The 57,671-nt window shown below is 57.1% G+C and carries 53 protein-coding genes (1 of these 53 running past the window's edge); 36 read left to right on the top strand and 17 right to left on the bottom strand.

The features are described 5' to 3' along the window. The 4 genes from glyS to PMI22_RS0129720 all read left to right on the top strand — a co-directional run. Positions 1-1,320: the 3' portion of a glycine--tRNA ligase subunit beta gene (gene glyS, locus PMI22_RS05725; protein ID WP_007948112.1), read on the top strand. 735 nt of this gene lie to the left of the window's left edge; 1,320 of the gene's 2,055 nt are visible here — the last part of the coding sequence; its start codon lies off the left edge, out of view; its stop codon occupies positions 1,318-1,320. A 4-nt stretch (positions 1,321-1,324) separates the two neighbouring features. After that, positions 1,325-1,864: a D-glycero-beta-D-manno-heptose 1,7-bisphosphate 7-phosphatase gene (gmhB, locus tag PMI22_RS05730; protein ID WP_007948111.1), complete on the top strand. Its 540-nt coding sequence runs from the start codon at positions 1,325-1,327 to the stop codon at positions 1,862-1,864. A 78-nt stretch (positions 1,865-1,942) separates the two neighbouring features. After that, entirely contained in the window at positions 1,943-2,722 is a 780-nt protein-coding gene (locus PMI22_RS05735; protein ID WP_007948110.1) for a lysophospholipid acyltransferase family protein, read from the top strand. A gap of 319 nt (positions 2,723-3,041) precedes the next feature. Continuing rightward, positions 3,042-3,755: a CatB-related O-acetyltransferase gene (locus PMI22_RS0129720; RefSeq protein ID WP_007948109.1), complete on the top strand. Its 714-nt coding sequence runs from the start codon at positions 3,042-3,044 to the stop codon at positions 3,753-3,755. A gap of 90 nt (positions 3,756-3,845) precedes the next feature. Here the strand turns inward: PMI22_RS0129720 and gyrB are convergent, their stop codons facing one another. The 4 genes from gyrB to dnaA are packed head-to-tail and all read right to left on the bottom strand — an operon-like array spanning position 3,846 to position 10,059. Continuing rightward, entirely contained in the window at positions 3,846-6,263 is a 2,418-nt protein-coding gene (gene gyrB, locus PMI22_RS05740; protein ID WP_007948108.1) for a DNA topoisomerase (ATP-hydrolyzing) subunit B, read from the bottom strand. Between the two features lie 5 nt (positions 6,264-6,268). Then, the gene (recF, locus tag PMI22_RS05745) at positions 6,269-7,372 is read right to left on the bottom strand and encodes a DNA replication/repair protein RecF (RefSeq protein WP_007948107.1); all 1,104 of its coding nucleotides are present in this window, start codon (positions 7,370-7,372) and stop codon (positions 6,269-6,271) included. Between the two features lie 20 nt (positions 7,373-7,392). Further along, the gene (gene dnaN / locus PMI22_RS05750; RefSeq protein WP_007948106.1) at positions 7,393-8,496 is read right to left on the bottom strand and encodes a DNA polymerase III subunit beta; all 1,104 of its coding nucleotides are present in this window, start codon (positions 8,494-8,496) and stop codon (positions 7,393-7,395) included. A 39-nt stretch (positions 8,497-8,535) separates the two neighbouring features. Next, on the bottom strand, positions 8,536-10,059 hold the full coding sequence (gene dnaA, locus PMI22_RS05755; protein ID WP_007948104.1) for a chromosomal replication initiator protein DnaA: 1,524 nt from the start codon (positions 10,057-10,059) through the stop codon (positions 8,536-8,538). 566 nt (positions 10,060-10,625) lie between these two features. Between dnaA and rpmH the strand changes: the two genes are divergently transcribed. The 22 genes from rpmH to PMI22_RS05855 all read left to right on the top strand — a co-directional run bounded on the left by rpmH (position 10,626) and on the right by PMI22_RS05855 (position 31,842). Continuing rightward, positions 10,626-10,760, top strand: coding sequence for a 50S ribosomal protein L34 (gene rpmH, locus PMI22_RS30855; protein WP_003213577.1), 135 nt, complete (start codon positions 10,626-10,628; stop codon positions 10,758-10,760). 16 nt (positions 10,761-10,776) lie between these two features. Beyond that, positions 10,777-11,178, top strand: coding sequence for a ribonuclease P protein component (gene rnpA, locus PMI22_RS05760; RefSeq protein WP_027926203.1), 402 nt, complete (start codon positions 10,777-10,779; stop codon positions 11,176-11,178). Beyond that, a complete protein-coding gene (gene yidD, locus PMI22_RS30850; RefSeq protein ID WP_052966011.1) occupies positions 11,171-11,416 on the top strand; it encodes a membrane protein insertion efficiency factor YidD in 246 nt (81 codons plus the stop codon). Before rnpA ends, yidD begins: the two co-directional genes overlap by 8 nt. A 2-nt stretch (positions 11,417-11,418) precedes the next feature. Beyond that, positions 11,419-13,104: a membrane protein insertase YidC gene (gene yidC, locus PMI22_RS05765; RefSeq protein WP_007948101.1), complete on the top strand. Its 1,686-nt coding sequence runs from the start codon at positions 11,419-11,421 to the stop codon at positions 13,102-13,104. Between the two features lie 79 nt (positions 13,105-13,183). Beyond that, entirely contained in the window at positions 13,184-14,554 is a 1,371-nt protein-coding gene (gene mnmE / locus PMI22_RS05770) for a tRNA uridine-5-carboxymethylaminomethyl(34) synthesis GTPase MnmE (protein ID WP_007948100.1), read from the top strand. Positions 14,555-15,105: 551 nt separating this feature from the next. After that, on the top strand, positions 15,106-16,998 hold the full coding sequence (gene mnmG, locus PMI22_RS05775; RefSeq protein ID WP_007948099.1) for a tRNA uridine-5-carboxymethylaminomethyl(34) synthesis enzyme MnmG: 1,893 nt from the start codon (positions 15,106-15,108) through the stop codon (positions 16,996-16,998). After that, positions 16,995-17,639 (top strand): 16S rRNA (guanine(527)-N(7))-methyltransferase RsmG, encoded by a 645-nt coding sequence (gene rsmG / locus PMI22_RS05780; RefSeq protein ID WP_007948096.1) that lies wholly within the window; start codon positions 16,995-16,997, stop codon positions 17,637-17,639. Before mnmG ends, rsmG begins: the two co-directional genes overlap by 4 nt. 18 nt (positions 17,640-17,657) lie before the next feature. Further along, positions 17,658-18,455, top strand: coding sequence for a ParA family protein (locus PMI22_RS05785; RefSeq protein ID WP_007948095.1), 798 nt, complete (start codon positions 17,658-17,660; stop codon positions 18,453-18,455). A gap of 9 nt (positions 18,456-18,464) precedes the next feature. Next, positions 18,465-19,337: a ParB/RepB/Spo0J family partition protein gene (locus tag PMI22_RS05790; RefSeq protein WP_007948093.1), complete on the top strand. Its 873-nt coding sequence runs from the start codon at positions 18,465-18,467 to the stop codon at positions 19,335-19,337. A gap of 148 nt (positions 19,338-19,485) precedes the next feature. After that, complete coding sequence (locus tag PMI22_RS05795) at positions 19,486-19,893, top strand: F0F1 ATP synthase subunit I (RefSeq protein ID WP_007948092.1); 408 nt, start codon at positions 19,486-19,488, stop codon at positions 19,891-19,893. A gap of 16 nt (positions 19,894-19,909) precedes the next feature. Then, positions 19,910-20,779: a F0F1 ATP synthase subunit A gene (gene atpB / locus PMI22_RS05800; RefSeq protein WP_007948091.1), complete on the top strand. Its 870-nt coding sequence runs from the start codon at positions 19,910-19,912 to the stop codon at positions 20,777-20,779. 133 nt (positions 20,780-20,912) lie between these two features. Next, positions 20,913-21,170, top strand: coding sequence for a F0F1 ATP synthase subunit C (gene atpE, locus PMI22_RS05805; protein WP_002555987.1), 258 nt, complete (start codon positions 20,913-20,915; stop codon positions 21,168-21,170). A gap of 56 nt (positions 21,171-21,226) precedes the next feature. Then, a complete protein-coding gene (locus tag PMI22_RS05810) occupies positions 21,227-21,697 on the top strand; it encodes a F0F1 ATP synthase subunit B (RefSeq protein ID WP_007948090.1) in 471 nt (156 codons plus the stop codon). 12 nt (positions 21,698-21,709) lie between these two features. Next, positions 21,710-22,246, top strand: a complete 537-nt coding sequence (locus PMI22_RS05815) for a F0F1 ATP synthase subunit delta (protein ID WP_007948089.1) — start codon at positions 21,710-21,712, stop codon at positions 22,244-22,246. A gap of 21 nt (positions 22,247-22,267) precedes the next feature. Next, positions 22,268-23,812: a F0F1 ATP synthase subunit alpha gene (atpA, locus tag PMI22_RS05820; RefSeq protein ID WP_007948088.1), complete on the top strand. Its 1,545-nt coding sequence runs from the start codon at positions 22,268-22,270 to the stop codon at positions 23,810-23,812. 50 nt (positions 23,813-23,862) lie between these two features. Beyond that, complete coding sequence (atpG, locus tag PMI22_RS05825; protein WP_007948087.1) at positions 23,863-24,723, top strand: F0F1 ATP synthase subunit gamma; 861 nt, start codon at positions 23,863-23,865, stop codon at positions 24,721-24,723. A 27-nt stretch (positions 24,724-24,750) separates the two neighbouring features. Then, positions 24,751-26,130, top strand: coding sequence for a F0F1 ATP synthase subunit beta (gene atpD / locus PMI22_RS05830; protein ID WP_007948086.1), 1,380 nt, complete (start codon positions 24,751-24,753; stop codon positions 26,128-26,130). A gap of 45 nt (positions 26,131-26,175) precedes the next feature. Further along, a complete protein-coding gene (locus PMI22_RS05835) occupies positions 26,176-26,601 on the top strand; it encodes a F0F1 ATP synthase subunit epsilon (protein ID WP_007948085.1) in 426 nt (141 codons plus the stop codon). Between the two features lie 116 nt (positions 26,602-26,717). After that, positions 26,718-28,085, top strand: coding sequence for a bifunctional UDP-N-acetylglucosamine diphosphorylase/glucosamine-1-phosphate N-acetyltransferase GlmU (gene glmU, locus PMI22_RS05840; RefSeq protein WP_007948084.1), 1,368 nt, complete (start codon positions 26,718-26,720; stop codon positions 28,083-28,085). A gap of 180 nt (positions 28,086-28,265) precedes the next feature. After that, entirely contained in the window at positions 28,266-29,042 is a 777-nt protein-coding gene (locus PMI22_RS05845; protein ID WP_007948083.1) for a DeoR/GlpR family DNA-binding transcription regulator, read from the top strand. Position 29,043: 1 nt separating this feature from the next. Then, a complete protein-coding gene (gene glmS, locus PMI22_RS05850) occupies positions 29,044-30,891 on the top strand; it encodes a glutamine--fructose-6-phosphate transaminase (isomerizing) (RefSeq protein WP_007948082.1) in 1,848 nt (615 codons plus the stop codon). Positions 30,892-31,281: 390 nt separating this feature from the next. Next, positions 31,282-31,842, top strand: a complete 561-nt coding sequence (locus PMI22_RS05855; protein WP_007948081.1) for a hypothetical protein — start codon at positions 31,282-31,284, stop codon at positions 31,840-31,842. A 32-nt stretch (positions 31,843-31,874) separates the two neighbouring features. On the opposite strand, the gene PMI22_RS05860 is transcribed toward PMI22_RS05855, so the two are convergent. From PMI22_RS05860 to PMI22_RS05880, 5 genes are read right to left on the bottom strand one after another with little or no spacing between them, the layout of a single operon-like run. Continuing rightward, complete coding sequence (locus tag PMI22_RS05860) at positions 31,875-32,192, bottom strand: cytochrome C oxidase subunit IV family protein (RefSeq protein ID WP_007948079.1); 318 nt, start codon at positions 32,190-32,192, stop codon at positions 31,875-31,877. A 13-nt stretch (positions 32,193-32,205) separates the two neighbouring features. Next, on the bottom strand, positions 32,206-32,910 hold the full coding sequence (locus tag PMI22_RS05865; protein WP_007948078.1) for a heme-copper oxidase subunit III family protein: 705 nt from the start codon (positions 32,908-32,910) through the stop codon (positions 32,206-32,208). Positions 32,911-32,916: 6 nt separating this feature from the next. Next, positions 32,917-33,609, bottom strand: coding sequence for a cytochrome c oxidase subunit 3 (locus tag PMI22_RS05870; RefSeq protein WP_007948077.1), 693 nt, complete (start codon positions 33,607-33,609; stop codon positions 32,917-32,919). Beyond that, the gene (ctaD, locus tag PMI22_RS05875) at positions 33,606-35,378 is read right to left on the bottom strand and encodes a cytochrome c oxidase subunit I (protein WP_007948076.1); all 1,773 of its coding nucleotides are present in this window, start codon (positions 35,376-35,378) and stop codon (positions 33,606-33,608) included. Before ctaD ends, PMI22_RS05870 begins: the two co-directional genes overlap by 4 nt. Before the next feature lie 49 nt (positions 35,379-35,427). Next, entirely contained in the window at positions 35,428-36,900 is a 1,473-nt protein-coding gene (locus tag PMI22_RS05880; protein ID WP_007948075.1) for a cytochrome c oxidase subunit II, read from the bottom strand. A gap of 393 nt (positions 36,901-37,293) precedes the next feature. Between PMI22_RS05880 and PMI22_RS05885 the strand changes: the two genes are divergently transcribed. The 4 genes from PMI22_RS05885 to PMI22_RS05900 all read left to right on the top strand — a co-directional run bounded on the left by PMI22_RS05885 (position 37,294) and on the right by PMI22_RS05900 (position 41,452). Continuing rightward, entirely contained in the window at positions 37,294-37,629 is a 336-nt protein-coding gene (locus tag PMI22_RS05885) for a hypothetical protein (RefSeq protein WP_007948074.1), read from the top strand. A 72-nt stretch (positions 37,630-37,701) separates the two neighbouring features. After that, on the top strand, positions 37,702-38,604 hold the full coding sequence (locus tag PMI22_RS05890; protein ID WP_007948073.1) for a LysR family transcriptional regulator: 903 nt from the start codon (positions 37,702-37,704) through the stop codon (positions 38,602-38,604). Between the two features lie 129 nt (positions 38,605-38,733). After that, positions 38,734-39,360, top strand: a complete 627-nt coding sequence (locus PMI22_RS05895; protein WP_007948072.1) for a glutathione S-transferase family protein — start codon at positions 38,734-38,736, stop codon at positions 39,358-39,360. 61 nt (positions 39,361-39,421) lie between these two features. After that, entirely contained in the window at positions 39,422-41,452 is a 2,031-nt protein-coding gene (locus PMI22_RS05900; protein WP_007948071.1) for a pyridoxamine 5'-phosphate oxidase family protein, read from the top strand. Between the two features lie 34 nt (positions 41,453-41,486). Here the strand turns inward: PMI22_RS05900 and PMI22_RS05905 are convergent, their stop codons facing one another. The 8 genes from PMI22_RS05905 to PMI22_RS05940 are packed head-to-tail and all read right to left on the bottom strand — an operon-like array spanning position 41,487 to position 50,475. Further along, positions 41,487-42,617 (bottom strand): glycosyltransferase family 4 protein, encoded by a 1,131-nt coding sequence (locus PMI22_RS05905; RefSeq protein WP_007948070.1) that lies wholly within the window; start codon positions 42,615-42,617, stop codon positions 41,487-41,489. Further along, positions 42,618-43,748: a glycosyltransferase family 4 protein gene (locus tag PMI22_RS05910; protein ID WP_007948069.1), complete on the bottom strand. Its 1,131-nt coding sequence runs from the start codon at positions 43,746-43,748 to the stop codon at positions 42,618-42,620. It abuts the gene before it with no gap. After that, positions 43,732-45,099: a glycosyltransferase family 4 protein gene (locus tag PMI22_RS05915; protein ID WP_007948068.1), complete on the bottom strand. Its 1,368-nt coding sequence runs from the start codon at positions 45,097-45,099 to the stop codon at positions 43,732-43,734. The genes PMI22_RS05910 and PMI22_RS05915 overlap by 17 nt, the downstream gene beginning before the upstream one ends. Next, on the bottom strand, positions 45,096-46,349 hold the full coding sequence (locus PMI22_RS05920; RefSeq protein WP_007948067.1) for an ABC transporter ATP-binding protein: 1,254 nt from the start codon (positions 46,347-46,349) through the stop codon (positions 45,096-45,098). Before PMI22_RS05920 ends, PMI22_RS05915 begins: the two co-directional genes overlap by 4 nt. Further along, a complete protein-coding gene (locus tag PMI22_RS05925; protein ID WP_007948065.1) occupies positions 46,349-47,146 on the bottom strand; it encodes an ABC transporter permease in 798 nt (265 codons plus the stop codon). The genes PMI22_RS05920 and PMI22_RS05925 overlap by 1 nt, the downstream gene beginning before the upstream one ends. Further along, positions 47,147-48,589, bottom strand: a complete 1,443-nt coding sequence (locus tag PMI22_RS05930) for a mannose-1-phosphate guanylyltransferase/mannose-6-phosphate isomerase (protein WP_007948064.1) — start codon at positions 48,587-48,589, stop codon at positions 47,147-47,149. A gap of 3 nt (positions 48,590-48,592) precedes the next feature. Then, positions 48,593-49,564 (bottom strand): GDP-mannose 4,6-dehydratase, encoded by a 972-nt coding sequence (gene gmd / locus PMI22_RS05935; RefSeq protein WP_007948062.1) that lies wholly within the window; start codon positions 49,562-49,564, stop codon positions 48,593-48,595. Next, positions 49,561-50,475: a GDP-mannose 4,6-dehydratase gene (locus tag PMI22_RS05940; protein WP_007948061.1), complete on the bottom strand. Its 915-nt coding sequence runs from the start codon at positions 50,473-50,475 to the stop codon at positions 49,561-49,563. The genes gmd and PMI22_RS05940 overlap by 4 nt, the downstream gene beginning before the upstream one ends. 429 nt (positions 50,476-50,904) lie before the next feature. On the opposite strand from PMI22_RS05940, the gene PMI22_RS05945 reads away from it, so the two are divergent. The 6 genes from PMI22_RS05945 to PMI22_RS05970 form a co-directional block, all read left to right on the top strand. Next, positions 50,905-52,473: a glycosyltransferase gene (locus PMI22_RS05945; protein WP_033049614.1), complete on the top strand. Its 1,569-nt coding sequence runs from the start codon at positions 50,905-50,907 to the stop codon at positions 52,471-52,473. Beyond that, positions 52,467-53,771 (top strand): glycosyltransferase, encoded by a 1,305-nt coding sequence (locus PMI22_RS05950; protein WP_007948059.1) that lies wholly within the window; start codon positions 52,467-52,469, stop codon positions 53,769-53,771. The genes PMI22_RS05945 and PMI22_RS05950 overlap by 7 nt, the downstream gene beginning before the upstream one ends. After that, a complete protein-coding gene (locus PMI22_RS05955; protein ID WP_007948058.1) occupies positions 53,768-54,664 on the top strand; it encodes a class I SAM-dependent methyltransferase in 897 nt (298 codons plus the stop codon). Before PMI22_RS05950 ends, PMI22_RS05955 begins: the two co-directional genes overlap by 4 nt. Beyond that, positions 54,661-55,815: an acyltransferase family protein gene (locus PMI22_RS05960; protein WP_007948057.1), complete on the top strand. Its 1,155-nt coding sequence runs from the start codon at positions 54,661-54,663 to the stop codon at positions 55,813-55,815. Before PMI22_RS05955 ends, PMI22_RS05960 begins: the two co-directional genes overlap by 4 nt. Then, positions 55,809-56,642 (top strand): class I SAM-dependent methyltransferase, encoded by an 834-nt coding sequence (locus tag PMI22_RS05965; protein ID WP_007948056.1) that lies wholly within the window; start codon positions 55,809-55,811, stop codon positions 56,640-56,642. The genes PMI22_RS05960 and PMI22_RS05965 overlap by 7 nt, the downstream gene beginning before the upstream one ends. Positions 56,643-56,812: 170 nt before the next feature. Beyond that, positions 56,813-57,671, top strand: an 859-nt coding sequence (locus PMI22_RS05970) for a DUF3142 domain-containing protein (protein ID WP_007948054.1), incomplete at its 3' end; no start/stop codon positions are given.

Genomic DNA, 57,671 nt, shown 5'->3' with positions numbered 1-57,671 from the left:
GTGACCGCGCTGGTTGAATGGCCGGTGCCGCTGGTGTGCTCGTTCGAAGAGCGTTTCCTCGACGTGCCGCAAGAAGCGCTGATCACCACCATGCAGGACAACCAGAAGTACTTCTGCCTGCTGGATGCCGACGGCAAGTTGCTGCCACGTTTCATTACCGTGGCCAACATCGAAAGCAAAGACCCGCAGCAGATCATCGCCGGTAACGAGAAAGTGGTACGCCCACGCCTGACCGACGCCGAGTTCTTCTTCAAGCAAGACAAGAAGCAGAAACTCGAAGACTTCAACCTGCGCCTGCAAAACGTGGTGTTCCAGGAAAAACTCGGCAGCGTTTACGACAAGGCCGAGCGCGTTTCCAAACTGGCCGCATTCATCGCGCAACGCATTGGCGGCAACGCTGCATGGGCTTCCCGTGCGGGCCTGCTGTCCAAGTGCGACCTGTCGACCGAGATGGTCGGTGAGTTCCCGGAGATGCAAGGTGTCGCCGGTTACTACTACGCCCTCAATGACGGCGAGCCGGAAGAAGTCGCCCTGGCGTTGAACGAGCAGTACATGCCACGCGGTGCTGGCGCTGAACTGCCGACCACCCTGACCGGTGCGGCCGTGGCGATCGCCGACAAGCTCGACACGCTGGTGGGCATTTTCGGTATCGGCATGCTGCCAACCGGCAGCAAAGACCCGTATGCCCTGCGCCGTGCAGCTCTGGGTGTGTTGCGCATCCTGATCGACAAGAAGCTTGAACTCGACCTGAACGACGCCGTGGCCTTCGCCGTGAATGCATTCGGTGCCAAGGTCAAGGCTGTCGGCCTGAACGACGCGGTGCTGGAGTTCATCTTCGACCGTCTGCGTGCCCGTTACGAAGACGAAGGTGTCGACGTGGCCACCTACCTGTCGGTTCGTGCCCTGAAGCCGGGTTCAGCGCTGGACTTCGATCAGCGCGTACAAGCGGTAGAGGCCTTCCGCAAATTGCCGGAAGCTGCAGCCCTGGCTGCCGTGAACAAGCGTGTATCGAACTTGCTGAGCAAGGTCGAAGGCTCCGTTCCGACAGTGGTTGAAGCCAAATACTTCGACAATGCCAACGAGTTCTCTCTGTACTCGGCGATCCAGCAGGCTGACCAGGCCGTCCAGCCAATGGCTGCCGCGCGTCAGTACAGCGAATCGCTGGCCCGCCTGGCCGCCTTGCGCGAGCCGGTGGATGCGTTCTTCGAAGCGGTGATGGTCAACGCGGAAGATGCGAAGGTGCGCGCCAACCGTTATGCCTTGCTGGCGCGTCTGCGCGGGCTGTTCCTCGGCGTCGCTGATATTTCGTTGCTGAGCTAAGGGGTTGCTGTTGAAACTGCTGATTCTCGATCGCGACGGGGTGATCAATTACGACTCCGACGCTTACATCAAGTCGGTGGAGGAGTGGATTCCACTCCCCGGTTCGATCGAAGCCATCGCGCAGTTGAGCAAGGCCGGCTGGACGGTAGCGGTCGCTACCAACCAGTCGGGCATTGCTCGCGGCTATTACGACATCGCTACCCTGGACGCCATGCACGAGCGCTTGCGCGCACTAGTGGCGGAGCAGGGCGGTGAAGTCGGGCTGATCGTCTATTGCCCACACGGGCCGGACGAAGGCTGCAATTGCCGCAAACCGAAACCCGGGATGTTGAAAATCATCGCCGAGCATTACAACGTGTCGCTGACCCATCTTTGGTTCGTTGGCGACAGCCTTGGTGACCTGGAAGCCGCCAAAGCCGTCGACTCACAGCCAGTTTTGGTAAAGACCGGGAAAGGCGAAAAGACGTTGGGCAAGATCCTACCGGTAGGCACCTTGATTTTTGACGATCTGGCGGCGATTGCCGCAGAACTTATCCACAATTAAAGTGCTTCGATTATTCCGATTAAGGACTGATCGGGAGTGCGCTTATAGACGGGCAGAGCCCGCACGGTAAACGTCACCATGTCGATACTGCAGGCCATCAGAACTTTCTTCTTTTACCTTCTGCTGGGCACCAGCTCATTGCTCTGGTGCAGCCTGAGCTTTTTCATCGCGCCGTTTCTGCCGTTCAAGGCGCGTTATCGCTTCATCAACGTGTACTGGTGCCGCTGCGCCTTGTGGCTGAGCAAAATATTCCTGGGCATCAGCTACGTCGTGAAGGGTGCCGAGAACGTGCCTGATCAGCCCTGCGTGATTCAGTCGAACCACCAGAGCACATGGGAGACGTTCTTTCTATCCGCTTATTTCGAACCGTTGAGCCAGGTGCTCAAGCGTTCATTGCTGTTTGTGCCGTTCTTCGGCTGGGCCATGGCCATGCTGCGACCGATCGCCATCGACCGCGACAATCCAAAAGCCGCGCTCAAGCATGTGGCGAAGAAGGGCGATGAACTGCTGAGGGATGGCGTCTGGGTGCTGATTTTCCCTGAGGGGACTCGCGTGCCTTTTGGCACTATCGGCAAGTTCTCGCGCGGTGGCACCGCATTGGCCGTTAACGCCGCGCTTCCGGTACTGCCGATTGCGCACAATGCCGGCAAGTTTTGGCCAAAAACCGGTTGGGCGAAGAAGCATGGTGTCATCACCGTGATCATAGGCGCACCGATGTACGCCGAGGGTAGCGGGCCGCGCGCCATCGCCGATCTGAACGACCGGGTGCAAGCCTGGAACGAGCAGATGCAACGGGAAATGGGCTCGCTGCCCGCGGCCCCCGCGGCACCAACCGCCAGTGATCAAGTGGCTGTCTAAGATTCTGTGGATAACCTGTGTACCGTTTTCTCGAAATCTAGCGGTTTTGTTATTTAAGATACTGATTTATATACATATTTCTTAAACACATAAAACGCTGAAATTGGTGCATAAGTTTTTTCAGGGCGCAAAAAAACCGGCTGATATAGCCGGTTTTTTTATGCCCTCCATTTGCTGTTTTCCACTCTATGGAATTCGGCGTGGCGGTGCTCGTTTTGACACAGGTCCTAACATTTCATCTCTTGCGCCGATTCATTTAGACTCGTCCATTGGCTCATAGGGCGATGCAACCCTATAACGGATGTCTAAATAAATTCTTATGAAAAAAATCATCGATACCGTCCGAAATCATTTTTGGAAGAAATGGATTCGCAGGCATAAATGCAAAGTGGCAGGCGGTGTGTTGTCGTTGTTCAAGAGATCGACGCTGACTCTGGAAGAGGGGGTATCTCTGGGGTATGTGGTCATAGAATCAAAAAAACTGGGAATCGGTGCCCATACCTATATCCGAAGTGATTGCGTCCTATCTGCAGTCGCTTCTATTGGTCGATTCTGCTCTATTGGCAGTGGCTGTTTTATCGGACAGCAAAAGAGTTCACATCCGTCAGACTGGCTCAGTTCACATCCTTTTCAGTACACCGATACGGACCTGACTTACGATCCCGAGGTTGCTGATGTCACGATTGGGCACGATGTCTGGATTGGGCACAGTGCGATGATCCTGGAAGGGGTCACAGTTGGCACAGGTGCAATTATCGCAACCCGCGCTTTGGTTGCCCATGACGTGCCACCCTACGCTATCGTTGCCGGGATCCCTGCAAAAGTCGTCAAGTATCGGCATGCACCTGAGCTAATTGAAAAACTGATCAGTAGCCAGTGGTGGGATCATGATGTCGAATTGCTCAAGACGTTGCCGTTGAATGATCCACACACCACTTTAGCGCTATTGGCAGACAGACCTGAAGAAGGTCGTGCCCGCTATAAGCAGATTCAAATCACACGCAAAAAGTGCAGTGTCCTGCCCTCGCTGTAAATCGATAGGGACAACGATCCCGTCTTAAACCAGACAATAAAAAAGGCCAACGTTAAACGTTGGCCTTTTTTGTTTGGCAGATTCACTGGATCAGAAGTCCAGGTTGGAAACCGCCAGTGCGTTACTTTCGATGAAGTCACGGCGAGGTTCGACCGCATCACCCATCAGGGTGTTGAAGATCTGGTCTGCGCCAATGGCGTCTTCGATGGTTACTTTGAGCATCCGGCGCTGTGCTGGGTCCATGGTGGTTTCCCACAGCTGATCCGGGTTCATCTCACCCAGACCTTTGTATCGTTGGATGGTGTGACGCTTGGTGCTTTCAGCCATCAGCCATTCAAGGGCTTCCTTGAACTCGGTGACTGGCTTCTTGCGCTCGCCACGCTGGATGTACGCGCCGTCGTCGAGCAGGGTGCTCAATTGAGCGCCCAGGGAAACGACCGTCTTGTAGTCGTTGCTGCCGAAGAAGTCGCGGTTGAAGGTGACGTAGTTCGACAGGCCGTGGGAGATCAGTTCGACCTCTGGCAGCCAGACGTTACGTTCACGGTCTTCACGCAGGCTGGCTTTGTACACCAGGCCGGATTTCTCGACGGTACGCAGGCGTACTTCGTATTGAGCCAGCCAATCTTGCATCGCTGCGTGATCGGACAGTTGATCCATGCTCACCGCTGGCAGGTAGATGAAGTGCTCGGTCAGCTCCTGCGGGTACAGACGCGACAGACGCTTGAGGGTCTTCATTACCAGACGGAAGTCATTCACCAGACGCTCAAGCGCTTCACCGGAGATGCCCGGTGCTTCTTCGTTCAGGTGCAGACTTGCATCTTCCAGGGCCGACTGCGTCATGTACTCTTCCATGGCGTCGTCGTCTTTGATGTATTGCTCTTGCTTGCCTTTCTTGACCTTGTACAACGGTGGCTGCGCAATGTAGATGTAGCCACGCTCGATCAGCTCCGGCAGCTGACGGAAGAAGAAGGTCAGCAGCAGGGTACGGATGTGCGAACCGTCGACGTCAGCATCGGTCATGATGATGATGTTGTGATAGCGCAGCTTGTCGATGTTGTACTCGTCGCGGCCGATGCCACAGCCCAGCGCGGTGATCAAGGTGCCTACTTCTTGCGAAGAGATCATCTTGTCGAAGCGTGCCTTCTCGACGTTCAGGATCTTGCCCTTGAGCGGCAGGATGGCCTGGGTGCGGCGATTGCGACCCTGCTTGGCGGAGCCGCCAGCAGAGTCACCTTCCACGAGGTACAGTTCGGACAGGGCAGGGTCTTTTTCCTGGCAGTCCGCGAGTTTGCCCGGCAGGCCGGCGATATCCAGCGCGCCTTTACGACGGGTCATCTCACGGGCTTTACGCGCTGCTTCACGCGCACGCGCCGCATCGATCATCTTGCCGACGACCAGTTTGGCTTCGTTCGGGTTTTCCAGCAGGAAGTCGGAGAAGTACTTGCCCATTTCCTGTTCAACTGCGGTCTTCACTTCGGAAGACACCAGCTTGTCTTTGGTCTGGGAGCTGAACTTCGGATCCGGTACTTTCACCGAAATGATCGCGGTCAGACCTTCACGGGCGTCGTCACCGGTGGTCGCGACTTTGTGCTTCTTCGCCAGACCTTCAGCTTCGATGTAGGTGTTCAGGTTACGCGTCAGTGCGGAACGGAAACCCACCAGGTGGGTACCGCCATCGCGCTGAGGAATGTTGTTGGTGAAGCACAACAGGTTCTCGTTGAAGCTGTCGTTCCACTGCAGGGCGATTTCCACGCCGATGCCGTCTTCACGCTGGATGTTGAAGTGGAACACCTGGTTGACCGCAGTCTTGTTGGTGTTCAGGTATTCAACGAACGCACGCAGGCCACCTTCGTACTTGAACAGCTCTTCCTTGCCGCTGCGTTCATCCTTGAGGACGATGCCGACACCGGAGTTGAGGAAGGACAGTTCACGAATCCGCTTGGCCAGGATGTCCCAGCTGAAGTGGATGTTCTTGAAGGTTTCAGCCGAAGGCTTGAAGTGAATCTGGGTGCCTGTGGTTTCGCTCTCGCCAACGATCTTCATCGGCTCTTGCGGAACACCGTGGACGTAAGTCTGTTCCCAGATCTTGCCACTGCGGCGGACCGTCAGGATCAGCTCCTTGGACAGTGCGTTCACTACCGACACACCTACACCGTGCAGACCGCCGGACACTTTGTAGGAGTTATCGTCGAACTTACCGCCGGCGTGCAGCACGGTCATGATGACCTCGGCTGCCGACACGCCTTCTTCTTTGTGAACGTCTACCGGGATGCCACGGCCGTTGTCACGAACGGTGATCGACTCATCCGGGTGAATGATGATGCTGATGTCGTCGCAGTGGCCGGCGAGAGCTTCGTCGATCGAGTTATCGACCACTTCAAACACCATGTGGTGCAGACCGCTGCCATCGTCGGTGTCACCAATGTACATACCGGGACGTTTGCGTACGGCATCCAGGCCTTTCAGCACTTTAATGCTCGTTGAGTCGTACGTATTTTCTTCGCTCAATGCCTTCACTCCCGATGGTCGTGGGTCTGGGTGATACGGCCCTGTTCCACGTGGAACAGAGCGACTGGCGTTTCCGTCTGCCAGCCTTCCCTCAATAATTCGTGATCTACACAGGTGATAAAGACCTGGCAGCGTAAGTCTTCCAGCAAGCGGCAAAGCGCACGTCGGTGGTGCTCGTCCAGTTCGGACGGCAGGTCATCCACCAGATAAATACACTGGCCGCGTCGGGCCTGGCTAACCAGGTGCCCTTGGGCAATCCGCAATGCACAGACAACCAACTTCTGCTGACCCCGGGACAAGATGTCCGCGGCATTATGTGCGCCCAGTCTGAGGCGCAAATCAGCGCGTTGTGGTCCAGCCTGGGTGTGACCCATTTGCTGGTCCCGGTGAAGGGACCCAGCGAGTACGGCGCTCAGTTCGCGGTCTTTGTCCCAGCCTCGGTAATAGCTGAGGGTCAAGCCTTCAAGCTCAACCAGTTCGCTCAAGGTCTGTTCAAAGACTGGTTTCAAGGCTTTGATGTAAGCGCGGCGGTATTCATCTATTTCTGCGCTGGCCTGGCACAGTTCCCTGTCCCAAACCGCTTGCGAAACGGCGTCAAGTGTACCATGTCGCAGCCAAGAGTTTCTCTGGCGCAGGGCCTTCTGCAAGCGCTGCCAAGTGGACATGAAACGCGGTTCCACGTGGAACACGCCCCAGTCGAGAAACTGTCGCCGAATCTTCGGCGCGCCTTCCAGTAAGCGGAAGCTGTCAGGGTTGATCAGCTGGAGTGGCAGGATCTCCGCCAACTGCGCCGCGCTGCGGGCATTCTGACCGTCGATGCGAATTTGAAATTCACCCTGACGGTCACGCGAGATACCCAACGCGCTGTGCCCACCCTCAGCCAATTCAACCTGGCCAAACACGGTGCACGCCAATTGCTCGTATTGAATCACCGGCAACAGACGGCTGCTACGAAACGAACGGGCAAGCCCCAGCAGATGGATGGCTTCCAGAACACTGGTTTTGCCGCTGCCGTTGGCGCCGTAAAGAATGTTGATTCGGGGGGAGGGGGAGAAGGTCACCGGGTGCAAATTGCGCACCGCGGTGACCGAGACGCGACTTAGCGACATCTAGCTTCTGCTGAACATGATTACAGGCGCATCGGCATGACAACGTAAGCCGAGTCGTCGTTGTCGGACTCTTGCACCAGCGCACTGCTGTTGGAGTCGGACAGGATCAAGCGAACTTGCTCAGTGGTCATCACACCCAGCACGTCGAGCAGATAGCTGACGTTGAAGCCGATTTCCAGGGAGCCACCGTTGTACTCAACGCCAACTTCTTCTTCCGCTTCTTCCTGTTCCGGGTTGTTTGCCTGGATTTTAAGCTGGCCGTTGGCCAGTTGCAGACGGATACCACGGTACTTCTCGTTCGACAGAATCGCAGTACGGCTGAAGGCTTCACGCAGCGCTTGACGGTCGCCGAGTACCAGCTTGTCGCCGCCTTTAGGCAGAACACGCTCGTAATCCGGGAATTTACCGTCAACCAGTTTCGAGGTGAAGGTGAACTCGCCGGTGGTCGCACGGATGTGGTGCTGACCCAGGACGATGCTGACGATGCCGTCCGGCTCGGTCAGCAGTCGTGCCAGTTCAAGGATGCCCTTGCGTGGAACGATGACCTGATGGCGATCCGGCTGACCGATATCGGCCTGCATCGAGCACATGGCCAGACGGTGACCGTCGGTGGCCACGGCGCGAATGATGCCGGCCGAGACTTCCAGCAGCATACCGTTCAGATAGTAACGAACGTCCTGCTGGGCCATTGCAAAGCTGGTGCGCTCAATCAGGCGACGCAGCTTGCTTTGCTCCAGGCTGCAGGTCAGCGAGCCGGGGCCTTCTTCCACGGTAGGGAAATCGTTGGCCGGCAGGGTCGACAGGGTGAAGCGGCTACGGCCAGCCTTCACTACCAGTTTCTGTTCGTCGACCTTGATGTCGATCAGCGCGTCGTTTGGCAGGCTCTTGCAGATGTCCATCAACTTGCGCGCTGGCACAGTGATGGAACCTGGATCCGCCGGCTCTTCAAGTTGCACACGACCGACCAGCTCGACTTCCAGGTCGGTACCGGTCAGCGACAATTGCTGGCCTTCTACAACCAGCAGCACGTTGGAGAGCACCGGCAAGGTCTGTCGGCGCTCAACGACGCCTGCGACCAGTTGCAGGGGTTTCAACAGGGCTTCGCGTTGAATGGTGAAATGCATGGTCTAGTCCCTTGCCTTAATAAGCTGCGCTGGTGTTCATCAAGTGGTCAGTGTACGCAGCAGGTTCTTGTAGTCCTCGCGGATGTCCGCGTCGGATTCCTTAAGTTCGTTGATCTTGCGGCAGGCGTGCAAAACAGTGGTGTGGTCGCGGCCGCCAAACACATCGCCGATTTCCGGCAGGCTGTGGTTAGTCAACTCTTTGGACAATGCCATTGCAACCTGACGCGGACGTGCGACCGAACGTGAACGACGCTTGGACAGCAAGTCGGAGATCTTGATCTTGTAGTACTCGGCGACCGTGCGCTGAATGTTATCCACAGAGACCAATTTGTCTTGCAGCGCCAACAAGTCCTTCAGGGATTCGCGAATCAGTTCGATGGTGATGTCGCGGCCCATGAAGTGCGAGTGGGCGATCACGCGTTTCAGCGCGCCTTCCAGCTCACGGACGTTGGAGCGAATGCGTTGGGCAATGAAAAACGCGGCGTCATGTGGCAGATCGACTTTGGCCTGGTCAGCCTTTTTCATCAGGATCGCGACGCGCGTTTCCAGCTCCGGCGGCTCGACGGCAACCGTCAGGCCCCAGCCGAAGCGGGATTTGAGACGCTCTTCAAGGCCTTCAATTTCTTTAGGGTAGCGGTCACTGGTGAGAATGACCTGCTGGCCACCTTCAAGCAGGGCGTTAAAGGTGTGGAAAAACTCTTCCTGGGACCGTTCCTTGCGGGCGAAGAATTGAATGTCATCGATCAGCAACGCATCCACCGAACGGTAGAAGCGCTTGAACTCGTTGATCGCATTCAGTTGGAGCGCCTTGACCATGTCAGCCACGAAACGCTCGGAATGCAGGTAAACGACCTTGGCATTCGGGTTCTTCTTTAATAGATGGTTACCCACAGCGTGCATCAAGTGGGTCTTACCCAAGCCAACGCCGCCATAAAGGAAGAGCGGGTTGTAACCGTGCTTGGGATTGTCCGCCACCTGCCAAGCCGCAGCCCGGGCCAGTTGGTTCGACTTACCTTCGACAAAGTTTTCGAAAGTGAAGGTGCGGTTCAGGTAACTGGTGTGCTTGAGCGCGCCTTCGACTTGCACGGTGCGCTGTTCGGAGCGCACCGGTGCTTGTTGCGAGCTCGCGCCAGCCATCGGGTCGAAGCTGTCGCGGGACGGCTCTTCATTGATCTCGGCCACTTTTTGCGTAGCACGTTTGGTCGGTGCGCTGGCAGTCGGCGCTGGTGCCGGAGCACTCACGGGTGCTTGAGCAGCCTGAGCCTGAGACGCAGCGGCAGCCAACGGCGCATTCGGAGCAGCACGCGGTGCCGAACTGCGTTTGCTGCCTATTAATAAGGACAGCACCGGCGCCATGCCGTTGCCGTGCTCATCGAGCAGTTCAAGAACGCGGCCCAGATACTTTTCGTTGACCCAGTCGAGAACAAAGCGGTTCGGTGCGTAGACACGCAACTCGTCGCCTTCGGCTTCGACCTGTAGTGGACGGATCCAAGTGTTGAATTGTTGGGCAGGCAGCTCTTCGCGCAAAAGCTCCACGCACTGCTGCCAAAGTTCCACTGACACGGATATCCCCTAAGTTGAAAGCCGGTGAGGCAAAAACAAGCGGCCATTGTAGCGACCAGACGCTGACTTATCCACACGTAGGTGGATCACTGACCAAGAACAATCAACGCTTTATACGCAAAAAACACGACGAGTGGTCTGTGCATAAGCTCTGTGGATAACCTGGTCTAAGGTCGTTGCACAAGTAGGGGGGAAACTCGGTGGATAACCAGCCTGTGGATAACAAGCCCTTTCACCCACAGGTTATCCGACAGCGCAGCACAGGCTGCCCCCTGTTTTCCACGGTAGTTGTCATTCTCTGTACAGCACGGATTAGAAGGCTCAAAGGCAGTTATCCACAGATGATCGTTTGCCTAGCTTTTATAAGCTTTACAGAAAAGCTTTAAATAATTCCTTTCTTATATTTATTTCTGACGGCGGGTTAATCACGGGCAAAACCTCTGGAGATCTATTTATAAGGAAACGTTGGTTGGAAATTGACCTAGAGGCTTGCTTTCTCTAGAATCCCCGGTCTCTTAAAACGGGGGCCATTCCGGCCCGTTGTGGACGAACCAGGTAACACGACAATGAAACGTACTTTCCAACCAAGCACTATCAAACGCGCTCGTACCCACGGTTTCCGTGCTCGCATGGCTACCAAGAACGGTCGTGCCGTCCTGTCGCGTCGTCGCGCCAAAGGTCGTGCGCGTCTGGCAGTTTGATAATCCGGCACTGGAGGTGAGTCAGGACTTCAGTCGGGAAAAGCGTCTGCTTACTCCCCGGCATTTCAAGGCAGTCTTTGACTCCCCTACCGGCAAGGTTCCGGGGAAAAATCTCCTGCTCCTTGCGCGCAACAACGATCTTGATCACCCCCGTCTCGGGTTGGTTATCGGGAAAAAGAGCGTAAAGCTCTCCGTCGAGCGCAATCGCCTCAAACGTCTGATGCGCGAATCGTTCCGTCTGCACCAGGATTCACTGGTCGGCTGGGACATCGTTATCGTCGCGCGCAAAGGTTTGGGTGACGTAGAAAACCCCGAATTGATTCAGCATTTCGGCAAACTCTGGAAGCGTCTGGCACGCAGCACGCCGGTACCAGCAGTCAAAACCGAAACTGTAGGGGTAGACAGTCCCGATGCGTAAACTGGCACTCGTTCCGATCCAGTTTTATCGCTATGCCATTAGTCCTCTGATGGCCAGTCACTGTCGCTTCTACCCCAGTTGTTCCTGCTACGCGTATGAAGCCATAGAAAATCATGGCCTTCTGCGCGGTGGCTGGCTGACCTTTCGTCGTTTAGGTCGCTGTCATCCGTGGAATCCCGGTGGTTATGACCCGGTTCCATCTATCCCTACCTCCCGTTCTTCTTCGATGGCCGAGTAATCATGGATATCAAACGCACGATCCTGATCGTCGCCCTGGCAATCGTGTCCTACGTTATGGTTCTTAAATGGAACCAGGACTATGGTCAGGCTGCCCTGCCGACTCAGAATGTTGCTTCCAGTACTACCGCACCGGGCTTACCGGATACGGCTACTGGCAATAATGCTTCTGTCAGTGACGACATTCCACGCGCCGCAAGCGATACCAGTGCCACTGCACCTGCTGAAACACCAGTAGCTGCAAGCAAAGACCTCATCCAGATCAAAACGGATGTGCTCAACCTGGCCGTCGATCCACAAGGTGGGGATGTTGCCCAGCTGACGCTGCCGCTGTATCCACGTCGCCAGGACCATCCGGATATCCCGTTCCAGTTGTTCGATAACGGCAACGAGCTGACTTATCTGGCTCAAAGCGGTTTGATCGGCACTGATGGTCCGGATGCAAGTCCTGCCGGTCGTCCGGTCTGGTCCTCGGAGAAAAAGGTTTACCAACTGGCTGACGGTCAGGACCAATTGGTCGTAGACCTGAAATTCAGCAAGGACGGCGTCAACTACATCAAGCGTTTCACTCTGAAACGCGGCCAGTACGATGTCGGCGTTTCCTACTTGATCGACAACGAAAGCGCCAAACCTTGGTCGGGTGCGATGTTCGCCCAACTGAAGCGTGATGCCAGCTCCGATCCTTCTTCCAGCACTGCCACCGGCACCGCGACTTACCTGGGCGCAGCCCTGTGGACAAGTAACGAGCCGTACAAGAAAGTGTCGATGAAGGACATGGACAAGGCTGCGCTGAAAGAAACCGTCAACGGTGGTTGGGTTGCCTGGTTGCAACACTACTTCGTGACTGCGTGGATTCCGGCGAAGGGCGAAAACAATGTCGTCCAGACCCGTAAAGACAGCAAAGGCAACTACATCATCGGCTATACCGCCCCGGCAATCACCGTTGCGCCAGGTGCGAAAGCTGAAGTCAGCGCTGTTCTGTACGCCGGGCCGAAAAGCCAGGCAGTACTGAAAGAGTTGTCCCCAGGTCTGGAATTGACCGTCGATTACGGCATTCTGTGGTTCATTGCCCAGCCAATCTTCTGGCTGTTGCAACATATCCACGCGCTGGTCGGTAACTGGGGCTGGTCGATCATCTTCCTGACCATGCTGATCAAAGGGATTTTCTTCCCTCTGTCGGCCGCCAGCTACAAATCCATGGCGCGCATGCGTGCAGTGGCTCCGAAACTGGCCGCGCTGAAAGAGCAACATGGCGATGACCGGCAGAAAATGTCGCAAGCCATGATGGAGCTGTACAAGAAAGAGAAGATCAATCCGCTGGGTGGTTGCTTGCCAATCCTCGTGCAGATGCCGGTATTCCTTTCGCTGTACTGGGTTCTGCTGGAAAGCGTTGAAATGCGCCAAGCGCCGTTCATGCTGTGGATCACTGACCTGTCGATCAAGGATCCGTTCTTCATTCTGCCGATCATCATGGGTGCAACCATGTTCATCCAGCAGCAGTTGAACCCGACACCTCCGGACCCGATGCAGGCCAAGGTAATGAAGCTGATGCCAATCATCTTCACCTTCTTCTTCCTGTGGTTCCCGGCTGGTCTGGTGCTGTACTGGGTAGTGAACAACTGCCTGTCCATCGCCCAACAGTGGTACATCACACGTAAAGTTGAAGCGGCTGCCAACGCAGCTGCCTGATTTACACTGTAGATAACCACTCAAAACGCCCCCTAGTGGGGCGTTTTGCTATCTGTCACTTTTGTCTGGATACCGGTTTATGAGCGCTCCTCGTGAAACCATCGCAGCTGTCGCGACCGCTCAAGGTCGAGGCGGCGTAGGCATTGTCCGAATTTCCGGACCGTTGGCGAGCCTTGCAGCCAAGGCCATCAGCGGTCGGGAACTGAAACCCCGGTTTGCCCATTACGGGCCGTTCCTCAGTGCAAACGAAGAGGTGCTGGACGAAGGCATCGCGTTGTATTTCCCGGGACCGAACTCCTTCACCGGCGAAGACGTGCTTGAACTGCAGGGCCATGGCGGGCCGATCGTTCTGGATATGCTGCTCAAACGTTGCCTGGAACTGGGCTGCCGTCTTGCCCGCCCCGGCGAATTCAGTGAGCGCGCCTTCCTCAACGATAAACTCGACCTGGCTCAGGCTGAAGCCATCGCCGACTTGATCGAGGCAAGTTCTGCACAAGCTGCACGCAACGCACTGCGTTCCTTGCAGGGCGCCTTTTCCCAGCGTGTGCATAACCTCACGGAGCAACTGATAGGCCTGCGCATCTATGTCGAGGCGGCCATCGACTTTCCAGAGGAAGAAATCGACTTCCTTGCCGATGGTCATGTCTTGGCCATGCTCGACAAAGTACGCGATGAATTATCCACAGTGTTGCGCGAAGCCGGGCAAGGCGCCTTGCTCCGGGACGGGATGACGGTGGTAATTGCCGGTCGGCCGAATGCTGGTAAGTCCAGCTTGTTGAATGCCCTGGCGGGGCGGGAAGCGGCGATCGTGACCGAAATTGCGGGCACAACCCGGGACATTCTTCGCGAACATATCCACATTGATGGCATGCCGCTGCACGTGGTTGATACCGCTGGTCTGCGAGATACTGACGATCACGTGGAAAAAATCGGTGTTGAACGCGCGTTGAAAGCCATCGGTGAAGCGGATCGCGTGTTGCTGGTCGTCGATGCGACAGCTCCTGAAGCGTCAGACCCCTTCGCATTGTGGCCGGAATTCCTCGAAATCCGCCCCGATCCAGCGAAAGTCACGCTGATCCGGAACAAAGCGGATCTCACCGGCGAAGCCATTGCCCTGGAAATCAGTGAAGATGGCCACGTCACGATCAGCTTGAGTGCCAAGTCTGCGGGCGAAGGTCTGGAGTTACTGCGCGAACACCTCAAGGCTTGCATGGGTTACGAGCAAACCTCAGAGAGCAGCTTCAGTGCACGCAGGCGTCACCTTGAGGCACTCCGTCATGCCAGCGCATCTCTTGAGCACGGCCGCACGCAGTTGACCCTGGCAGGTGCCGGCGAGTTGCTGGCCGAGGATTTACGTCAGGCTCAGCACTCGCTGGGTGAAATCACCGGTGCATTCAGCTCTGATGATCTGTTGGGACGAATCTTTTCCAGCTTCTGTATCGGTAAATAGCCCTTTCGTTGTTCACAGACAGGACATTCGCGCCTGTCTGCTCCCTCCTTTTTTGTAAATTTTCCAGCAGTGCCGAGCTGATTGTTTCTGCTTGAGCGGCTTTTCCGTATCCGGGATTTGCTCAATCCAGGTTTTTCTGTGGATTAAGCCCTGTGAATAACTGCGTCTAAGGGCAGTTGATAACATGGCCTAAAAACTGAAGATAACCGCCTCTGTGGATAACCACCGCTTTCATCCACAGGCTTAAACCGGTTATCCAAGGGCCTCGTTGCCACATGACCACAGGGTTTTGAATCTCTGTACATATTGATAATAAAGGCCTGTAGCAATCTATCCACAGAAAGGCACCTCAGTAGAAATAAACATAAAAACAAAGATTTAATAAATTTCTCTCTTTTTAATTTCTATAACCCCGACTTCTCCACAGCTGGTTAAATTTTGTGCAAAGGGTTCTTTAGGAAGGACGAAGTCCCTATACTTGCCGACCAGGTCCAGAAACCTGAGCTCAAACCATTTCTGATTACCTAACTGAAGCAGGCACGAGGTGCGTGGTGGATTTCCCTTCCCGTTTTGAAGTGATCGTCATCGGCGGCGGTCATGCCGGTACCGAGGCAGCACTGGCCTCAGCACGTATGGGTGCAAAAACCCTGTTGCTGACGCATAACGTGGAAACCCTCGGAGCAATGAGTTGCAACCCCGCCATTGGCGGGATCGGTAAAAGCCATCTGGTCAAAGAAATCGACGCCCTTGGCGGCGCGATGGCCATGGCAACCGATAAAGGCGGCATCCAGTTTCGCGTGTTGAACAGCCGCAAAGGCCCGGCCGTGCGTGCAACTCGCGCTCAGGCAGATCGGGTTCTGTACAAAGCCGCTGTCCGCGAAGCCTTGGAGAACCAGCCGAACCTGTGGATATTTCAGCAAGCCGCTGACGACTTGATCGTCGAGCAGGAACAAGTGCGTGGTGTTGTCACCCAAATGGGCCTGCGTTTCTTCGCGGACTCTGTGGTGTTGACCACTGGCACCTTCCTCGGCGGACTTATCCACATCGGAATGCAGAATTACTCCGGTGGTCGAGCCGGTGATCCGCCATCGATCGCCCTGGCTCACCGTCTGCGTGAATTGCCACTGCGTGTAGGTCGCCTGAAAACCGGTACGCCACCACGCATCGACGGTCGTTCCGTGGATTTCTCGGTCATGACCGAGCAAGCAGGTGACACACCGATCCCGGTGATGTCGTTCATGGGGTCCAAAGAGCAGCATCCAAAACAGGTGAGCTGCTGGATTACCCACACGAACGCCCGGACTCACGAAATCATTGCCTCCAACCTTGATCGTTCGCCGATGTATTCCGGGGTGATCGAAGGCATCGGCCCGCGTTATTGCCCGTCGATCGAAGATAAGATCCATCGCTTTGCCGACAAGGAAAGCCATCAGGTCTTTATCGAGCCGGAAGGTTTGACCACCCACGAGCTGTATCCGAACGGGATATCCACCTCCTTGCCGTTCGACGTGCAATTGCAGATCGTGCAGTCGATCCGTGGCATGGAAAACGCGCACATCGTTCGACCTGGCTACGCCATCGAGTACGACTACTTCGACCCGCGTGACCTGAAGTACAGCCTGGAAACCAAAGTGATAGGCGGCCTGTTTTTCGCAGGGCAAATCAATGGCACCACCGGTTACGAAGAAGCCGGCGCCCAGGGTTTGCTGGCCGGTGCCAACGCTGCACTGCGCGCACAAGGCAAAGAGGCCTGGTGCCCGCGCCGCGACGAGGCGTACATCGGTGTATTGGTCGACGACCTGATTACCCTCGGTACTCAAGAGCCGTACCGGATGTTTACTTCCCGTGCCGAGTACCGCCTGATCCTGCGCGAAGACAACGCGGACTTGCGTTTGACCGAAAAAGGTCGCGAGCTGGGTCTGGTCGATGACGCGCGTTGGGCGGCATTCTGCAAAAAACGTGAAAGCATCGACCTGGAAGAACAGCGTCTGAAAAGTACTTGGGTTCGCCCTGGCACCGAGCAGGGCGATGCAATTTCCGAAAAGTTCGGCACTCCGCTGACCCACGAATACAATTTGCTCAACCTCTTGAGCCGTCCGGAAATCGACTACGCTGGCCTGATCGCCGTGACTGGCGGGGGTGCAGATGATCCGCAGGTCGCCGAACAGGTCGAAATCAAGACCAAGTACGCCGGTTACATCGACCGTCAACAGGATGAAATTGCACGTCTGCGGGCCAGCGAAGATACAAAACTGCCTGTGGATATCGATTACACGAATATTTCCGGTCTCTCCAAAGAGATCCAGAGCAAGCTCGGTGCGACCCGTCCAGAGACCCTGGGCCAGGCGTCACGTATCCCGGGCGTAACCCCGGCAGCCATTTCGCTGTTGATGATTCATTTGAAAAAACGCGGCGCGGGCCGTCAGTTGGAGCAAAGCGCTTGAGTTCGTTGGTCACCTCGCAACACGCCGAAGAGTTATCCACAGGTGCTCGCCAGCTCGGTGTCACACTGACAGAAACCCAGCACGCGCAGCTGCTGGGTTATCTGGCCCTGTTGATCAAATGGAACAAGGCCTACAACCTGACCGCCGTGCGCGATCCGGACGAAATGGTCTCTCGTCACTTGCTCGATAGTTTGAGCGTGATGTCGTTCATCGAAAACGGTCGTTGGCTGGACGTCGGCAGCGGCGGCGGCATGCCGGGCATTCCGTTGGCCATCCTGTTTCCAGAGTCCCAAGTGACCTGCCTGGACAGCAACGGCAAGAAAACCCGCTTCCTGACCCAGGTCAAACTCGAACTCAAACTGGATAACCTGCAAGTTATCCACAGTCGCGTCGAAGCCTTCCAGCCTGCACAGCCGTTCAACGGGATCATTTCCCGGGCGTTCAGCAGCATGGAGAACTTCAGCAACTGGACTCGCCACCTCGGCGACGCCGATACACGTTGGTTGGCAATGAAGGGCGTTCATCCGGCTGATGAGCTGGTAGCATTGCCGGCAGACTTCCACCTCGATAGCGAACACGCCCTGGCCGTACCTGGTTGCCAAGGCCAACGCCATCTGCTGATACTGCGCCGCACGGCATGATTGGGAACACAAGCAAGAATGGCTAAGGTATTCGCGATTGCGAACCAAAAGGGTGGTGTGGGTAAAACCACCACCTGCATCAACCTCGCAGCTTCCCTGGTCGCTACCAAGCGTCGGGTACTGCTGATCGATCTCGATCCACAGGGCAACGCCACCATGGGTAGCGGTGTGGATAAACACGGTCTGGAAAACTCGGTCTACGACCTGCTGATCGGTGAATGCGACCTGGCCCAGGCCATGCACTTCTCCGAACACGGTGGTTACCAGTTGTTGCCGGCTAACCGTGACCTGACGGCGGCTGAAGTGGTTCTGCTGGAAATGCAGATGAAGGAAAGCCGCCTGCGCAGTGCGTTGGCGCCGATCCGTGAAAACTACGATTACATTTTGATCGACTGCCCGCCGTCGTTATCGATGCTGACGCTGAACGCACTGGTTGCCGCCGATGGGGTGATTATCCCAATGCAGTGCGAGTACTTCGCGCTCGAAGGTCTGAGCGACCTTGTGGATAACATCAAGCGCATCGCCGAACTGCTGAACCCGAATCTGAAAGTCGAAGGTTTGTTGCGGACCATGTACGACCCGCGCCTGAGCCTGATGAACGATGTGTCCGCACAGCTCAAGGAACACTTCGGCGAGCAGCTCTACGACACCGTGATTCCGCGCAACATCCGCCTGGCCGAAGCTCCTAGTTACGGGATGCCGGCATTGGCGTACGACAAGTCATCGCGGGGCGCCATTGCCTATCTGGCTTTGGCGGGCGAGATGGTTCGCCGTCAACGCAAAAACTCACGCACCGCCGCTGCTCAGGCAACTTAAGGAATCCCCATGGCCGTCAAGAAACGAGGTCTCGGACGTGGACTGGATGCACTGCTGAGTGGTCCGACTGTCAGCTCGCTGGAAGAACAAGCGGTTCAAGCCGATCAACGTGAGTTGCAGCACCTGCCCCTGGATTTGATCCAGCGTGGCAAGTACCAACCCCGTCGGGATATGGATCCTCAAGCGCTGGAAGAACTGGCGCAGTCGATCAAGGCCCAGGGCGTGATGCAGCCGATCGTGGTCCGCCCGATCGGTAGTGGTCGCTTCGAAATCATCGCCGGCGAACGCCGCTGGCGCGCGAGCCAGCAGGCCGGCCAGGAAACCATCCCGGCGATGGTTCGTGATGTACCGGATGAAACGGCCATCGCCATGGCGCTGATCGAGAACATCCAGCGTGAAGACCTCAATCCGATCGAAGAAGCCGTGGCGTTGCAGCGTTTGCAGCACGAATTCCAGCTGACTCAGCAACAGGTTGCCGAAGCGGTGGGCAAATCCCGCGTGACCGTGGCCAACCTGCTACGCTTGATCGCGTTGCCGGAGGTTATCAAAACCATGCTGTCGCACGGTGACCTGGAAATGGGTCATGCGCGGGCTTTGCTCGGTTTACCGGAGAATCAACAGGTAGAAGGGGCGCGACACGTTGTCGCACGGGGGCTGACTGTGCGCCAGACTGAAGCACTGGTTCGCCAGTGGTTGAGTGGCAAACAGGAACCTGCCGAACCGGTAAAACCGGACCCGGATATAGCCCGACTTGAACAGCGTCTGGCCGAGCGCCTAGGCTCTGCGGTGCAGATTCGCCACGGTAAGAAGGGGAAGGGGCAGTTGGTGATTGGTTACAACTCCCTCGACGAGTTACAGGGTGTGCTTGCACACATTCGTTGAAACATTTCCTCATGTAGCGTGCAGTCGGAAATCACTACCTGACAGTTGAATAGGGGCTGAACCGCCCCTATACTCTGCGCGCATTTTGTCGGCACAAATTATGCCAAGTTATTGAATTCTGGCAGCCGATCATTGGGGAGCAAAAACGATGGAGAGCCGCACGCCAAACCGCTTGCCGTTCCATCGCCTGGCAGTTTTTCCGGTCTTACTGGCTCAATTTGTCGTTTTGGTACTGGCCGCCCTGGCGCTCTGGTACTGGCATGGAGTCGTAGCCGGGTACTCAGGACTCTGCGGAGGCCTGATAGCCTTGCTTCCCAATGTTTATTTCGCTCACAGGGCATTTCGGTTTTCCGGCGCCCGAGCAGCTCAAGCCATCGTCCGGTCATTTTATGCCGGCGAGGCGGGCAAACTGATTTTGACGGCAGTGCTCTTTGCATTGACGTTTGCAGGTGTGAAGCCATTGGCGCCGCTAGCTGTATTCGGCGTCTTCGTGTTGACCCAACTGGTCAGCTGGTTCGCGCCCCTGCTGATGAGAACAAGACTTTCGAGACCTTAGGGCGTTTGAGGCAACCATGGCAGAGACAACCGCTTCGGGCTATATCCAGCACCACTTGCAGAACCTGACCTTCGGTCAGCACCCAACTGGCGGGTGGGGTTTTGCCCACACCGCAGCAGAAGCCAAGGAAATGGGCTTCTGGGCTTTCCACGTCGATACTCTCGGCTGGTCGGTCGCGTTGGGTCTGATCTTCGTTCTTCTTTTCCGCATGGCGGCAAAGAAGGCGACTTCCGGTCAGCCTGGTGCTTTGCAGAACTTCGTTGAAGTATTGGTCGAATTCGTCGATGGCAGCGTGAAAGACAGCTTCCATGGCCGTAGCCCGGTGATTGCACCGCTGGCACTGACCATCTTCGTCTGGGTCTTCCTGATGAACGCCGTCGACCTGATCCCGGTCGACTGGATTCCTCAGCTGGCCATCCTGATCACTGGCGATTCGCACATTCCGTTCCGTGCCGTATCGACCACTGACCCGAACGCTACCCTGGGCATGGCCCTGTCGGTGTTCGCGTTGATCATTTTCTACAGCATCAAGGTCAAGGGCATCGGCGGCTTCCTCGGCGAACTGACCCTGCACCCGTTCGGCAGCAAGAACATCTTCGTTCAAGCCCTGCTGATTCCGGTGAACTTCCTGCTGGAGTTCGTGACGCTGGTGGCCAAGCCAATTTCCCTGGCACTGCGTCTGTTCGGCAACATGTACGCCGGCGAGCTGGTCTTCATTCTGATTGCTGTGATGTTCGGCAGTGGTCTGCTCTGGCTTAGCGGCCTGGGCATTGTTCTGCAGTGGGCGTGGGCTGTGTTCCACATCCTGATCATCACCCTGCAGGCGTTTATCTTCATGATGTTGACCATCGTTTACCTGTCGATGGCGCACGAAGAGAACCATTAAGACCAGTCTCGACTAGTCTGATGTCCCACTCGGTCAAACGAGTGGGTGCCCGAACAGGGCTATGAAACGATTTGTTTTACCGCTTTAAAATCTAAAAAACCTAAACCATACGACGTAAAAGTCGGGAGGAAAGATGGAAACTGTAGTTGGTCTAACCGCTATCGCTGTTGCACTGTTGATCGGCCTGGGCGCACTGGGTACCGCAATTGGTTTCGGCCTGTTGGGTGGCAAGTTCCTGGAAGGCGCAGCGCGTCAGCCAGAAATGGTTCCGATGCTGCAAGTTAAAATGTTCATCGTTGCCGGTCTGCTCGACGCCGTAACCATGATCGGTGTTGGTATCGCTCTGTTCTTCACCTTCGCGAACCCATTCGTTGGTCAACTCGCTGGCTAATTACTCGAACCTTCGAGTAGTTGGTGTGATGTGTAACGAACGAGCGAGGTGTTGGCGTGAACATTAATGCAACCCTGATTGGCCAGTCCGTTGCGTTCTTCATTTTTGTACTGTTTTGCATGAAGTTCGTGTGGCCTCCGGTCATCGCGGCTTTGCACGAACGTCAGAAGAAGATTGCGGATGGACTGGACGCTGCCGCCCGAGCAGCTCGCGACCTGGAATTGGCCCAAGATAAAGCGGGTCAACAACTGCGCGAAGCTAAAGCTCAGGCAGCCGAAATCATTGAGCAAGCCAAGAAACGCGGTAACCAGATCGTTGAAGAGGCTGTTGAAAAAGCCCGTATCGACGCTGACCGTGTGAAGGTTCAGGCTCAGGCCGAGATCGAACAGGAACTGAACAGTGTCAAAGACGCGCTGCGTGCCCAACTGGGTAGCCTGGCAGTCTCCGGCGCCGAGAAGATCCTGGGTTCCACAATCGATCAAAACGCGCACGCGGAGCTGGTAAACAAACTGGCTGCTGAAATTTAAGCGAGGGCGATCATGGCAGAATTGACCACGTTGGCCCGACCTTACGCTAAGGCAGCCTTCGAGCACGCCCAGGCCCACCAGCAACTGGCCTCTTGGTCAGCCATGCTCGGCCTGGCTGCAGCAGTGTCGCAAGACGACACTATGCAGCGCGTGCTCAAGGCCCCGCGACTGACGAGCGCAGACAAGGCCGCCACGTTTATTGACGTGTGCGGCGACAAGTTTGATGCCAAGGCACAGAACTTCATTAACGTCGTTGCCGAAAACGACCGTCTCCCGCTTTTGCCGGAGATCGCCGCTCTGTTTGACCTGTACAAGGCCGAACAAGAGAAATCGGTAGACGTTGAAGTGACCAGTGCTTTTGCATTGAACCAAGAACAGCAAGACAAACTCGCCAAGGTTCTCAGTGCACGACTCAACCGGGAAGTGCGCCTGCAAGTCGAGGAAGACAAATCCCTTATTGGGGGCATTGTCATCCGCGCCGGCGACCTGGTTATCGATGGCTCGGTTCGCGGCAAACTCGCGAACCTTGCCGAAGCATTGAAATCTTGAGTTTGAAGGGGCAGCAGAGCAATGCAGCAACTCAATCCTTCCGAAATAAGTGAAATTATCAAGGGCCGCATCGACAAGCTCGATGTGACCTCCCAAGCCCGTAACGAAGGCACTGTCGTCAGCGTATCTGACGGTATCGTGCGGATTCACGGTCTGGCCGACGTCATGTACGGCGAGATGATCGAGTTTCCGGGCGGCGTCTTCGGTATGGCTCTCAACCTGGAGCAAGACTCTGTAGGTGCCGTTGTATTGGGTGCATACCAGTCTCTGGCTGAAGGCATGAGCGCCAAGTGCACTGGCCGCATCCTCGAAGTTCCGGTTGGTAAGGAACTGCTGGGTCGCGTAGTCGACGCACTGGGTAACCCGATTGATGGCAAAGGTCCGCTGAACAACACCTTGACCGATGCGGTCGAGAAAGTTGCTCCAGGCGTGATCTGGCGTAAGTCGGTAGACCAGCCTGTACAGACTGGCTACAAGGCTGTCGATGCCATGATCCCTGTCGGCCGTGGCCAGCGTGAGCTGATCATCGGTGACCGTCAGATCGGTAAAACCGCTCTGGCGATCGACGCGATCATCAACCAGAAAAACAGCGGAATCTTCTGCGTCTATGTAGCCATCGGTCAGAAACAATCGACCATCGCTAACATTGTTCGCAAGCTGGAAGAAAACGGCGCACTGGCTAACACCATCATCGTGGCAGCGAGCGCTTCGGAATCTGCAGCACTGCAATACCTGGCACCTTATGCCGGTTGCACCATGGGTGAATTCTTCCGCGACCGCGGTGAAGACGCGCTGATCGTTTATGACGATCTGTCCAAGCAAGCAGTGGCTTATCGCCAGATCTCCCTGCTGCTGCGCCGTCCACCAGGCCGTGAAGCTTACCCAGGCGACGTGTTCTATCTCCACTCCCGTCTGCTGGAGCGCGCATCCCGCGTTTCGGAAGAGTATGTAGAGAAGTTCACCAACGGCGCAGTGACCGGCAAAACCGGTTCCCTGACCGCACTGCCGATCATCGAAACCCAGGCTGGTGACGTTTCCGCGTTCGTTCCGACCAACGTGATCTCCATCACCGACGGTCAGATCTTCCTGGAATCGGCCATTTTCAACTCCGGGATCCGTCCTGCAGTGAACGCCGGTGTTTCGGTATCCCGTGTGGGGGGTGCCGCTCAGACCAAGATCATCAAGAAGCTCTCCGGTGGTATCCGTACCGCTCTGGCTCAGTACCGTGAACTGGCGGCATTCGCCCAGTTTGCATCTGACCTGGACGAAGCGACCCGTAAGCAACTTGACCATGGTCAGCGCGTTACCGAGCTGATGAAGCAGAAGCAATACGCACCAATGTCGATTGCTGACATGGCGCTGTCGCTGTATGCCGCTGAGCGTGGGTTCTTGACTGACGTCGCAATCGCCAAGATCGGTAGCTTTGAACAAGCGCTGATTTCCTTCTTCAACCGCGATCACGCCGATTTGATGGCGAAGATCAACGTGAAGGGCGACTTCAACGACGAAATCGATGCGGGCATGAAAGCCGGTATCGAGAAGTTCAAGGCGACCCAAACCTGGTAAGCCGCAGCGGGAGCCGCAAGGCTCCCGCTTGCTAACCTGATAGGTGTTACATGGCAGGCGCAAAAGAGATTCGCAGTAAGATTGCGAGCATCAAAAGCACGCAAAAGATTACCAGCGCCATGGAAAAAGTGGCGGTCAGTAAAATGCGCAGGGCACAAATGCGCATGGCTGCTAGCCGTCCTTATGCGGAGCGCATCCGCCAGGTTATTGGTCATTTGGCCAACGCCAACCCGGAATATCGCCACCCGTTCATGATCGAGCGTGAAGTAAAGCGCGTCGGTTACGTTGTGGTGAGCTCTGACCGTGGTTTGTGTGGTGGTTTGAATACCAACCTGTTCAAGGCCTTGGTCAAGGACATGGCGGTAAACCGCGAAAACGGCGTCGAGATTGATCTGTGTGTAGTGGGTAGCAAGGGTGCGGCTTTCTTCCGCAACTTCGGCGGCAACGTCGTAGCAGCTATCAGCCACTTGGGTGAAGAGCCGTCGATCAATGACCTGATCGGCAGCGTCAAGGTGATGCTGGATGCCTACCTGGACGGCCGTATTGACCGCCTGTCCGTGGTATCCAACAAGTTCGTCAACACCATGACGCAACAGCCTACCGTGGAGCAGTTGGTTCCGCTGGTGGCAACCCCGGATCAAGGACTCAAGCACCACTGGGACTATCTCTACGAACCGGACGCCAAAGAGCTGCTTGACGGCTTGATGGTTCGTTACGTGGAGTCGCAGGTCTACCAGGCGGTGGTCGAGAACAACGCGGCTGAACAAGCTGCGCGGATGATCGCGATGAAGAACGCTACCGACAACGCCGGTGATTTGATCAGCGATTTGCAGCTGATCTACAACAAGGCGCGTCAGGCTGCGATCACCCAAGAGATCTCGGAAATCGTCGGCGGCGCTGCCGCGGTTTAACGGTTCAAATATTCAGAGGATCCAGCTATGAGTAGCGGACGTATCGTTCAAATCATCGGCGCCGTTATCGACGTGGAATTCCCACGCGACAGCGTACCGAGCATCTACAACGCGCTGACTGTACAAAGCGCGGCCGCAACCACTCTGGAAGTTCAGCAACAGCTGGGCGACGGCGTGGTTCGTACCATTGCGATGGGCTCCACCGAGGGCTTGAAGCGTGGTCTGGACGTCATCGACTCCGGTTCCGCCATCTCCGTACCGGTCGGTAAAGCGACTCTGGGCCGGATCATGGACGTTCTGGGCAACCCGATCGACGAAGCTGGCCCGATCGACACCGAAGAGCGCTGGGGCATTCACCGTCCTGCGCCAACCTTCGCTGAACAAGCGGGCGGCAACGACCTGCTGGAAACCGGCATCAAGGCCATCGACCTTGTTTGCCCGTTCACCAAGGGTGGTAAAGTCGGTCTGTTCGGTGGTGCCGGTGTAGGCAAAACCGTAAACATGATGGAATTGATCCGTAACATCGCCATCGAGCACAGCGGTTATTCCGTGTTCGCCGGTGTGGGTGAGCGTACTCGTGAGGGTAACGACTTCTACCACGAGATGAAGGATTCCAACGTTCTGGACAAAGTGGCACTGGTTTACGGTCAGATGAACGAGCCGCCGGGTAACCGTCTGCGCGTAGCACTGACCGGCCTGACCATGGCCGAGAAGTTCCGTGACGAAGGTAACGACGTTCTGCTGTTCGTCGACAACATCTATCGTTACACCTTGGCCGGTACTGAAGTATCCGCACTGCTGGGCCGTATGCCTTCCGCAGTAGGTTACCAGCCGACCCTGGCCGAAGAGATGGGTACTCTGCAAGAGCGTATCACTTCGACCAAAAACGGTTCGATCACCTCGATCCAAGCGGTATACGTACCTGCGGATGACTTGACTGACCCGTCGCCAGCGACCACTTTCGCCCACTTGGACGCCACCGTCGTTCTGTCCCGTGACATCGCTTCCCTGGGTATCTACCCGGCAATCGATCCACTCGACTCGACTTCGCGCCAGCTGGACCCGAACGTAATCGGCCAGGACCACTACGACACTGCTCGCGGTGTACAGTACGTTCTGCAGCGTTACAAAGAACTGAAGGACATCATTGCGATTCTGGGTATGGACGAGCTGTCGGAAGAAGACAAGCAGTTGGTAAACCGTGCTCGTAAGATCCAGCGTTTCTTGTCGCAGCCGTTCTTCGTGGCTGAAGTCTTCACCGGTTCTTCGGGTAAATACGTTTCCCTGAAAGACACCATTGCTGGCTTCAAAGGCATCCTCAACGGTGACTACGACCACCTGCCAGAACAAGCGTTCTACATGGTCGGCGGCATCGAAGAAGCGATCGAGAAAGCCAAGAAACTGTAATCCCGGCGCCCGGAAACGGGCGCTAATTTAGGTTGAGGCAATCAGATGGCTATGACAGTCCATTGCGATATCGTCAGCGCGGAAGGAGAAATCTTTTCCGGTCTGGTCGAGATGGTGATTGCGCACGGTGCACTCGGTGATCTTGGTATCGCACTGGGTCACGCGCCGTTGATCACTAATCTCAAGCCGGGCCCGATCCGCCTGGTCAAGCAGGGCGGGGAAGAGGAGGTGTATTACATCTCCGGCGGTTTCCTCGAGGTTCAGCCGAACATGGTCAAGGTTCTTGCCGACACCGTGCAACGCGCTGGCGACCTGGACGAAGCCTCCGCTCAGGAAGCCGTTAAGGCTGCCGAGAAGGCCTTGCATGAGCGGGGCGCGGAATTCGACTACGGTTCTGCTTCCGCACGTCTGGCCGAGGCTGCAGCTCAGCTGCGCACCGTCCAGCAGATCCGCAAGAAGTTTGGCCACTAATAGGCCATTACTTGTTGCGCGATTGATTAAAAAGGGTAGCCTCGGCTACCCTTTTTTCTATTCCGACTTTCATCACCTGGTCGCAGCCGCTGACCACCCAGGATTGGTAGCCAGTCATGTCTCTAGAAATCGTTATCCTCGCTGCCGGCCAAGGCACCCGCATGCGCTCGGCGTTGCCAAAAGTTCTGCACCCGATCGCCGGCAATTCAATGCTTGGCCATGTTATCCACAGCGCCCGACAACTTGATCCACAGCGCATCCATGTAGTGATTGGCCATGGCGCCGAAGCGGTACGTGAGCGCTTGGCGGCGGACGATCTGAATTTCGTTCTGCAGGACAAACAACTGGGTACCGGTCATGCGGTAGCACAGGCTGTGCCGTTCATTGAGTCCGATACCGTACTGATTCTTTACGGTGACGTGCCACTTATCGAAGTCGATACCCTGCAACGCCTGCTCAAGAAAGTGGCGCCGCAGCAACTGGGCTTGCTCACTGTTGAACTGGACGACCCGACCGGCTATGGCCGAATCGTCCGTGATACCAACGGCAAGGTCACCGCCATCGTTGAGCAAAAAGACGCCAACGAAGACGAGCGTGCGATCACTGAAGGCAACACCGGCATTCTCGCCCTGCCTTTCGCACAACTGGGTGGCTGGATGAGCCGTCTCTCCAACAACAATGCCCAAGGCGAGTACTACCTCACCGACGTGATCGCCATGGCGGTCAGCGATGGGTTGGTGGTGGCCACCGAGCAACCTCACGATGCCATGGAAGTGCAGGGCGCCAATGACCGCAAGCAACTTTCCGAACTCGAGCGTCACTATCAATTGCGCGCCGGCCGCCGTTTGATGGCTCAAGGCGTGACCCTGCGTGACCCGGCTCGTTTCGATGTGCGTGGTGAAGTCACTGTCGGCCGCGATGTGCTGATTGATATCAACGTGATCCTCGAAGGCAAAGTAGTCATCGAAGACGACGTGGTGATCGGCCCGAACTGTGTGATCAAGGACAGTACCTTGCGCAAAGGCGTGGTGATCAAGGCCAACAGCCATATCGAAGGCGCAATTCTGGGCGAGGGCAGCGATGCCGGTCCGTTCGCGCGTCTGCGTCCGGGCACCGTACTTGAGGCTCGCGCGCATGTGGGTAACTTCGTCGAACTGAAGAACGCACATTTGGGTGAAGGCGCGAAGGCCGGTCATCTGGCTTACCTTGGGGACGCCGAGATCGGTGCGCGCACCAACATTGGCGCAGGCACCATCACCTGCAACTACGACGGCGTCAACAAGTGGAAAACCGTGCTGGGTGAAGATGTGTTCATCGGTTCCAACAACTCGTTGGTGGCGCCTGTGGATATCTCTTCCGGTGCAACCACGGCGGCCGGTTCGACCATTACGCAGAATGTGGATAACGCACAGTTAGCGGTGGGCCGGGCACGGCAAAAGAATATCGACGGCTGGAAGCGGCCGGAAAAGGTCAAGAAGAGCTGAGTTATCCACAGCGCTTCAAAATCAAAAAATCGCAGTTTGCGGCAGGTGCTCAAAGCGACCCCACCGCAAGCTGCGATTTTTTAGTTATGCACAGGCCTTTTTATCGCAACGCGCTTGACGAAAATTCGCCAATAGGTTTTGATTGCTTCCGTTATCTTTCGAATCGAAACTTACCCAGCCATGTCGAAGCGCAATACACCCCAACGCCGACACAATATTCTCACCTTGCTCAACGAGCAGGGCGAAGTGAGTGTGGATGAGCTGGCAAAGCGCTTTGAAACTTCGGAAGTTACGATTCGCAAGGATTTGGCGGCGCTGGAAAGTAACGGCCTGCTGCTGCGTCGTTATGGCGGTGCGATCACCATGCCTCAGGAGCTGGTCGCTGACATCGGCCAGCCCGTCTCCAAATACAAACAAGCCATCGCCCGCGCCGCTGTCACACGTATTCGTGAGCATGCGCGAATCATCATCGACAGCGGCAGTACCACGGCTGCGATGATTCCTGAACTCGGTCAACAGCCAGGTTTGGTGGTGATGACCAATTCGCTGCACGTTGCCAATGCGTTGAGCGAGCTCGAACACGAGCCGGTGCTGTTGATGACCGGCGGTACTTGGGACCCGCATTCCGAGTCCTTTCAGGGACAGGTCGCCGAGCAGGTCCTGCGCTCTTACGATTTTGACCAGTTGTTTATCGGTGCCGATGGCATCGATCTGGTCCGCGGTACCACCACTTTCAACGAATTACTGGGATTGAGCCGGGTCATGGCAGAAGTCGCCCGCGAAGTCGTCGTGATGGTGGAGGCCGACAAGATCGGCCGCAAAATCCCCAACCTGGAACTGCCATGGAGCAGCGTCCATACCCTTATTACCGATGATCGCCTATCGCTTTCGGCGCGCGATCAGATTCAGGCTCGCGGAATCAATTTGATTTGCGCGGCTGTCAGTCAGGAGAAATAGCATGTGTGGAATTGTCGGCGCAGTCGCAGAACGTAGCATCACCGCCATCCTGCTCGAAGGCCTCAAACGCCTGGAATACCGTGGCTATGACAGCGCCGGTGTGGCGGTCTTCACCAACGATGAAAAACTCGAACGCATGCGTCGTCCGGGCAAGGTCAGCGAGCTGGAAAACGCGCTTGAAGCCGAGCCACTGGTGGGTCGCCTCGGCATCGCCCATACCCGCTGGGCGACACACGGCGCACCCTGCGAACGTAACGCCCACCCGCATTTCTCCGGCGACCTGGCCGTGGTGCACAACGGCATCATTGAAAACCACGAAGCCTTGCGCGAGCAGTTGAAAGCTTTGGGTTACGTGTTCACCTCGGACACCGACACTGAAGTCATTGCCCACCTGTTGAATCACAAACTCAAGGATTTGCCCGACCTGACCGCTGCCCTCAAGGCTACGGTCAAAGAGCTGCACGGTGCTTATGGCCTGGCGGTCATCAGCGCTCAGCAGCCGGACCGTCTGGTTGCCGCTCGTAGCGGCAGCCCGTTGGTGATTGGCCTGGGCCTGGGTGAAAACTTCCTCGCTTCCGACCAACTGGCCCTGCGCCAGGTTACTGACCGTTTCATGTACCTGGAAGAAGGCGATATCGCTGAGATTCGCCGCGACAGCGTGCATATCTGGGACGTTGACGGCAAAGCCGTCGAGCGCGAAACCGTGCAGTATCGCGACGGTGCCGAAGCGGCGGACAAGGGCGAGTTCCGTCACTTCATGCTCAAGGAAATCCACGAGCAACCGTCTGTTGTTCAACGCACCCTCGAAGGTCGTCTGAGCCCGAACGGCGTGCTGGTTCAAGCGTTCGGTCCACAGGCGGCCGAACTGTTCGCCAAAGTGCGCAACGTGCAGATCGTTGCCTGCGGCACCAGCTATCACGCCGGTATGGTTGCCCGTTACTGGCTGGAAGAACTTGCCGGCATCCCGTGCCAGGTCGAAGTCGCCAGCGAATTCCGCTACCGCAAAGTCGTGGTGCAGCCAGACACCCTGTTCGTGACCATTTCGCAGTCCGGTGAAACCGCCGACACCCTCGCGGCACTGCGCAACGCCAAGGAGCTTTCAAGAGAAGAAGGGGGCTACCTCGCCAGCCTGGCAATCTGCAACGTCGGCATCAGTTCGTTGGTGCGCGAGTCCGACCTGACCCTGCTAACCCAGGCCGGTCGCGAAATCGGCGTGGCCTCGACCAAAGCCTTCACCACTCAACTGGTAGGCTTGCTGTTACTGACCCTGTCCCTGGGTCAGGTTCGCGGGACATTGGCCAAAGGCGTCGAAGCGACTCTGGTTGAAGAGTTGCGTCGTCTGCCAACCCGCTTGGGCGAAGCCCTGGCCATGGACAGCACCGTGGAGAAAATCGCCGAGTTGTTCGCCGAGAAGAACCACACCCTGTTCCTCGGCCGCGGCGCGCAATTCCCGGTAGCGATGGAAGGGGCCCTGAAACTCAAGGAAATCTCCTACATCCACGCTGAAGCCTACCCGGCTGGCGAGCTGAAACACGGCCCGTTGGCGCTTGTGGATAACGACATGCCCGTGGTGACCGTGGCGCCGAACAACGAACTGCTGGAGAAGTTGAAATCCAACCTCCAGGAAGTCCGCGCCCGTGGCGGCCAATTGATCGTCTTTGCAGACGAACAGGCCGGCATGACCAATGGTGAAGGCACGCACGTTGTGCACATGCCGCACATCCACGACATCCTTTCGCCTATCCTCTACACCATCCCGCTGCAGTTGCTGTCGTACTACGTTGCTGTGTTGAAAGGCACGGACGTTGACCAGCCGCGGAACCTGGCGAAGTCGGTAACGGTGGAATAAGTTATCCACAAGTGATCCCGGTTGCTTCCCTGTGTCGGGGAAGCAACCGCAATCGTTTTTGAAATTCACAATCTTGTCGTCAGGTTGGGACACTACTGCGCTGCACCCTGCACTGCGCCCAACAGCATGGGATTCCCCTCTCTTCCAGTAATGCTCCCGACGTTTCCCTCTCATGGCACTTCGCCTACAGAGTGGGTCGTAGCGCCCTAGCCCCAGATGCTGCCTTCAGTTCTTGACGCTTCATTCTCAGCATGATAGCGGGTGCTATACTTCTTTCGAATTGCATGAAGTGTGCAATGTTCCCCACGGGTTCATATACCGACGGCAAATCTCGGTTAAAGGCTGCAGGACAGAGGAGGTCTACAGCAAACGCGAGATGGGAGGTGTGGCATGAATCGGCACTATTACATCAGTGACAATCTCGACGATCTCGAAGCCGTTGAAAATGAATTGGAGGCCAGCGGCATCAATTCCGAACAAATACATGTGCTCAGTGAAAAAATTGCTGATGTTGAACAACATCACCTCCACGAGATTAGCTCGTTAATGGAACAAGATGCTGTCCACTCTGGTGAGATTGGTGCGGCGGTCGGTGTGCCACTCGCAGCGCTGGTCCTGGGTAGCGCTTATTGGTTGGGTTGGACTGAATCCGCCGCAGGCTGGATGCCTTTTATCTTCCTTGCCATTGTTATTTTGGGCTTCTGCATCTGGGAAGGCGGTTTTTTTGGGTTCCAGGTGCCGAACACTCACTTTCGCAATTTCAAGCAGATGATAGAAGATGGAAAACATATCTTCTTCGTGGATGTTGAACCGAATCAGGAATCGGTATTGACCCGGGTCATCGAACATCATCCAACGCTGAAAATCGCCGGCACGGGAGCGGCTGCCCCCCACTGGACAGTCGCCTGGCAGCACAAATGGCATCAATTCAAGCGAGTGATATCGGGTTAGCCCCCGCAAACTCAAGGTCATCGGGAAGCTGGTTATTGGCTGAAGGAAATGACCCGGCTGAGGAAAACATAGTCCGCCTCAGAGGCCATTAGTCCTATGAGCACCAGCAAACATAAAGGTGGCACCAATATGGCGTAGACCATCGCCAGCCGCTCCCAGGCCATATGCATGAAGATGGAGACAATTAAACCTGCCTTCAACAACATGAAAGTAATAATCAGGGACCACCGAAGGTAACCATGGAACTGGAAATAGTCGACCAGGTACGAGAGCGTACTGAGGACGAATAACAGCCCCCAGATTTTAAGGTACAAACTGATTGGATGTTGCTGACCCTGAGCATGTGCCATCACTGGTGCTCCTCTACCATAAATAGAAGAAAGCAAAAATAAACACCCAAACCAAATCCACGAAGTGCCAGTAAAGCCCGGCTATTTCGACGTTCTGATAGTTTCCGGAGCGCTCATAATCTCCCCGCGATACTTTCAGTGCCACAATGCTGAGGTAGAGGGCGCCGATTGACACATGCAGTCCGTGGAAACCGGTAATCATGAAAAAGCTGGCACCAAATTGTGCCGCCCCCATGGGGTTTCCCCAGGGACGCACTCCTTCGGCGATGAGCTTGCTCCATTCAAATGCCTGCATGCCGACGAAGGCCACACCCAAGGCAGCGGTCGCCAGCATCAGGGCAGTGGTTTTCGCGCGATCACGGCGATAGGCGTAGTTAACGGCCATGGCCATGGTGCCACTGCTACTGATCAGTACAAAGGTCATGATGGCGATCAGAATAAGCGGGATTTCTTTACCGCCGATCGTCAATGCGAACACTTCACTGGGGTTCGGCCAAGCCGTGGTGATGGTCATGCGTACCGACATGTAGCCAGTTAAAAAACAGCTGAATATAAAAGTATCGCTGAGCAGGAATATCCACATCATCGCCTTGCCCCAAGGGACCTGCTTGAAGGCCTCCCTATCCGAGGACCAGTCGCTGGCGATGCCCTGCCATCCCGGTGCAGGCGGTAGATTGGATGAACTGGTTTCGCTTGGGGCAAGTGGTTGCGATGCCATGGCTTTTCACCTCAGGCCGCAGAATCTGGCGATTGCTTCATAGGTTTGCGGCGTGCTGGCCAGCAGCGCGAATAGCACGAACCAAAGGCCCAGCAAGTAATGCCAATAGATGGCACAGAACTCTACGCTGGCGCTGATTTGTGCCAGTGGTACATGACGCAGAAATTTAGCGACGATCCAGCCCCAGGCGATCAGCCCCCCCAGCAGGTGGAGCCCATGCAGGCCGGTCAACAGATAGAAGAAACTGTTGGCCGGATTGCTGGCGACAAAGTAGCCCCAGGCGACAAACTGCTGCCAGACCCAGAGTTGCCCCATCAGAAAGGCAATGGCAAACACGCCCCCCAATGCAAAACCAATGGCCGTTGCGCCCAGTCGCGCTTGTCGGGCGGCCATTCGCGACCATTGCAGTGCGATGCAGCCGAATACCAGAAAAGCCGAATTCAGCCATAACTGCCAGAGATTGGCTAACGGCGCCAAGGGCTCTGTCAGGGGCAGCCAGTCGGCCATTTGTGAGCGGGCAATAAAGGCGATCAGGAAGAGAAAGAATAGCGAACTCACGACAACCAGAAACAAGCGCAGGCCCACTCTTGCGGTCTGGTTTCTTTCGGCACCCTCGCCGGCCTGAATACCCTCCGGATCGCGACTCCAGCTACCGCCGGGGTCCGCGCCGTCGGCGTTTCTCAATAGCAACCTGCTCATGTTTTAACGTCCGCTATCTTTCCGGCACTCAGTTGGCGCATATGCTCCAGTTCTTCGGCGGAGACCGTTTGCGGAACGAAATCCTGTTCTATTCCCGGTACGCTGTAGTCATAGGCCCAGCGATGCACGACCGGCAGCTTGGCTCCCCAGTTACCGTGTATCGGCGGAGTGTTCGGCGTTTGCCATTCCAGACTGGCCGCCCCCCAAGGATTACTGCCTGCGGGCTTGCCCTTGAATGCACTCCAGGCCAGGTTGAACAGGAACAGCAGCTGGGAAACGCCAACGGTCAATGCGATCACCGTAATGACGGCATTCAAATCTTGCGCTGACTGCGGGATGAACGCGTAGTTTTCATAGGCGTAGTAACGGCGTGGCATGCCCTGGAATCCCAGGTAGTGCATGGGGAAGAAGATGGCGTAGGTGCCCAGAAAGGTAATCCAGAAATGCAGCTTGCCCAGGGTGTCGTTCAACATGCGCCCGGTTATTTTCGGGTACCAATGATAAATGCCGCCGAACACCACCAGTACCGGTGCAACACCCATGACCATATGAAAATGGGCTACGACGAAATAGGTGTCCGACAGCGGAATATCCACGATCACATTGCCCAGAAACAACCCGGTCAGGCCGCCGACCAGGAAGGTGACGATAAAGGCCAGGGCAAACAGCATCGGCACGGTCAGGTGGATGTCGCCGCGCCAAAGAGTCAGCACCCAGTTGTAGACTTTCAGTGCGGTCGGCACCGCGATGATCAGGGTGGTGACGGCGAAGAAAAAGCCAAAGTAGGGGTTCATTCCGCTGACATACATATGGTGCGCCCAGACCACAAAGCTGAGTACGCCAATCGCGATAATGGCCCACACCATCATTCGGTAGCCGAAGATATTTTTACGCGCATGCGTGCTGATCAAGTCGGAGACCAGACCAAACGCCGGGAGGGCAACAATGTAGACCTCCGGGTGGCCGAAGAACCAGAACAGGTGCTGGAATAATATCGGGCTGCCACCCTGGTGATCGACCTGCTGCCCCAGCGAGATCATCGCCGGCATGAAGAAGCTGGTGCCCAACAGCTTGTCGAACAGCATCATGACCGCACTGACAAATAACGCCGGGAACGCCAACAAGGCCATAATCGAGGCCATGAAAATCCCCCATACGGAGAGCGGCATGCGAAACAATGTCATGCCGTGCGTACGCGCCTGCAACACCGTGGTGACGTAGTTCAACCCGCCCATGGTGGCAGCGACAATAAAAATCGCCAGTGAGACGAGCATCATGACGATGCCCCACTCGACCCCTGGTGTCCCCTGAGAAATGGACTGTGGCGGATAGAGCGTCCAGCCCGAACCGGTGGGGCCGCCCGGGACAAAGAAACTGGAGAGTAATACCACTACCGCTAGCAGGTAGAACCAGTAACTCAGCATGTTGACATAGGGGAAGACCATGTCGCGGGCGCCCACCATCAGCGGGATCAGATAGTTGCCGAAGCCACCCAGAAACAAGGCTGTCAGCAAGTAAATGACCATGATCATGCCGTGCATGGTCATTGCCTGATAGTAAGCACTGGCGTCCATGAACTCCAAAGTGCCGGGGAAGCCTATCTGTATGCGCATCAAGCCGGACAACACCACGGCGATAACGCCCACGAATATAGCCGTCACGGAATATTGGATGGCTATGACCTTGTGGTCCTGACTCCAGATATATTTGGTCAGGAAACTTTTGGGCTCGTGCAGTGCTTCTGTCTCGGCTTGCTCCGCATAGGCCATCACGTCATCCTCCTATCGAAGTTTCGGTGCATTCCTGGCTGCTTTACGGCTACTTCCCTGGCTCCGCCTTGCTCGCATCGGCGTCGGCATTCGTTATGGATTTGATAAAAGCGATCAGTGCGTTCAACTCCTGATCACTCGGAGCAAGTGGCGGCATGACGGCTGCATAGCCTTTGACGACTTTGGCGCCGGGATTAAGAACCGACTCCTTTATATAACCGTCATCGACCTTGATACTCGTACCGTCGGCCAGGGTTTCTGTCTTGCCATACAGGCCCTGCCAGCCGGGGCCGATACCCTTGCTGCCATCGACACTGTGACAGGCCAGACAACCGAGCGACCCGGCCAGGCGCTGACCCTGCGTCGCCAGGTCGTCACCGGTGTCCGACGCGTCGCTGGGAGAGGGTTCATTGTCTTGCTGCGCTGCACCCAGCGATTTGATCAGGGCGACGAGAGCACCCAGTTCTTCGTCATTGAGAGTATAGGCCACCATGACCGGCGGGTAGCCCTGTACCAGTCGGGCCTTTGGATCGAGAATCGACTCTTTCAGATAGGCCTCATCGACCTGCACGCTGGTGCCATCGACAAGCTGTTCAGTGCGGCCGTACAAACCCTTCCATCCCGGGCCGAGACTGGAACTGCCATCCTGGCTATGGCAGGCACCGCAGCCGTATTTTTCGACCAACTGACGACCTTTTTCCAGCACGCTGTCCCGACTGGGTTTGGCGGCATTCGTTAATGTCTGAGCAAAAGTCGGCTGGCTGTTCAGCCATTGATCAAAGGCGCCCAGCTCTTCCACGATCATCTGGCCGCGCATGTTGTAATGACCTACACCACAAAATTCAGCGCAAAGGATTTCGTATTTCCCGACTTTAGTTGGCGTAAACCAAAAGTACGACACCATCCCCGGCACCATGTCCATCTTGCTGCGAATTTGCGGTACATAGAAATTGTGTAACACATCTTTAGAGCGCAGTAATACTTTGACTGGCTTATCGAGCGGCAGGCGAACTTCATTGTTTCTTACAAGCACATCGTCTTGCCCAACAGGATCCTTGGGGTCAAGGCCGAAAGGATTGGTTGAATCAACAAACTTGATATCCGATTTTCCCAGTTTCCCGTCCTGGCCGGGAAAACGAAAGGCCCACTGCCACTGTTGGGCGACCACTTCAAGTTCATAGGCATTTTTCGGCACCCGGATGAAGTCACTGTAAACAACCAGCCCCGGCGCCAACATCGCGGCAATACCGACCGAGGTCACGATAATCAACCATGTTTCCAGCTTCTTGTTTTCTGGCTGGTAGGCCGCCCTGGAACCCTCCTTGTGACGATATCGCATCACGGCAACCGCCATGAATACCGTGATGGCGATGAAAAATATTCCGCTAATGATCAGGGTGATGAACAGGGTGGTGTCTATTGACCCCCAGTTGGACGCTGCCGGGGTCGCGTGCCAAGGCGCAAGTATATGAAACAGCACTGATGCAATAACGATTAGAATCAAGATAATTGCTATTGCCATTTCTCTTCATCCTATTCCTGTTGTTCACTGGTGATGCAAACGCATCGCCACTGACGTCCAAGCAGGGCAGACAAGTACCATCCATTGCGACGGTAAAATCAGCAAGAAGTATAGTGCATGGACGGAACCAGCGCTTTTTCCGGGAAAACGGATGATCAATATTCCAATTGGAACATTAAGTTAATTGTTTAAAGCGATTCGCTACATATATCGATAGATATTCAGCCTCGCCTCATGAGACTACATGACATTTGCCGACACGGTTACAGCAGCGCGGTCCGATCGCCGGCTATACTCAATTCCGATGACGGATGGCAGAACCGGCCAAAAACGGCTGTCATTGAGAAGAGAACAGAGATACAGAGTCCAACAGTCCACAACGGAGGTTTCGTCATGAGTGCCCTGACGATCGAGGGGTGGTGCAAACCCAGCAGAGACAAAAAATCCACCCCCGTGGGTGAAATCCATTTTTACGTCGATGTCCCTCTCCGTCAGCGCCTGGAGCAAGCTGAAGAACACCTGCAAAAGTCGCACGATCGTGAAGTCATGGTCGATGTCGACATGGCTACATTGGATCTGAAAATACCCGAAGGATATGGCCCCTTGTCCGACTGTCAAATGCGCGTCTACTTGCACCATGAGCGCGGTCAGTACCATTTGGTCGGGCATAGAGCGAGCGATGGAAGCTTGATTTATACCAACGCGGTTTTGATTGATCAGCAGCTTTAGAAGCCACTACGTGATACTAAAAATCGCAGCCTACAACTGCGATTTTTTTTATCTGAGTAAAGGACATGCCCCATGGACCGATTTCAGGAAATGCAGGTCTTCGCTGCCGTTGCGCAGGAACAGGGGTTCTCGGCGGCAGCGAGGCGTTTGGGCCTGTCGGCGGCCAGTGTCACCCGTGCGGTGGCAGCGCTGGAGGAGCGCATTGGCACGCTATTGCTGACGCGCACCACCCGCAGCGTGCATTTGAGTGAGGCGGGGCAGCGATATCTGGAAGATTGTCGGAGGATTCTTGCCGAAGTGCAGGAAGCGGAGGATTCGGCGGCGGGCAGTCATGCCCAGCCTCGTGGGCAACTGACGATCACCGCGCCGGTTTTGTTCGGTGAGATGTTTGTCACGCCGTTGATGGTCGGTTATCTCACGCAATTCCCTGAAGTCAGCATCAATGCCTTATTGATCGACCGTGTTGTAAGCATGGTCGAAGAGGGCATTGATGTGGCGGTGCGTATCGCTGAGCTGCCTGACAGCAATCAACATGCGATTCACGTGGGCGAGGTGCGGTGGGTGATCTGCGCTTCCCCGGCGTTTTTGGCGGCCCGTGGCAGGCCACGGCACCCCAATGAGCTCAGCGGTGCGCCGGTCGTTGCAACATCGGCCATTGGGCAGCACAGAACCTGGTCATTCCTTGACGCGCATGAGCTGCTGAATGTTCGCCCGGAACCGCGTCTGGTGGTCACCGCCAATCAGGGGGCCATCACGGCGGCATGCCTGGGTTTGGGATTCACCCGGGTCCTGTCTTATCAAGTGGCCAGTAAGGTGGCCGCCGGTGAGCTGGAGATCGTGCTGGCCGACTTCGAGTTGCCTCCGTTGCCCATTCATGTGATCTACCAGGGGGGCCGCAAGGCGCCCACGCGAGTCCGCAGTTTTGTCGACTTCACAGTGAAGGCATTAAGAGAGCATCCAGCCCTGCGCGGTTGATGGGTTATTTCGCTGGGTGAAATAATGGATTGCGTTTGCTGGGTATTCTGATGTTTTGGATGCGGGTGGAAGATAGCGTCCCTCGGTGCTGATCTTTCCTGAATGGCGCCACACCCAGCGGAGTCGACCATGCAAGCGATCAAACTCTACAACTTCCCTCGTTCCGGCCATGCTCACCGTGTGGAACTGATGTTGTCGTTGCTGCAACTGCCGACCGAGCTGATCCTGGTCGATTTGGCCAAGGGCGAGCACAAGCAACCGGGCTTTCTGGCGCTCAATGCGTTTGGTCAGGTTCCGGTGCTTGATGATCAAGGCGTGGTGTTGGCCGACTCCAACGCGATCCTGGTTTATCTGGCGCAGAAATATGGAAACGGTCGCTGGCTACCAACCGATCCGGTTGCAGCTGCAAAGGTTCAGCGGTGGTTGTCCGTTGCCGCCGGACCGATTGCCTTCGGCCCGGCCAGGGCGCGGCTGATCACGGTGTTTGGCGCGCCTTATAACGCGCAAGAGGTCATCGCTTATTCCCATACCGTGCTCAAAGTGATCGATCAGGAATTGGCCACAACGCCGTACCTGGCGGGCGCCGAGCCCACCATCGCCGATGTGGCCGCCTACAGCTACATCGCCCATGCGCCGGAAGGCAATGTCTCGTTGGACGACTACGCCAACATCCGCACCTGGCTGGCGCGTATTGAAGCCTTGCCTGGTTTCGTCGGCATGCCGCGCACCGTGGCCGGTTTGCAAAAAACAGCCTGATACTTTGGCCCGACCTGCTCGGGCTGTTCACTGTGCGCGATGGGCGCAGGGGAGAACCGTTATGGATCATTCACCTTGGCACGCCGGCGAGAAACAGCTGCAAGCCCATGTCGGCGTTGCCGAACGAATGGAGACGTTTGGTCGTAAGGTGATTCGCAATCAGATGCCGGATCAGCACCGTGCGTTCTATCAGCAACTGCCGTTCATGCTGTACGGCGCGGTAGATGCCGATGGCAACCCTTGGGCCAGCATTCTTGAAGGGCCTCCAGGCTTTGCTCATTCTCCCGACCCTTCGCGGCTGCAGTTCGACTGTTTGCCGAGTGCCGACGACCCCGCTCAACTGCGAAACGGGGACGCCATCGGACTACTCGGTATCGAGTTGCACACCCGGCGTCGCAACCGCCTCAATGGTCGAGTCGGCAGCATGACGGCCGGCGGATTCGGTATGACGGTGGAGCAATCCTTCGGCAATTGTCCGCAATACATTCAATTGCGCCAGTTTCACTCGGTACCGTTGGCGGACCCTGCGAACCGCGTCGCACAGCACTTGAATGAACTGGATGACGCGGCCAGGGCCATGATCATCGAGGCGGACACGTTCTTTGTCGCTAGCTACGTGGACGTCGAGGGCCAGCGTTCAGTGGATGTTTCTCATCGGGGTGGGCAGGCTGGTTTCGTACAGGTAGAGGGCAATCGCCTGACCATTCCGGACTTCGCCGGCAACCTGCATTTCAACACCCTGGGCAATCTGCTGATCAATCCTCGCGCTGGTTTGTTGTTTATCGATTTCAATTCAGGTGACCTGCTGCACCTCAGCGGTCGCACCGAGATCATCCTCGACGGCCCGCAAATCGACGCCTTTCAAGGCGCCGAGCGGCTGTGGACCTTCGAGGTCGAACGCGTGGTGCGTCGCCCTGCGGCGCTTTCCTTGCGCTGGCGCTTTGACGGCGTATCACCTACCAGTTTGCTAACCGGCACTTGGGCGCAGGCCAATGCACGTCTACAAGCCAAGGCCTTGGGCGATCACTGGCGGTCGCTGCGGGTGACGCGCATCGAACAGGAAAGCCTACACATCCGTTCGATTTATCTGGAGCCCACCGATGGTGCCGGGTTGCCGGTATTTCAGGCTGGGCAGCATTTGCCCCTGCGATTCAACATTGCCGGTGACGTGCATATCCGCACGTACAGCCTGTCGAGCGCGCCTTCTGATGATTTTTTCCGTATCAGCGTGAAGCGTGACGGGTTGGTGTCATCACACCTGCATGAGCGGATTCATGTCGGTGATGTGCTGGAGGCTCGCGCGCCTCAAGGGCATTTCACCGTGGCACCCCACGAGCGGCGTCCGCTGGTTTTGCTAGCCGCTGGAGTGGGGATTACGCCGCTGCTGTCGATGGTGCGTGAGGTGGTTTATCAAGGCTTGCGTACGCGGAGCATCCGCCCGACCTGGTTCTTCCAGAGTTCGCGAACCTTGGCCGATCAACCGTTTCGCCCGGAACTGAACCGCTTGCTCGACGGGCTCGGCGACGCGGTGCGCGTTCTGCGTTTGCTCAGTCAGCCGGAGCCCGATGCAGTCGAAGGGGATGATTTCGACATGACCGGGCGGATCGACGCTGACTTGCTCAAGACCACGCTTGAGGTGGAAGACTACGATCAGCTGGATTTCGTACTCTGCGGCCCAGGCAGTTTTACCCAGGCGATGTACGACAGCCTGCGCGATATGGACATCCGTGATTCGAGGATCCACGCCGAAACCTTTGGCCCGTCGACGTTGCGCCGGATACCCGACCCGGATGCCGTGGTCATCGAGCAACCACCGGCAGCCACGACGTCGGTGCCGGTGGTGTTCGAGCGCTCGGCCAAAGAGGCGCGCTGGAAGCCCGACAGCGGCAGTTTGCTGGAATTGGCCGAAAGCCGTGGTTTGCGCCCGGAATTCAGTTGCCGCGGTGGGTCTTGCGGGACGTGCAAGACCCGCCTGATCGGTGGGACGGTAACTTATCCACAAGTGCCGGCAGAAGTGCCAGGCGCTGGCGAGGTGCTGATTTGTTGTGCGGTACCGGCGCAAGGGTCGCAGGCGTTGGTGCTGGACCTGTAACCCCGGGGCAAGCCCGCTCCCACAAAAAATGCAGTCAGGCGTAGGACAGGGATTTTTCTTCCAGCAGTTCTTCGTACAACTCCGTCCACTTGCGGCCCATTTCGTCCGCTGTGAATAACTGCCGATAACGCGCCTCGGCCTTTACTCCCATGTCCGCCGCACGCGTCGGGTTTTCCCATAGCGTGCGCATTGCTTCACGGAAGGCCAGTGGATTACTTGGAGGGACTACCAGCCCGGTCTGGTTGTGAATGTTGATGTAGCTGGTGCCGGTCCCGATTTCGCTGGAGATCATCGGCTTGCCATACATCGCGCCTTCCAGCAGCGAAATACCGAACGCTTCGGAGCGCAGGTGCGACGGGAACACGATGGCGTAACTCAGCTGCAACAGCGCCACTTTATCTTCGTCCCCCAGGCGTCCGAGGAAGTGAATATTGCGTAAACCCAAGGCTGCCGCCTGGGCGTGAAGTTCCTTTTCCAGTGGGCCGGCACCGACAATCACGGTGGGGTAATCCAGATCCTTCAAGGCATCGAGCAGGATGTGCAGACCTTTGTAGTAACGCATCACCCCTACAAACAGAAAAAACTTATCCCCAAGCTTCTGCCGCCAGCGGGCCATGCGTTCGCTGCCGGGCTGTGGATAACCTGCCTTGTTCAAGCCATAAGGAATTACGCGGGTCTTGTCTTGAAACTGCTGCAGTACATCGCTGGTGTGCAGGTAGTTGGGCGATGCGGCGACGATCCGGTCGGCGCTGGCCAGGAAGCGGTTCATCAGCGGACGGTAGAGTTTGAGCAGGTGTTTCTGGCGAATGATGTCGGAGTGGTAGGTCACCACGCTCGGTTTATTCACACCGCTGGCGAAATGCACCAAGTCCATGAACGGCCATGGGAAGTGGTAATTGACCACGTCGGCTTCGGCCGCCAACTCGCGAAACTGTTTGAAGACGCTCCAGGAAAACCCCGTGGAGGCGAACTGAATGTCGAGTCTGGCCCGATGAACTTCGTGATGGCCAAGTTGAACCACTGGTGGGGTCGGGTCGGCACTGAGTGTCAGCACCTGGCCTTCAACACCGTGTTGGGCGCCGCTTTCGCACAACTGGAAAATCACTTGTTCGATCCCGCCGACGGAATCAGGCAGGTACGTCTTGAAAAAATGAAGAACTCGCATTCAACCTCCCATAGCCTGGCGGTAGGCGCGGGCCGTAACCTGCGCGCAACGCTCCCAGGTAAAAAGCCTTGCTTGATGTAGTCCGGCTTCTCGGCATACCTGCCAATGCGCTTGATCGTCGATCAGACGGCTCATTGCATCGCGCAAGCCGTCGGGTTCGTCCTGTTCAACATAGTTGCCCGCAGCGCCTGCGACTTCGGGCATGGCCGAACGCCGAGTCAGAATGACCGGCGTGCCGCTGGCCATGGCTTCCAGCACCGGCAGGCCAAAGCCTTCGTAGAGCGACGGAAAAATCAACGCACGAGCGCCGGCCAACAGCTGTGCCACGTGTTCGTCAGGCAGATAGCCCAGTAAACAGACATGACCGCTGGCCAGGGCCTGATGAAGTTCTTCGCTGAACTGCTCGCGCTGCCAGCCAGCCATGCCGACGATCAACAGAGGAAAACGCTGACGGACCGATTCAGGCAGTCGGGCGTGCGCGCGCAGGGCCAGGGTCAGGTTCTTGCGCGGCTCCAGGGTGCCGACGCAGAGGAAGTATTCCCGCGGCTCGACGCCATGGGCCTTGAGTACCGCGTCGATGGCCTCAGGAGACCTTGGGTGGAAACGCGCGGCTACGCCCAGTGGCGCGACGACGAACCGTTGCGCCGGGAGCCCGAAATGCGCCTGAGCTTCGTCAGCAATGTACTGCGAGTCGGTGAGAATCAGGCTCGCCTGTCGTACACCGTCGGCCAGCCGCCGTTCGATTTCTCGCAAGCGCGCGGGCGGTTGCGTTTCGGGGTATTGCAGGTGAGTCAGGTCATGCAGGGTGATCACCGTCGGACCGTCGAACGACAGCGGCCACAAGCTCGGTTCGTGGTAGAGGTCGATGGCGCGTGCGCGACCTTGATCGAAGCGTTTCTGCTCCAGCCAGCGCCGGGCCTGATAGGCTCCCGGAATTTGTCGCAGCAGCGGCGTCAGTCGGGAATAACCGGGCATGGCCGCTTCAGGCAGCACGGAGCTCCAACCCCAGCCATGAAACAGTGCCAGTTCAACGTCGGGCTCACTCGCAAGGGCGTTCGCCAGTTCGGCGACGTAGTGGCCGATGCCGGTGCGCGGTGCCTGGAGGATTCGGGCGTTAAGGGCAATTCGCATATTGCCTCTCTGTTCTGACCGGCGCTTCTACGAGATTGCGCAGGGTTCGTTCGGCCAATTGCGCACTGGCTTCACGCCAACCGATCCAGCGCCAGTCTGCTACTTCGCGGGTGGCCGGGAACTGACCACTACGCTCAAAACGCACGACCAGGTCGGCCAGGCTTTGTGGCTTGGCCAAATCGAAATACGCCATGAACTCGCCGCCGATTTCGCGAAAGACCGGAATATCGCTGCCCATGGCCGGCAGCCCACGCTGCATGGCTTCCACCAGCGGCAGGCCGAAGCCTTCGACAAAGGACGGAAACACCAGCGAGCTGGCGTGGCTGTAGGCATGTTCGAGGCTGGTGTCGCTCAGATCATTGAACATGAACAGACGATGATTCAGTTGCGGGTGATTGCGCACCCGGGCGAGCAGTGTGTCGCACTTCCAGCCGATTCGCCCGGCAATGCACAACCGGGCGCTGGAGCCGGCCGCCCAGGCAAGTTCAAAGGCGTCCAACAAGTAGTCGTGGTTCTTGCGCGGCTCAATGGTACTGACCATCAAAAACACCGGTTGAGGCGCCTTGAACAACCGAGCAAGGCGCGGTTCCACGGCAGCGGTGGCTTCGCTCAGATCCAGTTCGGAACCGAGGTGGAAATAATCGAACCACAACTCACTGGCCTTGGCAGAACCCAGGCGACGCTGCAATTCCACACGGACCTGATCGCACACCGTGGCGGAAATCGCCACATAGCCATCGGCGGTTTTCGTGATCCAGTCGAACCACTCGTTGAAAACCTGCACCAGCCGGGTGTCGTAGAACTGTGGGTGAGTCAGGGGAATGAGGTCGTAGATGACAGCAACGATGCCCACGCCTTCACGTTTGAGCCGTTCGGCAAACGGGAAAAAATCGGTATGCCAGGACGAGTCCAGCAGCACCAATTGATCCCCCGGTTGGTGCTGCAACGGCGAACAACGCTTGGGCAGTTGATACTGATTGACCTGGTCGATCAGACGCAGCGGCGCACTGAAGCAAGCCAGTGCTGTCAGGCGGTAAGCCACGTACAGGGCGCGCCTTGCCAATTTTGACGTGCAACGTTTGTCGAGACGCTGGTGCAGTTGCCAGAAACGATGGGCCAGTCGGCCCAGTCGCCCGCCCAAGGTCATCAGGTGATCGAAAAACGGAATGTTCAGCGCGCCGAGCTTCAGTACTCGATAGAGTTTGCCGTTGAGCATCACGACCGGGATGCACTCAACCCCGTCCATACTTTCCGGCAGTTGATTGATGACGTTGCGCACCACTCGCTGAATGCCCGAATTGACCTTGGGGTGTTGAAACACGTGGGTGCATTCCACCAGAAGACGCGTCATGGCGTGCGCTCCGAGGTGATCGACGTGTTCGCGCGAGTGATGCTGGTTTTCGCCCCCAGCCACGAGCAACCGACAAAGTCTTCGTGCCGGTTATTAAGCACATGGAACACCAACCCGTAATCGCGCCATTCGAAATTTCGGTCCAGATGCGAATCCAGCCGAGACAGGCTCAGCGCCACGGAATAGTTGCCCTTGCCCAGACCCATGACAAAAGCAAAGCGGTAAGTCACGCGCTCACCGGCCTGCAAGTCGGTCAGCGCCTTGTCTTGACGATGGGTATTGATGCCGTACATGGCTTGGCCCAGTCGGTCCTTGATCATGAAACCCAGCACGAGCCGTTCGATGTCCTGGCGGACTTCAACCTTCACCTCCAGCACCACCGGCTGACCGACTTCGGCGGCGTCGATGGGCCGGTCGTTTTCGTCCAGCAGGCGCACGCTGAGAATCCCGGCTTCACCGGTGCCGGAAATGGTGCTGACTTGCCCCCCAGAGAGCGCTTCTTGTCGCACTGTCTGGCCTTCACGCTCGGCGAGCAGGGCGTTGTAGTAATCCATGACGGCTTCAGGTGTACCGTGCATGACCATGCGACCCTTTTCAAGGAGGATCGCCGAGTCGCAGATCGACTGAATTGCCGAGCGGTCGTGGGACACGATCAGCAGGGTGGTACCGGCTTTGCGAAAGCTGCGGATGCGGTCGAAGCTTTTGTGTTGAAAGTAAGCGTCGCCCACTGAGAGCGCTTCGTCGACGATCAGGATATCCGGGCGGCGGGCGGTGGCCACGCTGAATGCCAGGCGCATCTGCATGCCGCTGGAATAGGTGCGCACAGGGTGATCGATGGCGTCGCCAATTTCCGCGAAGCGTTCGATCTCGGGCATCAATGCTTCAATTTCTTCGACGTGCATGCCCAACAGTTGCCCGGCCATGATCGCGTTCTGCCGGCCGGTGAAGTCTGCGTGAAAGCCCATGCCCAGTTCCAGCAGGGCGGCGACGCGGCCTTCGAGCTGGACGTGGCCGCAGGTGGGTTGGGTGGTGCCGGTGATCATTTTCAGCAGGGTGCTTTTGCCGGCCCCATTGACCCCGACGATGCCCACCGCTTCACCGGGGGCGATTTCGAATGCCACGTCTTGCAGTACCCAGTGCGGGTGATGACGAATCGGCGAAAACGGGATCAGCCACTCGGCCAGTCGGCTCCAGCGGTTTGGGTATTGTTTGTAGGCCTTGCCCAGGCCAGTAACACGAATATGCCCCATCAGAGTTCATCCACCATTTCGCCAACCCGCTGGCGAAACAGCCGCAGCCCGATCAAACAGAACACCAGGCCGGTGATGAAAGTTGGCAGCAGAGAACTCCACACCGGCCATTGCCCGTAAAGAAACATGTTTTGATAACTGACGATCAGGTTGGTCAGGGGGTTGAGTTGCAGCAGGCGCTGAACCCAGTCCGGCAGGATGCTCATCGGGTACACAATGGGCGTTAGCCAGAACCAGAATTGCAGGCAGATGCCGAAGAGTTGTCCGACATCGCGGAAAAACACATTCAGCACGCCGAGCACCATCCCCAGCCCTGCGCAGAACATCATTTGCAATGCCATCAGCGGTATCAGCGCCAGCATCGCCGTGCCCGGCCAACGTCCGGTGATCAGCAGAAAGCCCATGAACAGGCCCATGATGATTGCGAAGTTGATGCCAGCGTTAAACAGCACAATGATCGGCAGGCAGATCCGCGGGAAGCTGATCTTCTTCAGCAGATTGGCGTTTTCCAGGAACATGTTCTGGCTGCGCAGGGTAATTTCGGCGAACAGCCCCCAGGCGAGCAGGCCGGCACAGAGGTAAACGCTGTAGGCCATGCTGTCATCCACACCTGGCAAGCGTGCGCGCATGATGTGGGAAAAAATCACCGTGTAGACGATGATCATCGACAGGGGATTGAGCACCGGCCATAACGCGCCGAACAACGAATTGCGATAACGCGACTGAAACTCTCGCTTCACACTACCTAGGATAAAACCCCGATAGCCCCATAGCGAACGGTACAGAGAAAGCAGCATTCAAATCGTCCTGCCGTATTGGTCTTCGAAACGAACGATATCGTCCTCTCCCATGTATTCGCCGCTTTGCACTTCGATAATCACCAGGTCGATCACGCCCGGGTTTTCCAGGCGATGTTTGTGACCGGCGGCAATGAACGTCGATTCGTTCTTGGCCACCAGCTGGGTGCCGGTACCGTTGTTGGTCACCTTGGCCATGCCTTCGACAACCACCCAATGCTCGTTGCGATGGTGGTGCATTTGCAGCGACAACTTGCCCCCGGGTTTGACCACGATACGTTTTATTTTGAAGCGCGGGCCTTCTTCGAGCACGGTGTAGGTGCCCCAAGGTCGGCTGACTGTGCGGTGCAGGCGATAGGCTTCGTGCTCTTTGTCCTTGAGCTGCTTGGCCACCCGGCGGACATCCTGGGCGCGATCAGCATGGGCCACCAAAAGCGCGTCGGCGGTATCGATGATGATCAGGTTATCCACACCCACAGCCGCCACCAGACGGTCTTCGCTCTGGACAAAATTGTTGTGACTGTCGATGAACACCGCTTCGCCACTGGCGCGGTTGTTTTGAGCATCTGCCGGCACCAGCGCGGCCACCGCGCCCCACGAGCCGATGTCGCTCCAGTCGAAAGTGGCGGGCACCACAACCACCTTGTCGGAACGTTCCAGCAGGGCGTAGTCGATGGAAATGTCAGTGATTTCGGCGAATAACGTCGGGGACAACTCCTGTTGCAGGCACTCGACGGTTTCCACCGGGTTACTGGCCGCCATGCAGGCTTTCGCCTGCTCGAGTAACTCTGGGGCGTGTATTTCCAACTCGGCCAGCACGGCAGCGATCGAGAAGCAGAACATCCCGGAATTCCACAGGAAGTTGCCACTTTCCAGGTATTGCGTCGCGGTTTGCAGGTCGGGTTTCTCGACGAAGCGCCGCACCTTGGCCGCTCCTTTATGGTCCAGCGCCGCGCCGGTTTCGATGTAGCCGAATCCGGTTTCCGGAGCGGTCGGCACCACGCCGAACGTCACTAGAAATCCATCTTTGGCCAGATTGACGGCGTGTTCCACAGCGGTCTTCAAGGCGTCTACGTTGACAATCAAATGGTCGGCCGGCATCACCACCATGATCGCTTCGTCGCCGTGCAGGGCTTTGAGCGACAGCGCAGCCGCCGCAATGGCCGGGGCCGTGTTGCGACCGGTCGGCTCAAGCAGAAAGTGCCCGCGATGGCGACCGAGGTGTGCTTCCTGATAGTGATCCTTGCTCTGGAAGAAGTAGTCGCGGTTGGTCACCGTGACGATATCACCCCAGCCATCGAGCAAACCGGCGGCACGGCGGTAGGTTTTGCCCAGCAGCGACTGACCATCGGGTAAGGTCATGAAGGGTTTGGGATGGCCTTCGCGGGACACCGGCCACAAACGAGTACCGGCACCGCCGGAGAGAATCACGGGAATCAGCATGGCCTACTCCTTGGCGACGCGTTTCATGTCCGCATCCATCATCATGCGGATCAAGGTATCCAGATCGGTCTTTGGCTTCCAGCCCAGTACGCGCTGGGCTTTTGCCGGGTTGCCCAGCAATACTTCCACTTCGGCCGGGCGGAAAAACGCCGGGTCGATTTTTACAAAATCGCGATAGTTCAGGTCGACGTGGTCGAAGGCGATCCGGCACATTTCGCGCACGGTGGTGGTTACGCCGGTGGCGACCACGAAGTCATCGGGCTTGTCTTGTTGCAGCATCAGCCACATGGCTTCGACGTAATCGCCGGCAAATCCCCAGTCGCGTTTCGCGTCGATGTTGCCCAGAAGAAGTTCCTGCTGTTTGCCCTGCTTGATGCGGGCGGCAGCGTCGGTCACTTTACGGGTCACGAACTCGATGCCGCGCAGCGGCGATTCGTGGTTGAACAGGATCCCGCTGCTGGCGTGCAGGTTGAAGCTTTCACGGTAGTTCACGGTGATCCAGTGGCCATACAACTTGGCTACGCCGTACGGGCTGCGCGGGTAGAACGGCGTGTTTTCATCCTGCTGCTCGGCCTGGATCAGGCCAAACATTTCGCTGGTGGACGCTTGATAAAAACGCGTATGCGGACTGAATTGGCGAATGGCTTCGAGCAGATGAGTCACGCCCAGGCCGTCGACGATGCCGGTGGTAACTGGCTGGTCCCAGGAGGCGGCGACAAAGCTTTGCGCGGCCAGGTTATAAACCTCGTCCGGGGCCGATTTGATAACCGCACGCTGCACCGAGCAGGCATCGGCCATGTCGCCGTCCAGGTAAACGATGTCGTGCTCGACGCCCATCTCGCGCAGGCGCCAGCGCGAATCGCTGCTGCGCCGTGCCACCAGCCCGTGGACTTTATAACCCTTGTCGAGCAGTAATTTGGCCAGATAAGCGCCATCCTGGCCGGTGATCCCTGTGATCAGTGCACTTTTTGTCATTCGTGTCGTACTCGTGTCTCCCAGTCGGACAAGACCGCCCGCAGGGATTGTTTTATTGTGATTTCAGGCGCCCATCCTGTGGCCTGGACCAGTTTGGCAGAGCTACCACAAACGCGACGCTGATCTGCGCGGCGAAGGCGTGTCGGGTCTTGAATCAATTGCATGGCGACCTGGGCGAGGTCCCCCAGTTGTTCGATCAAACTGCGAATGCTCTGCTCGTGCCCCGAGCAGATGTTGTAGACCTGTCCCGGTACGCCCTTTTCCAGCAGTGCCAGGTAGGCCGAAATGACGTCGTTTACATCCAGGAAGTCGCGTGTGACGTCGATGTCCCCGACTTCCAGTTGCGGTGCTTGCAAGCCTTGTTTGATTCGGCTGATCTGCCGCGCAGCGCTGGCGATGACGAAGCTTTCACTCTGCCCGGTGCCAATGTGGTTGAACGGGCGGGCGACCATGACCGGCCAGCCTTCACTCAGCCCCCATTGCAGACTCAGGAATTCCGCCGACAATTTGCTCACGGCATAAGGATTGCGCGGGCAGGGTGGCTGCTGTTCGGTAATGGGCAGATCGGTTTCGGTGACCTGGCCGTACACGTCACCAGAGCTGACGTACAGAAATGTACCGGTGAAGCCACGGGCCTTCAGCGCTTGAAGCAGGTTCAAGGTGCCGAGCAGGTTAATGCCGAGCGTGCGCGCCGGATCGCGGAAGGCTTCAGGAACGAAGGTCTGGCCAGCCAGGTGAATGACCGCGTCGGGCATCTCCGGCCACAGGCCTTCGAGGCTGTCTGGTTCAGTGAGATCGTATCGGTAAGTGGCAGGCAGAAGCGCCCATTCCGAGGCATCAGCCTTCAGGCGGGATTGGAAGTGTTGCCCGACGAATCCACTGAGACCCGTCACGAACAGACGCTTTTTCAAACAGCAGCCCCTTGGTCATTCATTTCGTCCATTCCCCACAGGTTTTAAGGAGAGGTCTGACAGACCGGTTGGATTACCGGGTCGAAAGACTGGCGAAATATGTTTGTTGTAGTTGTTTGGTAGCCAATCTGTGCCATTTGTTCGGCAATTTCAACAGGTCCATCCGTGACCAGTCAGTTCTCATCAGAGTCACTCGATTTATTCTCGCCCGGCGGTTCACGATTCCTCAACGGATGTGTTTAGAATGCCCCTCGTCACGATAACCGGTGTTTGTTCGAGGTCTTCCGGGACTGCGCGAATCCGGCCATTAAAACAAGAACGTAGACGGGCAAGAAGACGATGGGCGAGGACTGGCGAACGCCGGCTCGATCCATGGCTTTACCGTCATAGAGTGGGGCTGCCGGGATGGCGGTTTCCTCGTGGGATGCCATGAATTTCATTCTTTACTCGGACGTCAACGACAGCTCCATCAGCCAGAGCCTGGGTCGTCCCGAATACAGTTATTTCTTCGTGCTCAAAGCGTATCGCCCGGTACTCGAAAGCCTTGGACACGTGCACGTGGTGTCCTCCACCGCCGAAGTCGATCCCCTCTACAGACAACTGTCCGCCGCTGGCGAGGACTGTTTGTTCCTGTCGTTTACACCGCCGCAGAAAACCCCGAACGACCTTGAATGCCCGACGATCTGCGTGGTGGCCTGGGAGTTCGACTCGATTCCCGATGAGCAGTGGGACAACGACCCGCGCCAGGACTGGACGCAAATGCTGGCGCGTCAGGGCCGGGTGATCACGCTCTCCACTCATACTGCCCGGGCGATTCGTCGGACCATGGGCGAGGACTTCCCGGTGCTGGTGTTGCCCACGCCGTTGTGGGAAAACTTCGCGGCCATTCGTGAGCAGCACAGCAGTGCGCCGGTCAATGCCGGTGTGACCCTGACGGTCAAAGGCTGCATTTTCGATTCCCGTCACTTGAGCCTGAGCCCCGATAACCTGCTGCCAAAACCACCGACACCGGAACAAGAGGCCGAACTCGATGCATTGCGTCCGCCTCCGCTCACCCTGAAACGACGTTACGTCATCGCCCGTCACTACCTGCGTCTGTGGGCGCTGGATCTGGGGCGCAAGGAAGTGGAGCCGGTGCCGCGGGTGAGGTTTCTGCGCAACTGGTACTGGGAAGGGATTCGGGATCTGCTCTCGGACAATGTGCACGACTGGCTCGGCCAGCGTCTGCCCGACATCGCCGCCCCGCAAGCCGTACCCGTGGTGCCTGAACCACCTCCGCGGGATCTGCCGGACACCTCATCGCTGGTTGAGACCGTCGTCGATGGAGTGGTTTACGTTGCCGTGCTCAACCCCACGGATGGCCGCAAGAACTGGCTTCAGATTCTCACTGCGTTCTGCTGGGCATTCCGTGACAACCCCGACGCCACGCTGGTGCTGAAGATTACTCAGCGCGATCTGGCGTCTTGCTACGGCCATTTGATGACTCCACTGGCGCAACTGGCACCGTTCGCTTGTCGGGTGGTGATGGTCCACGGTTATCTGGATGATCAGCAATATGCAAAGCTTTATAACGCCGCCAGTTTCTACGTCAACGCTTCGCACTGCGAAGGTCTGTGCTTGCCGCTGATGGAGTTCATGGCCTGCGGCAAACCGGTGATCGCTCCCGATCACACGGCGATGCAAGACTACATCGACGACTCGGTGGCGTTCGTGGTCAAGTCCAGCGAAGAGCCGACCACATGGCCTCAAGACACTCGCATTCTCTTCCGCACGCGGCGCCATCGACCGGACTGGGGCTCGCTGAAGAGCGCCTATGAAAACAGCTACCGGATGGCCAAGACGCAGCCGCAGGAATACCGGCGCATGTCCGTTGCCGCTGTCGAACGCATGCACGAGTACTGCGCGTCCCCTGAGCTGCAGCAGCGTATAGCGGACTTTTTCGAACTTGCGCCACAAGCCGGCAATGCCGCCCCGGTGATGGATAACGCCTCATGCTGATCATCATCCATTCGGAAACCAACCAGCACACCATTGCCCAGAACCTTGGCCGTTCGGAATACAGCTATTACTTCGTGCTCAAGGAATATCGTCCGGTGCTTGAGCGGCTCGGGCGGGTGATCGAAGTGACTGATCCGGAACATGAAGTCGATACGCTATATGCGGACTGCCTGGCTCGTGGCGAGTCCTGCGTGTTCCTGTCGTTCTCGCCGCCGCACCGCACGCCAGTGCACCTGGTTTGCCCGACCTTGCCGGTGTTCGCCTGGGAATTCAGCACCATCCCCAATGAGCCTTTTGCCGGTGAACCACGTAACGACTGGCGCGCGGTGCTGAGCGCCTGCGGGGCAGCGATCACCCATTCCAGCTACACGGTCAACTCGGTACGCGAGGCGATGAGCGCCGATTACCCGGTCGTCGCGGTGCCAGCGCCAGTGTGGGATCGTTTTGCGGCTCGCGGTGCACAGTTGCGGGGTCAGGCACTGACGGACTCAGTGCGATTGAAGATCAAAGGCCTGGTGGCCGATAGTCGTCAGCTCGATCTGAATGCCTTCGCATCTGCGGATTTGCACGGCAATACCGGTTTCGATTTCCAGGCGCCAGTCATCGAGCAGGATTTATTGCTCGAGGGTGTGGTTTACACCTCGGTCTTCAATCCCAGCGACGGACGCAAAAACTGGGAAGACATGATCAGTGCCTTTTGCGCGACGTTCCGTGAGATTGAAGACGCGACACTGGTGCTGAAACTCACCCACCACGATGCCGAAGAAGCGCTCAGCGACATCCTTCATCACCTGTATAAAAACCAGACCTACCGCTGCCGCATCGTGTTGATCTACGGCTACCTCGCGGACGCGGACTACGAGCGTCTGGTGCAGGCGACCCGCTACGTGGTCAACACCTCCTATGGCGAAGGCCAGTGCCTGCCGCTGATGGAGTTCATGTCCTGTGGCAAACCGGCGGTAGCGCCGCTGACCACGGCGATGATCGACTACCTGAAAGCCGACAATGCGTTCCTGATCGAGTCCACGGATGAGCTCACCGCCTGGCCGCACGATCCGCGCGGGGCGTACCGCACGCTGCGCTACGCCACAAACTGGGCGTCATTGTGCGCGGCCTATCGGACCAGTTACGAGGTGACGACAAACGATCCGCTGCGTTATGCGCAAATGTCGGTACAGGCGGTCAACAGCCTGCAAGCGTTTTGCAGTCAGGCGGTGGCTGAACAGCGGTTGCGGGATTTCCTCGAGCAGCTGTTCGAGCGCCACGCTGTGGCAGCCATGGAGGCCTCGGGGGCATGATCCGCAGATTACTGAGACGCCTGCTACCCGCCGCGCAATCGGCGCCGATTCCTGTACCGATTTCTGTGCCTGAACCATTGCCGCCAAATGTTTCGCCCCGAGATGTCGGCCTGCACGATGCTGTACTTGATGGCTGGTTTCTCAACGACAGCGGGGAACTGCTCAAGGGCTTTGCCATCACCGCGGACGATACCTTGCTCGATGTCGGGTGTGGCGAAGGCGCAGCGACACTGTTTGCCGTGCGCCAGGGCGCGTCGGTGATTTTCACCGACAGCGAACACGACAAGGTGCGCGACCTCGGACGGCAGGTAGAAGCCCAATCGGCCAAGCCCAATCTTGGCCTGGTCAGCAATAGCCTGCCGTTACCGTTGGCCGACGGATGCGCGAGCAAAGTGGTGTGTATGGAGGTGCTGGAACATATCGAGCACCCGGAACCGTTCATGGCCGAACTGGTGCGCATGGGCTGTCCCGGTGCGCTGTATCTGCTCAGCGTGCCGGCACCGGTCGGCGAACATTTGCAGAAAGGTATTGCCCCCGACAGTTATTACCAGTCCCCCAATCATGTGCAGATTTTCACCGCTCAGCGTTTTGCCGCGTTGGTGGAGGACGCAGGTCTTGTGATCGAGCATCGTCAGGCCACCGGATTTTTCTGGGTGATGGGTATGATCTTCTTCTGGGCCAGTGAGCGGGCCGCCGGGCGGGATTTGGGCGGCGCAGTGCGTGATCGCATTCATGCGCCGTATCCACCGCTGATGGAGAGCTGGGCCAGAACCTGGCAAGACCTGTTGGCGCAACCCGACGGGCTGGCGATCAAGCAGATGCTCGACCACTTCATGCCCAAGAGTCAGGTGATCATCGCGCGCAAACCGTTAGATAGTGAGGGTGCGCCATGAGCAGCAAACGAATCATGGATATCGAGGTGCTGCGTGCCATAGCGGTGCTCGGCGTACTGTTCCATCACTTGCAGGGCAGCCTCTTCACGGATCCCGTGCCGCTGCTTGAAAAAATCCACGCCTGGGCGCAGCCGTGGTGGGGTGTCGATCTGTTTTTCGTTATCTCGGGTTTTGTCATTGCCCGTAGCCTGATTCCTGCGCTGCAAGGCTGCAGCACGGGTAAGGAATACTGGGAGCAGACACGCAATTTCTGGCTGCGACGAGCTTTTCGCCTGTTGCCGTCGGCCTGGTTGTGGCTGGCGTTGATGCTGCTGGCGTGCGTCTTTCTTAACCGCTCCGGTGCGTTCGGCACGTTGTACGCCAACCTTCAGGCAACGTTGGCGGGGGTGTTGCAGTACGCCAATTTTCGTTTTGCCGACAGCTTCTTTCATTACGAGTATGGCAGCAGTTTCGTGTACTGGAGTCTGTCGCTTGAAGAGCAGTTTTATCTGCTGTTCCCGCTGCTGATTTTCGTCTGCCGCAAACATCTGGTGTGGGCGTTGCTGGCGCTGGTCGTGGTGCAGCTGTACACCGTGCGCACGCCGCTGTTGATGGTGGTTCGCACCGACGCTCTGGCCCTTGGGGTACTGTTGGCGATATGGAGTGTGCAGGCGAGTTACAGGCGTTGGCAGCCGACATTTTTGCGCCGGCCGTGGGCTGGCGTGTCGTCTCTGATCATTGTCGGATTGCTGTTGAGTTTTATGGCTACCGACCGTTTCACCTTCGCTAATTACCGCATCGGCTCGATCGCAATACTCAGCGCGGTGCTGGTCTGGATTGCCTCCTATAACCGTGATTACCTCTTGCCCGCCGGTGGATTGCAGCGGCTGATGGCGTGGATCGGCAGTCGTTCCTACGGCATTTACCTGATCCACATTCCCGCCTATCAGTTGGTGCGCGAAATCATCTTCCGGTTGCAGAGTGCCGGTCTGCCGAGCCCGGCCGGGCATCCGGTGGTCACGCTGCTGATCGCCTTCGGGCTGATTGTTCTGCTCAGCGAACTGAATTTCCGCTTCATCGAAATGCCCATGCGCAACCGTGGCGCCGCGCTGGTGCAACGCCTCGGTACATCCCAAACCGCTGTCCCATCCACTGGAGCCACCTCATGCTGAGCCTTTTGAAGAAACTCACGTCGGCGACGCCCGCACCGGCCCCGGTGCAAACCGTCGCCCCGGTGGCAGAAAAGGTCGATCCGTACATGCTCGGGTTGCACGACGCGATGCTCAGCGGGTGGTTCAATCAGGAGACCGGCGAGCTGTTCACAGGCTTCCCGGTGTCGGCTGATGACACCTTGATAGATGTGGGCTGCGGTGATGGTGGCAACGTGCAATTCTGCGGCCGGCGCGGAGCAAAGATTATCGTCGCCGACATCGACGCCGCCAAAGTTGAAGCCACCCGTCAGCGTTTGAGCGAAACCCCGGCCCGAGACGTCGAATGCTACGTCACCGATTGCAATCCGCTACCGATTGCCGCCGCCACGGCCACGCGCGTGGTGTCCACCGAAGTTATCGAGCATGTGGACGACCCGGCGCAGTTCCTTGCTGAACTGGTGCGTGTCGGCAAGCCGGGTGCTCTGTATTTGCTCAGCGTTCCACACCCCAGCTCCGAAGACCTGCAAAAGGACATCGCCGCGCCGGAGTATTTCCAGAAGCCCAACCATATACGCATCATCAGTGAAGAGCAGTTCAAGGCGATGGTCAGTGACGCTGGCCTGGAAGTGCTCAGCCACAGCCAGTACGGCTTTTACTGGTCGATGTGGATGATGCTGTTCTGGGAAGCCAAGGTCGATTTCAGCAATCCCGACCATCCGTTGCTCAATCACTGGGCCGACACATGGCAAGCCATATTGGCTTCACCTCGTGGCGCGCAGATCAAACAGGCACTGGATGCGGTCGTGGCGAAAAGTCAGGTGATCATTGCCCGCAAGCCTATGGTGTAGACGGCCATGTAGCAGCTGCCGAAGGCTGCGTCCGGCTGCGAAGCAGTCGTAAATCCTGAATACACGGTTTACCTGAAAAATCGCGACGCCTGACTATACGACTGCTTCGCAGCCGGACGCAGCCTTCGGCAGCTGCTACAAAGGTCAGCTTTTGGCTCAAGGGTTTTTTCATGTTGTTTTTCACGCGTTTGATCGTGTCGCTGTCGGCCCTGGTGCTGCTCAGCGGTTGCGAGCAACAAGACGCGCCCCCGCTCGATCAACAACTCTACATCTGGCAACGGCAATGGACACCGGCCCATGATGCTGCCCTGCGCGACAGTCGCGCAGACTTTTCGACCCTACGGGTGCTGGCCTTGCAGGCGTTTCCTCAAGCTGGCTGGCATCGGGCGCGGATTGATCCGGGGTTGCTCAAACGCGATGGTCGGCCGTTGATTGCGGTGATTCGTCTTGATGGTCAGCTCAAGTCGTTGGACCAGGACGAGATGACGGCGCAGATCCAACAAGTTCTCAGCGACTGGCAAGGGCAGGGCCTGACACTGACTGGGGTGGAAATTGACCACGATGCGGGCAACGCTCGGTTGCCGGCGTATCGAGCTTTTCTGGCACACCTGCGGGGAGATTTACCGTCGACTTTGCCGCTGAGCATTACGGCGTTACCGGCATGGCTGGACAGTCCCGAACTGCCGGCGCTGTTATCGACCGTCGATAGCAGCGTGTTGCAGGTGCACGCGGTGAGCGATCCACGGCGCGGGTTGTTCGATCCGACTCAGGCGCGGCAGTGGGCCAGGCGTTGGAGTCGCGTCACAACGAAGCCTTTCTATCTCGCGCTGCCGGCTTATGGCGTGGCCCTGTTGCCAAGCGCCGGTGGCGCACCCGTTGTGGAAAGCGAGGTGCCGGTGGGGCGGAGTGGCGAGCGCCGGGAATTGCTGGCTGATCCGCTGCAACTGAGCACACTCGCTGCAGAATTGCGCGCCGATCCGCCTGCGCATCTGGCCGGCCTGATCTGGTTTCGCCTGCCGCTGGCGGGGG

This window comes from Pseudomonas sp. GM21 (assembly GCF_000282215.1).
Classification (GTDB): Bacteria; Pseudomonadota; Gammaproteobacteria; order Pseudomonadales; family Pseudomonadaceae; genus Aquipseudomonas.
The sequence above is the reverse complement of the archived record's forward strand: the minus strand, read 5'-3'. Positions and strand labels throughout refer to the sequence as shown.

Bases quoted from the DNA above. Each gene is read 5' to 3' on its own strand.
- gmd (WP_007948062.1), bottom strand. From the start codon at position 49,564: ATGACAAAAAGTGCACTGATCACAGGGATCACCGGCCAGGATGGCGCT.
- PMI22_RS05815 (WP_007948089.1), top strand. From the start codon at position 21,710: ATGGCAGAATTGACCACGTTGGCCCGACCTTACGCTAAGGCAGCCTTC.
- glmU (WP_007948084.1), top strand. From the start codon at position 26,718: ATGTCTCTAGAAATCGTTATCCTCGCTGCCGGCCAAGGCACCCGCATG.
- PMI22_RS05895 (WP_007948072.1), top strand. From the start codon at position 38,734: ATGCAAGCGATCAAACTCTACAACTTCCCTCGTTCCGGCCATGCTCAC.
- PMI22_RS05900 (WP_007948071.1), top strand. From the start codon at position 39,422: ATGGATCATTCACCTTGGCACGCCGGCGAGAAACAGCTGCAAGCCCAT.
- recF (WP_007948107.1), bottom strand. From the start codon at position 7,372: ATGTCGCTAAGTCGCGTCTCGGTCACCGCGGTGCGCAATTTGCACCCG.
- PMI22_RS05945 (WP_033049614.1), top strand. From the start codon at position 50,905: ATGAATTTCATTCTTTACTCGGACGTCAACGACAGCTCCATCAGCCAG.
- ctaD (WP_007948076.1), bottom strand. From the start codon at position 35,378: ATGGCCTATGCGGAGCAAGCCGAGACAGAAGCACTGCACGAGCCCAAA.
- yidC (WP_007948101.1), top strand. From the start codon at position 11,419: ATGGATATCAAACGCACGATCCTGATCGTCGCCCTGGCAATCGTGTCC.
- mnmE (WP_007948100.1), top strand. From the start codon at position 13,184: ATGAGCGCTCCTCGTGAAACCATCGCAGCTGTCGCGACCGCTCAAGGT.
- PMI22_RS05860 (WP_007948079.1), bottom strand. From the start codon at position 32,192: ATGGCACATGCTCAGGGTCAGCAACATCCAATCAGTTTGTACCTTAAA.
- PMI22_RS05915 (WP_007948068.1), bottom strand. From the start codon at position 45,099: ATGACGCGTCTTCTGGTGGAATGCACCCACGTGTTTCAACACCCCAAG.
- atpA (WP_007948088.1), top strand. From the start codon at position 22,268: ATGCAGCAACTCAATCCTTCCGAAATAAGTGAAATTATCAAGGGCCGC.
- PMI22_RS05795 (WP_007948092.1), top strand. From the start codon at position 19,486: ATGGAGAGCCGCACGCCAAACCGCTTGCCGTTCCATCGCCTGGCAGTT.
- atpG (WP_007948087.1), top strand. From the start codon at position 23,863: ATGGCAGGCGCAAAAGAGATTCGCAGTAAGATTGCGAGCATCAAAAGC.
- PMI22_RS05835 (WP_007948085.1), top strand. From the start codon at position 26,176: ATGGCTATGACAGTCCATTGCGATATCGTCAGCGCGGAAGGAGAAATC.
- PMI22_RS05905 (WP_007948070.1), bottom strand. From the start codon at position 42,617: ATGCGAGTTCTTCATTTTTTCAAGACGTACCTGCCTGATTCCGTCGGC.
- PMI22_RS05885 (WP_007948074.1), top strand. From the start codon at position 37,294: ATGAGTGCCCTGACGATCGAGGGGTGGTGCAAACCCAGCAGAGACAAA.
- PMI22_RS05855 (WP_007948081.1), top strand. From the start codon at position 31,282: ATGAATCGGCACTATTACATCAGTGACAATCTCGACGATCTCGAAGCC.
- PMI22_RS05965 (WP_007948056.1), top strand. From the start codon at position 55,809: ATGCTGAGCCTTTTGAAGAAACTCACGTCGGCGACGCCCGCACCGGCC.
- atpD (WP_007948086.1), top strand. From the start codon at position 24,751: ATGAGTAGCGGACGTATCGTTCAAATCATCGGCGCCGTTATCGACGTG.
- PMI22_RS0129720 (WP_007948109.1), top strand. From the start codon at position 3,042: ATGAAAAAAATCATCGATACCGTCCGAAATCATTTTTGGAAGAAATGG.
- PMI22_RS05950 (WP_007948059.1), top strand. From the start codon at position 52,467: ATGCTGATCATCATCCATTCGGAAACCAACCAGCACACCATTGCCCAG.
- PMI22_RS05785 (WP_007948095.1), top strand. From the start codon at position 17,658: ATGGCTAAGGTATTCGCGATTGCGAACCAAAAGGGTGGTGTGGGTAAA.
- dnaN (WP_007948106.1), bottom strand. From the start codon at position 8,496: ATGCATTTCACCATTCAACGCGAAGCCCTGTTGAAACCCCTGCAACTG.
- atpB (WP_007948091.1), top strand. From the start codon at position 19,910: ATGGCAGAGACAACCGCTTCGGGCTATATCCAGCACCACTTGCAGAAC.
- PMI22_RS05890 (WP_007948073.1), top strand. From the start codon at position 37,702: ATGGACCGATTTCAGGAAATGCAGGTCTTCGCTGCCGTTGCGCAGGAA.
- glmS (WP_007948082.1), top strand. From the start codon at position 29,044: ATGTGTGGAATTGTCGGCGCAGTCGCAGAACGTAGCATCACCGCCATC.
- PMI22_RS05930 (WP_007948064.1), bottom strand. From the start codon at position 48,589: ATGCTGATTCCCGTGATTCTCTCCGGCGGTGCCGGTACTCGTTTGTGG.
- PMI22_RS05910 (WP_007948069.1), bottom strand. From the start codon at position 43,748: ATGCGAATTGCCCTTAACGCCCGAATCCTCCAGGCACCGCGCACCGGC.
- PMI22_RS05925 (WP_007948065.1), bottom strand. From the start codon at position 47,146: ATGCTGCTTTCTCTGTACCGTTCGCTATGGGGCTATCGGGGTTTTATC.
- rpmH (WP_003213577.1), top strand. From the start codon at position 10,626: ATGAAACGTACTTTCCAACCAAGCACTATCAAACGCGCTCGTACCCAC.
- atpE (WP_002555987.1), top strand. From the start codon at position 20,913: ATGGAAACTGTAGTTGGTCTAACCGCTATCGCTGTTGCACTGTTGATC.
- yidD (WP_052966011.1), top strand. From the start codon at position 11,171: ATGCGTAAACTGGCACTCGTTCCGATCCAGTTTTATCGCTATGCCATT.
- PMI22_RS05960 (WP_007948057.1), top strand. From the start codon at position 54,661: ATGAGCAGCAAACGAATCATGGATATCGAGGTGCTGCGTGCCATAGCG.
- PMI22_RS05845 (WP_007948083.1), top strand. From the start codon at position 28,266: ATGTCGAAGCGCAATACACCCCAACGCCGACACAATATTCTCACCTTG.
- PMI22_RS05870 (WP_007948077.1), bottom strand. From the start codon at position 33,609: ATGAGCAGGTTGCTATTGAGAAACGCCGACGGCGCGGACCCCGGCGGT.
- PMI22_RS05790 (WP_007948093.1), top strand. From the start codon at position 18,465: ATGGCCGTCAAGAAACGAGGTCTCGGACGTGGACTGGATGCACTGCTG.
- PMI22_RS05735 (WP_007948110.1), top strand. From the start codon at position 1,943: ATGTCGATACTGCAGGCCATCAGAACTTTCTTCTTTTACCTTCTGCTG.
- PMI22_RS05955 (WP_007948058.1), top strand. From the start codon at position 53,768: ATGATCCGCAGATTACTGAGACGCCTGCTACCCGCCGCGCAATCGGCG.
- PMI22_RS05880 (WP_007948075.1), bottom strand. From the start codon at position 36,900: ATGGCAATAGCAATTATCTTGATTCTAATCGTTATTGCATCAGTGCTG.
- PMI22_RS05920 (WP_007948067.1), bottom strand. From the start codon at position 46,349: ATGGGGCATATTCGTGTTACTGGCCTGGGCAAGGCCTACAAACAATAC.
- PMI22_RS05865 (WP_007948078.1), bottom strand. From the start codon at position 32,910: ATGGCATCGCAACCACTTGCCCCAAGCGAAACCAGTTCATCCAATCTA.